This window comes from Cupriavidus sp. MEYA8 (assembly GCF_059278825.1).
In genome coordinates this window covers 1,066,047-1,122,285 of record NZ_CM181221.1, presented here as the reverse complement: position 1 = coordinate 1,122,285, position 56,239 = coordinate 1,066,047, and the positions used below count along the sequence as shown (strand labels likewise).

Here is a 56,239-nt window from a genome sequence, read left to right as displayed (position 1 = left end):
CGCGCCAGCACCATGGCCAGCTGCAACGCCGTGCGTGCCACCACTTCGACATCGGGTGTATAGCCCTGTCCGATCCAGCGCAGGGCGACATGGATGACCCCACCCGCAACGCCAGCGGTCAGCAACGGATCGAGCCGCCGGCCCGGCGGCAGCAGCGCCTGCGCCAGCAGGCCGCCGAATTCGCCCAGCGAATCCGCCAGCGCGCCATCGACCAGCTTGCTGACGCCGCGGATCTCCACTAGGAACACCCGCGCCGAACGCGGCTCGCACTGCAAGGTCCCGAAATAGGCGCGCAGCATGGCCAGCGCCCGGTTGGGGCCGTCGCCGCCGGCCGCCTCACCGGCGCGCGCCAGTGTCTGCAGCAAGCGGTGGGTGACCGCCTGGAACGACGCCAGCAGCAGCGCCTCGCTGTTGGCGAATGACTCGTAGAAATAGCGCTCGGTCAGGCCGGCGGCCTCGCAGACGGCCTTGACCGTGGCGTTCTGGTAACCGCGCTCGCCATAGACCTGCACCGCCGCGGCGATCAGCTGGCTCCGGCGCTGAGCGCGCCGTTCTTCGGCTTCGGCGCCGCGGTAGCGGCGTGCGGGGGTGAGCTCGGGGGTCATGTGCGCCATTATGACATTCCCTATTGTCAGATGCCTTGTCTTATCGCTTCTGACAACCCATGTTGTCAGAAGCGCCACTCGCCCCCGGATGCCTGACATGACCGCAGCCCATCCTGATGATGCCGTCCTCGATGTCCTGATCGTAGGCGCCGGCCTGTCCGGCATCGGCGCCGCGCGCCACCTGCAGATGCGCTGCCCCGGCAAGCGCTACGCCATCCTGGAAGCCCGCGACGCCATCGGCGGCACCTGGGACCTGTTCCGCTACCCGGGCATCCGCTCCGACTCGGACATGTACACGCTGGGCTACCGCTTCAAGCCCTGGCGCGGCGCCAGGGCCATCGCCGACGGGCCGTCGATCCGGGCCTATATCCGCGAGACCGCCGAGGAAGCCGGCATCACGCCGCATATCCGCTTTGGCCACAAGGTCGTCAGCGCCGCATGGGACAGCGCCGCCGGCTGCTGGACGGTCGAGGCCGAGCGTACGGCAAATCACAGCCGCCTGCGCCTGCGCACCCGCCTGCTCTATGTCTGCGCCGGCTATTACAGCTATGCCGAGGGGCACCGCCCGGCCTTTGACGGCGAGGAGCGCTTCCGCGGCCGCATCCTGCATCCACAGTTCTGGGACGAATCGCTCGACTACGGCGGCAAACGCGTTGTGGTGATCGGCAGCGGCGCCACGGCGGTCACGCTGGTGCCGGAGATGGCAAAGCGCGCCGCGCAGGTGACCATGCTGCAACGCTCGCCCACCTACATCGTGACGCGCCCCGCCGAAGACGCGATCGCCCACAAGCTGCGCAGGCTGCTGCCCGAGCGGCTGGCCTACGGCGCCACGCGCTGGAAGAACGTGCTGCTCGGCATGATGTTCTTCCAGCTGGCGCGGCGGCGGCCCGCGCGCACCAGGGAAAAGCTGATCGGCATGGCGGCGGCGCAGCTGGCACCGGGTTTCGACGTCGCGACGCATCTCACGCCGCGCTACAACCCATGGGACCAGCGCCTGTGCCTGGTGCCCGATGGCGACCTGTTCGGCGCCATCCGCGACGGCCGTGCCACGGTGGAGACCGATACCATCGAACGGTTCACCGAAGACGGCATCGTGCTGGCCAGCGGCAAGACGCTCGCCGCAGATATAGTAGTCGTGGCCACTGGGCTGAAGCTGAACATGCTGGGCGACATCGCGGTCAGCGTCGACGGCGAGCCGCGCCGCCCCGCCGACTCGTTCGCGTACAAGGGGATGATGCTGAGCGGCGTGCCCAACCTGGTGCTCGCCTTCGGCTACACCAATGCCTCGTGGACGCTCAAGGCCGACCTCACCGCCGAGTACGTCTGCCGCCTGTTGCGCCATATGGACCGCCATGGCCACCGCATGGCGATGCCGCGCGCGCCGGCCGGCATGCAGCCCACGCCGTTCCTGGATTTCACGTCGGGCTATGTGCAACGTGCCGCCACCGTGCTGCCCCGTCAAGGCGACCGCAAGCCCTGGCGCGTCTATCAGAATTACTTGAAAGACATGCTGACGATCCGGCACGGGCGCATCGCCGACGGCGTGCTGCAGTTCGATGTCCCGTCTTTCTCCTCCCCGGCTGGCCGGCCACACCGCGACAGCCAGGAGCCTGCCGAAACCAATACCGTGCCGGCCGTTGCCGGCAACGAGGTGCAATCGTGACCATCGCCCTGACCGTCGCTGGCCTGCTGATCGGGCTGCTCGTGGTGCTGGGCGCCGCGCTATGGCTGCACACGTTGCGCACCGTCCGGCGCATCGAGGCGGCAATGCCGCCGCGCGGACGCTTTGTCGAGGTACCCGGCGCGCGGCTGCACGTGGTCGAGCGCGGCCAGGGTCCCGCCGTGCTGCTGGTGCACGGCCTGTCCGGACAACTGGAGAATTTCGGCTACGGCATGATCGAACCGCTCGCGCGCCATTTCCGCGTGATCGCCGTCGACCGCCCCGGCGCGGGCCACTCGACGCGCGTGGCAGGCACCGCTGCGGATCTGCCGGCACAGGCCGAGTCGCTCGCGGCACTGTGCGACCAGCTTGGACTGGACAAGCCGCTGGTGGTCGGCCACTCGCTTGGCGGCGCGATCGCGCTGGCACTGGCCATCCATCACCCCGAGCGCGTCGGCGGCCTGGCGCTGATCGCGCCGCTCACCCATCCGCCCAAGGCGATTTCGCCGGTCTTCCAGGCGATGACCGTGCCCGGCGCGCTGCGCCGGCTGCTGGCGTGGACGCTGGTGGTGCCGATGTCGGAACGGCGCCGTGAAGAAGTCATGGATATCGTGTTCGGTCCCGACCCGTTCCCGCTCGACTTCCCGACGCGCGGCGGCGGCCTGCTGGCGCTGCGGCCCTCCCATTTCCTTGCCGCTTCCGAGGACCTGATCGGTGCCGCGCGAAGCCTGCCGGCAATGTTGCCGCACTATGGATCGCTGCGCGTGCCGGTGAGCGTGCTGTACGGGCGCGATGACCGCATCCTCGACTTTGCCGAGCATGGCGAAGCACTGGTCGCCAGGGTGCCGGGCGCCACGCTGACGCTGGTCGACGGCGGGCATATGCTGCCGGTGACCGCCATCGACACCTGTGTCGACTTTGTGCGCGACGCCGCCGCGCCGCGGCATGCGCCGGCGCCGGGCCCGGCCCAGTTCGCCTGAACCACGGAGTTCCTGCATGACCACCCCGACCGCCTCCAATCCCTACAAGCAGGATGTCTTCACCGCGTTCCGGGCCGTGCGCAAGCTGCTGGCCAATGGCAACGACACCGAGCAGGTGTTCCGCATCATGCGCGCGCTGAACGGCCCGTCGATGCCGCGCAACTTCGGCCGCCTGCTGTCCACGCCCGACGGCAGGCGCATGGTCTACCAGCGCATCGAACTGGCCGAGCGCCTGTCCGATCCTGCCTATGTCGCGAGCTTCGCCCCGGGCACGGTCGGCGCGGCGTATCGCGCTTTCCTGGAACAGACCGGTTACAGCGCGGACGGGCTGGCCAAGGTCTCCAACCTCGACCAGGAGCCGGTGATCGAGGACGCGTACATGTGGTTCGGCCGGCGTACCCGCGACATCCACGACATCTGGCATGTGCTCACCGGCTACCGGGCCGACGAAAGCCTTGGCGAAGCCGCGCTGGTGGCGTTCAGCTACGCGCAGACCGGCGGCAAGGGATGGGCGTTCATTGCCATCGCGGCGTCGCTGAAAAGCCTGCGCGTGACCGGCCGCCTGGCCTTTGCGCGCGCCGTGCTGGAGGGCTACCGGCTGGGGCGCCGCGCCGGGTGGCTGCTCGGCGAGGACTACGAAAGACTGTTGCACGAGCCGCTCGACGCCGCCCGCGCACGGCTCGGCATTGCGGAGCCGGGGCGCTATCTCGCCTGCAATCCGGTGCAGGAATGGACTGCCTGACGCAGGCGCGCACCAGTACAAAAAAAGCGACCCGACGGGTCGCTTTTTTTTGGTTCTGGCGCGCGGCCTCTTCAGACGATGCGGCAGGCTTCGTCGAACGGCAGGCGCGGCAGGCGCGGATGCAGCTTGTCGGCAACGCCGTAGCCCAGGTTGACCAGGAAGTTGACCGACCACTTGCCATCGGGGAAGAAGGCCGCGTTGACCTTGTCGGCGTCGAAACCGCCCATGGGGCCGCAATCCAGGCCCAGCGCACGTGCGGCCAGGATGAAGTAGCCGCCTTGCAGCGAGCTGTTCATCAGGGCGTCGCGGGCGATTTTCTCGTCGTTGCCGGCATACCAGGCACGCGCGTCGGCGTGCGGGAACAGGCGCGGCAGCTGGTCGTGGAAGGCCTTGTCGAAGGCGATGATCGCCGTGACCGGCGCCGAGCGGGTCTTGTCGACGTTGCCGGCCGATACGCAATCCACCAGGCGCGCCTTCTCGGCCGCGCTCTTGACGAAGACGATGCGGGCCGGGCTGCTGTTGGCGGCGGTCGGGCCGAACTTCATCGCGTCATAGACCTGGTGCAGGACGGCGTCGTCCACGTGGCGGTCCTGCCACACGTTGTGGGTGCGGGCCTCGGTGAACAGTTGCGCCAGCGCGGCTTGGTCGATCTGGGACATGCGGCTCTTCCTATGCATGAAGTGAAAGAAGCGGCGATTTTACCCAAGCGCCAGGATGTGCCGTGCCAGCGTCTTTGACCAACCCGTTCAATTCTCTTGCATGTCGCCGCGGGCCGGTGCCGGCGCGCTGCTGCGCCGTGTCAGCCATAGCACGCCGGCCAGGATCAGCCCGCCGCCGAGCGCCTGCATGCCGCCGATGTGCTCGCCCAGCAGCAACGCCGCCAGCAGCACCGTGACCACCGGCTCGAGCGTCGACAGCATCGAAGCCTGCGCCGCGCCAAGCCGCTGCAGCCCGGCGAAGAAGGTCAGGATCGCCAGCACCGTCGACAGCAGCGCAATCGCCGCCAGCGCCAGCCAGCCGCCGGCGCTCGCCGGGAACTGCGGCGGCACGCCCGCGCCAAGGCGCAGCAGCCCGACCGCACCGTAGACCAGCGCGGCCGCGCTGCAGATCACCGTGGTGGTGGCGATCGGGTTGACACCGGCGGTCACGCGCGCGCCGACGATGATGTAGACGGAATAGATCACCGCCGCCGCCAGCCCCAGCGCGATGCCCAGCGGCGAACCCTCGCCGCCGCCGACCGTCAGCCCGGCCCCCACCGAGCACAGCACCAGCGCGATCACGGCCGCCGTGGTCAGCCGCTCTTTCAGGAACACCGCGGCCAGGATCGTCACAAACAGCGGGTACAGGTACAGCAGCAGCGCCACCAGGCTGGCCTGCGCATGGTTCAGCGCACTGAAAAAGCAGAACGACTGGCCCACATAGCCAATGCCGCCCATCGCCGCCAGCGCCAGCACGCGCCGCCACGGCGGCAGGCCGATGCCGCGCGTGCGCATCACCCACGCCAGCGCCCCCGCCGCCAGCACGAAACGTACGAGCAGCAGGCCATAGACGTCGGCACCGGCCGCATAGGCAAAGCGCGCAAAGATCGCCATGGCGCCGAAGGCGCTGGCCGACACCGCAATCAGCAGCACCCCGGTGAGCTTGGCGCGGGCCTGTTCGTGGGCGGTGGCGGAGGCGGTCATGAAGATGGCGGGAAGTCGGCGATCCCGCATTCTACTTGGCGCCGCCGGCGCGCCAGCGCTCGCCGCGCCCCTCGTTTACAATGGCGCCACCATGTTTAATCCCTCACGAGAAGAAGTCCGCCGTTTCTTCTGCGAAGCCTGGCAGAAGCAGATCGCGGGCAGCGTGCTGACGCCGCTGGAAGTCATTGCCGTCGACTGGATCGGCGAGCATCCCGAGTACCACGACCTGCTGCGCGACACCGAAGGCGCGCTGACGCAGGACTACACCCCCGAGCAAGGCCAGACCAACCCGTTCCTGCACCTGGCGATGCACCTGTCGATCTCGGAACAGGTTTCCGTCGACCAGCCACGCGGCATTCGCGAGGCTTATGAGGCGCTTGTACGCCGACTCGATTCGCCGCACGAAGCCCAGCACCAAGTGATGGAATGCCTGGGCGAGATGCTGTGGCAGGCACAGCGCAGCGGCCTGCCGCCGGACGGCGAACAATACGTCGACAGCGTGCGCCGGCGCGCGATGCGCTGAGCCCGCCACGCTAGCCGGTTGCTGGCAGCCTGCTTCTATGATGAGTCGGAAGGCAAGAATTTTTACGCAAATTGATCCAACTTCCTAATCTAGCTCGCGCTTGCCGCAAGGCGGCTGTCGCTGTTGTTCACCAGTTTCAAAGTTCCCGGTCATCTTTACGTGAGACTTCGACGTCCCACCAACTTCTATCCGCTGGTATTTGCCCAGCCCAATCCTGCATGCGCGTTGCGCTAAGGTGACCTTGATGCGAGAAGCTCCCATCTAGTAGTGTCGGTTGCGGTTGCAACCAGCAGGCTGCACGGGCTTGTCTACTTCGAACTGACTTGCGATAGGACGGACAGGAGCAGCTAATGCGAGCGTTGCCGCCATTCCTTCAAACTGCTGCCACCTCGCCGGCTGAACGTTTTAATCCTGTGGTCTTGCTGTTTTTCAGAAGCGCTCCCTCGGGTAGGATTCCATGCGTCAGATAGCGCCACAGAGCGATGACCAGCCGTCGCGCCACCGCGACTATAGCGATGCGCTTGCCCCGCTTGTTCTGGCTATTTCCTTGGGTGCGCTGCACGTACCACTGCGCCATCGCACTGCCGGGCTGATAGCGTAGCCAGAGCCACGCCATTTCAATAAGCAGAGAACGCACGCGCCGGTTGCCCTGCTTACTGATCCCCTGGTCGACCCGGCTCTGGCCGCTGTCGTACGGCTGCGGCGCCAAGCCGACACAGGCGCCCACCTGCCGGCGGTTGTCAAAGCTGCGCCAGAACAGCTCGAGCACCAGTCGTGTCGCGCCGACCGGGCCGACCGCCTTGAGCCGTTGCAGGTCGGCAATGCGTTTTTGTGCGGGTTCCGGCAATTGCCTGACCAGGTCTTTTTCCAGTGCAGCGAGTTGCTGCTGGGCTAAGGCCAAGCGCTGACACTCCCGGATCAGCCGCGCATGCAACTGCGCAGGGATTGCCGCGCCGTCGTAGCAGGAGATTTCTCCCTTTGCTAGCCGCTTTGCGATATCGCCTTCGACGTCTTGCCAGCAACCCACTGTTCGCAGCAGCTTGCGGATCCGGTCGCGGTGCTGTAGCGTCTCTTTTTGAAGTTCACCCCGGTCGCGCACCAGGTGCCGCTGGGCTTCGGTTTCAACGGCCGGTACGCGAATCACGTGCATGCGGTCATGTTCGCCGCGCAGCCAGGCGCGCAGGCACAAGACCAGCTTGATCGCGTCGAGTCGGTCGGTCTTGGCCCGCCGCGCGTGCCGCTCCACCGGGATGCTGGCGGGGTCGCAGATCACTACTTCGTATCCTAGCTTCGATAGCGCTCGCTCGATCCAGAAGCCGTCCTGACCAGCCTCGTACAACACGACGGTGCGCACGGCAGGGCCAAGTCCCCATTTCGTCTTGATCTTCTCGATCGCTTGCATCGCTTCGTCCAGGCGGCATGCCGGAACTTTTGCAGCTACAGTCTGGATCGCAGGCTTCTCCCGCTTGCCGTCGTGCAGGGCGATTTTCCAGGTGCTGTTGGACAGCTCCAGGGCCACTGCCAATACATCTTCTCCGGGCATAGAATGATTGATACGGGTCGGTTGCATGACGTGCTCCAAGGTGAATGGGTCGCACCTTTACTTTAGGATCGCTTTGCGTGCGTTACCGACCCGCCTTCATTCATAGGATCTAGCCGTCTGCAACGGTTGCGTACATTTCGTCACAACCCGCTTTCTATCGCGTGGTAGGCTTTGCGGGTTCCGAAATTTCCCGATGCCGCAGCGCGCCGTTCCAGCCGCGCCCGCGGTGCCCAGCATCATGTCCCGATTGACCCTGCCCCGCCGGCTGGCGCCTGCCAGCCGCGCCGTCGCCCCCCTTTGCCTGTCACTGGCGCTGGCTTTTCCTCTGGCCGCCCACGCCGGCGTGGCGCTGCTGCAGCCGCCACGCGTGATCGACGGCAACCAGCCCCTGACGCTGACGCTGGTGGTCAGCGCCGACGGCGCGACGCGCCGTTACCGGATCCCCGATACGCTGGAAGTGACCGCGTCGAGCGAAATGCAGGCGCCGGTACGCCTCGTACTGTGGCGGGAGGTCTCCGCGCCGCCCGTGGTCAACCTGCGCCGCGGCGAGCACCGCGCCATCCGCTACAGCGCGACCCTGCCGCCGCAGCTGCGCGGCCAGGTGCGGCTGGATGCGACCGGCATCGACGCCGCGCCGGTGGTGGTCACTCTGAACCGGCTGCCGCAGCCGGGCGAGGCCACCACCGCCGCCCCGCCCGCGGTAGCCGCTACGGCCGGGGCCGCTGGCGAAGCCGCGGAGACGGTCCCGGTTCCGATCACGCCGGTGACCAGCGCAAGCGCCACCGCCCCGGCGCCCGCGGACCTGCGCGACAGCGCGCGCCTGTCGTTCTACGACCCGATGTACTTCATCGTCGGCGCGCACGATGGCGCCAATGCGAAGTTCCAGTTCAGCTTCAAGTACCGGATCTTCGAGGGCGAGGATCCGGCATCGAAGAGCCTGTTCGACAACCTCTACCTCGGCTTCACCCAGTTCTCGCTATGGGACCTGTCTGAGCAGTCCAAGCCGTTCCGCGACACCAACTACCGGCCGAGCCTGTTTTACTACCTGTCGGATACCGGCGTGCGCAACCGGGCCATCAGCCGGCTGTCGCTGGCGGCCGGCGTGGAGCACGAGTCCAACGGCCGCAGCGGCGACGAGTCGCGCAGCATCAACACCGTGTTCGTCAAGCCGACGTTCTACATCGGCGACCAGAACGACTGGCACTGGCGCGTCGCGCCCAAGCTCTATGCCTACGTGGAAAAGGGCGACAACCCTGACATCGCCCACTACCGCGGCTATATGGACCTGGGCATCGCGTATGGGCGCCCGGATTCATGGGAGTTTTCCGCCACGCTGCGCAAGGGCACGCGCAAGTGGTATGGCAGCGTCGATGCGCAGGTCACCTATCCGCTGGCGCGGCTGCTGCCGGGTACCGCGGGTTACCTGATGGCGGGTTACTTCGTCGGCTATGGCGAAAGCCTGCTCGACTACAACCACAAGCTGCCCTGGCAGTTCCGCATCGGCTACGCGCTGTCGCGCTGAAGGCCTGATGCCGCCTGGCTGGCCGGTTCACCCCGCCAGCGGTTTGCCGCCCGCCTTCAGCCGGGCATTGGCGACCGCAGCGGCAAACTGGCCGTGGCCATGCCAGCCGGTGGCACGGCCCAGCTTCTTGCCGTTCTGGAAGAACATGAACACCGGGATGCCGTGCAGGCCGAAGCGCTTGCCCAGTGCGGGGTGCTCATAGACATTGGCATGGAGCCAGTGCAGGCCGAGTGCCCGGATCGGCTCGGGATTGGCGAGCATGGCTTTCTTTGCCATCTCGCAATTGAAGCAATCCACGCCCCAGAAGAACACGCACACCAGCGCATCGCCGGCCTGCGCAATCGCGGCGTCGATGCCGGCGTCGTCGACCTGGCGCATGCCAAAGGCCTCGAAGGCGCGATGGTCGAGGTGGGCTGCCGCGGCCTGGTCCGCGGACGGCTCGCCGGCCGGCGATTCGCTTGACATGATTCGCTCCCGCAAAGGCAAGAAAGCAAAACGCCCGGGCCTGGACGGCACCGGGCGCAGCCTCAGCCGCTAAGCAGTCCGGCTTACTTCGGTGCCGCCACCGTCACCAGCGCCGGGCGCAACACGCGGTCGGCAATGGTATAGCCGCGCTGCAGCACGGTGACGACGGTGTTGGGTTCCTGGTCGGCCGGCACCATCGAAATGGCCTGGTGGCGGTGCGGGTCGAACTTCTCCCCGACCGGGTTCAGTTCCACGATCTTGCCGCGCTCGAACGCGGCTGCCAGCTGGCGCGCAGTCAGTTCGACGCCTTCGCGCAGCTTGGCAATATCGCCGGAACCGTCAGCCAGCGCGGCCTGCAGGCTGTCCATCACCGGCAGCAGGTTGTCGGCGAAGTTCTCGATGGCGAATTTGTGGGCCTTGGCAACGTCTTCCTGCGCCCGGCGGCGGATGTTTTCGCCCTCGGCGACCGCGCGCATGTACAGGTCGTAGTGTTCACGCGCCTTGGCTTCCAGGGCGGCCAGCTGGGCCGCCACATCCTCCACGGCGGCAGCCTCCGGCGCGGCGGTCTCCTGCGCGGCAGGGGCGCTGGCTTCGTCGTTGGGCGTCGGGTTGGATGGCGTCTGCTTCTGTTCTTCCATGTCGATCCGTATCAATGCATTGGCGCGGCCGTCCGTGGGTACGGCCGCGGTGGGTCAATCGGCGTGTTTAGCCGGCAATTGGTGGCGTCGCGCCGGATTTCAAGAGTGGCGCCGGCGAGACGCGGAAACAAGCGGTTACAAAGGCGTGAGTTATGCAATTGACGCCTTATTGCCTTGCTGCACTGCACTCACTAACATTCTCTTACGAAAAATGACAAAAATGCCGGGGGCCTGGAGATGGTTCATTTTTGTGCCTCTTCCGAAAGGTTGGCCATGCATAAGCTGCCAGTCGTGACGCTCTGCCTCGTGGCCGCCCTGGCGGTCATGACCGCCTTTATCTGCCTGTCCGACGCCTTCTCGCCGCGCGATACCGAGTATGGCAGTGGCAAGGCGGTGTTCAAGCACTACATCGTTCCTATCATCAGCCAGGAAGTCTCGCAGGAATAAGCGCCAGCGCAACTTTCCGGCACACACGCTCGCACCGCGGCGGCCCCGGCATTGTGCCGGCGCCGCCGCGTGTCGTTCCTGCCAGCCTCAGTGCCGGAAGTCATCGATGCGGCGGCGGTCGCGCTTGGTCGGGCGCCCCTGCAACTGCGCGGCGGGCTCCGGCTGCAGGCGGCGCCGCTCGGCCTCGGCCTGCCGGCGCGCCTGGCTGTCGGCACTCTCTTCATACAGCGTCTGCGCCACCGGTGCCGGTCCGCGCGCCGGGGCAATGCCCTTCACCTGCAGTTCCCAGCGCTGCTGGTGCGCTTCGAGCGCGACCTTGTCGCCGGGCCGCACTTCACGCGAGTTCTTGACCAGTTGGCCGTTGACGGTCACCTTGCCCCGCTCCACCGCCTCGGCCGCAAGCGAGCGCGTCTTGAAGAAGCGCGCGCACCATAGCCATTTGTCGATGCGCTGGCGCGCATCCGCTTCAAAATCCACGTTCATGCTGCGGCTCCCCGGGTCTGCGCACGCGAGCGACGCGCTTCCAGCTCATGCGGGTGCGGCGTGTTGAGCGGCCATCCCTGCAGGTGCTGCAGGGCAATCTCCGCCATCGCCGCCACCCACGGCGCCGCGTCGTTCATGCAAGGAATAAAGTGGAAATCCTTGCCGCCCGCGACCTTGAACTCGGTCTGCCCTTCCATCGCGATTTCCTCGAGCGTCTCGATGCAGTCCGCCGGGAAACCCGGGCAGAACACATCGACCCGGCCGGCGCCAACCTTGCCCAGCTCCGCCAGCGTCGGGGCCGTGTACGGCTGCAGCCACTCCGCCTTGCCAAAACGAGACTGGAACGTCACCTGATATTGCCCCGGCTGCAAGCCCAGCGCGGCCCCCAACAGCCGGCCGGTCTTCAGGCACTCGCAGTGATACGGGTCGCCCAGCTCGAGCGTGCGCCGCGGCACGCCGTGGAACGACAGGATCAGCTTGTCGCCGTGCGCAAAATCGGGCATGCCGTGCCGTGACCAGTAGGCCCCGACCTGCTGGTGCAGCGCCGAGATATAAGCGGGGTGGTCATGGAAATGTTTGACCAGCCGCAGCTCGGGCTGGTTGCGCCATTGTCCCAGCACGCGGAACACTTCGTCGAAGGCGGTGGCGGTAGTGGTGCCGGAGTACTGCGGATACATCGGCAGCACCAGCACCTGCTCGCAGCCCTGGCGGCGCAGCGCTTCCATCACCGAGGCGATCGACGGGTTGCCGTAGCGCATGGCGCACGCCACCGTCACCTCGTGGCCGTTCTGGTTCAGCAGCCGCTGCAGCGCATGGGCCTGGCGCTCGCTGTAGACCAGCAGCGGCGAGCCGGTCATATGCGCCTCGCGCAGCCAGATCGACTCGTACTTCAACGCCGACGCACGCGAACGCAGCGGCAGGATCACGCCATGCAGCAGCGGCAGCCAGGCGGCACGCGGGATCTCGACCACGCGCGGGTCGGACAGGAATTCCTTCAGGTAGCGCCCCACCGCCCTGGGCGTGGGCGCATCGGGGGTACCCAGGTTGACCAGCAGGATCGCCGTGCGCGGCGCCTGCCCGTGCTGGTAAACCGGTTCGGGTGAAAACGTCATGTCGCTTCCGGGTTGGCGCGCGGCCGGCAACGCGCCATGGCGGCGCGCCAGCGCAGGTGGCGCTCGGTAGGAATGGGGCAGCTTGTCAGACCGGCCAGCCGCGTCACTGGTTCTGGCTCAGCGCGCTGGACAGCAGCCGCGCGGTGATGTCTACGATCGGGATCACGCGCTCGTATGCCATGCGTGTCGGGCCGATCACGCCGAGGGTGCCGACGATCTGCCCGTCGACCTCGTACGGCGCGGTGATGACCGCCATGTCTTCCAGCGGCACCAGCTGGCTCTCGCCGCCGATGAAGATCTGCACGCCCTGGGCGTGGCTGGAGACATCGAGCAGCTGCAGCAGGCTGGTCTTGTGCTCGAACACGTCGAACAGCCGGCGCAGCTTGTCCATGCTGGAAGACAGGTCTTCCACTTCGAGCAGCTTGCGTTCGCCGCTGATATAGACGTGGTCGTCTTCCTCGTCGTCGGCCACGCTGCCGGCCTCGACCGCCGCCTGCATCAGCTGCGACATGTCGCGGCGCAGGTCCTGCAGCTCGACGCGCAGGTGGCTGCGCACGGCGTCGAAGCTCATGCCGGTGTAGTGCGAGTTGAAGTAGTTGGCGGCCTCGATCAGTTGGGCCGGGGTATACGACAGCTCGGTCTGGATGATCCGGTTCTGCACGTCGCCCTCGGGGCTGACGATGATCAGCAGGATGCGCTTGTCGGACAGGCGCATGAATTCGATCTGCCGGAACGCCTGCGCGCGCCGGGGCGTCATCACCACGCCGGCGAAGTGCGACAGGTTGGACAGCGTGCGCGCTGCCGCCGTGATCATGCGCTGCGGACCCAGCTGCTGGGCGCCGAGCTGGCCCTGGATCTGGCCGGTCAGCTCGGCCAGTTCGGTGTTGCGCTCCAGCGGCTTGGCCGTCAGCATGGAATCGACGAACAGCCGGTACCCGCGCGGCGTCGGGATGCGGCCGGCCGACGTGTGCGGGCTGGCGATAAAGCCCATTTCCTCCAGGTCGGACATCACATTGCGAATGGTCGCGGGTGACAGGTCCAGCCCCGAGAATTTCGACAGGGTGCGGGACCCGACCGGCTGGCCTTCGGCGATGTAGCGCTCGATCAGGGTCTTGAGCAGCGTTTTGGAACGTTCATCCATGATGCCCCGATTTTACGCAAGTTTTAGACCTTCTGGCGCCCCGCCTGGGTTGCGGCGCCGGCGCCTGCTGGCAACGGCAGCGGCGGTATGGTCTAATCCCGGCATGTCCGCCCCCCCGAGAGCCAGCGCCTTGCGCACTTCGTTCAACACCGTCGCCCTGGTGGGCCGCTACTCGACTGCCGGCATCGAAGGACCGCTGGAGGAGATCGCCTCTTATATCCTGCGCAACGGCCAGGATGTGGTGTTCGAGCGCGAGACCGCGCTGGCCACCGGGCTGACCGCCTACCCTGCCCTGTCGGCCGAGGAAATCGGCCAGCACGCCGACGTGGCGGTGGTGCTGGGCGGCGACGGCACGCTGCTGGGCATTGCCCGCCAGCTGGCCGGGTACGACGTGCCACTGATCGGGGTCAACCACGGGCGGCTCGGCTTCATGACCGACATCGCGCTGGAAGACGTGCACACGGTGCTGCCCGACATGCTCGACGGCCGCTACGAGGCCGAGAACCGGCTGCTGCTCGAATCCCGCGTGGTGCGCGACGACAGCGTCATTTTTTCGGCGCTGGCGCTGAACGACGTGGTGGTGAACCGCTCAGGCATTTCCGGCATGGTCGAGCTGGCGGTGTCCGTTGACGGCAACTTTATGTACAACCAGCGTTCGGACGGCCTGATCGTGTCAACCGCGACCGGCTCGACTGCCTACGCGCTGTCCGCCGGCGGCCCGATCCTGCACCCGACGCTGTCGGGCGTGGTGCTGGTGCCGATCGCCCCGCACGCGCTGTCGAACCGCCCGATCGTGCTGCCGCACGATGCCGAGGTCACCATCGAAGTGGCCAGCGCGCGCGACGCCAGCGTCAATTTCGACATGCAGTCGCTGACCTCTCTGCTGCCCGGCGACCGCATCGTGGTGCGGCGCTCGGAGAAGAGCATCAACCTGCTGCACCCGGTGGGCTACAACTACTACGCCACGCTGCGCAAGAAGCTGCACTGGCACGAATACCCGTCCGAAGACAACCGCCTCTGAGCCGCCCCCAGAGCCCGAGCTAGCCACCCCGATCCTACGCCAGCCCGACTTTCCGGACCGATCTCACTTTCGCCACGATCCGCCACGATGCTGCGCAGCCTGTCCATCCGCGATTTCGTCATCGTCGACACGCTCGACCTCGATTTCACCCCTGGCTTCACCGTCTTTACCGGCGAGACCGGCGCCGGCAAGTCGATCCTGATCGACGCCCTGGCCCTGGTGCTGGGCGAGCGGGCCGACGCCGGCATCGTGCGCGAAGGCGCCGCACGCGCCAGCATCAGCGCCACCTTCACGACCCACCCGGCGCTCGACGCCTGGCTGGCCGAGCGCGAGCTCAATGCCGAAGACGATGACGGCGCCGGCGCGGTGCTGCTGCGGCGTACGGTCGATGCCGGCGGCCGCAGCAAGGCCTTTATCAACGGCGCCGCGGCCACGCTGGCGCAGCTGCGCGAAGTGGGCGACCAGCTGGTCGACATCCACGGGCAGCACGCGCACCAGCTGCTGCTGCGCCCGGACGCGCAGCGCCTGCTGTTCGACGCCCACGCCGGGCTGACCCAGCAGGCCGGCGCGGTGGCCGAGGCCTGGCGCGCGTGGCGCGCCTGCGTGCGCCAGCGCGAGGCGGTCGAGCACCAGTCGCGCGAGATGCAGCTCGAGCGCGAGCGGCTGGAGTGGCAGGTCGGCGAGCTCGACAAGCTCAACCCGCAGCCGGGCGAATGGGAAGAGATCCAGGCCGAGTACAACCGCCTGTCGCATGCCGCCGGCCTGATCGACGGCAGCCGCGCGGCGCTGGAGGCGCTGTCCGAAGCCGACGGCTCGGTGCTATCGGCGCTGAACACCATCGTGCACCGGCTGCAGCAGCTGGCCGACGTCGACCCGGCGCTGCGCGACGTGCTGGCCGCGCTCGAGCCGGCCCAGGTGCAGGCCGAGGAAGCCGCGCATTCGCTGACCCGCTACGTCGACCGGCTCGAGCTGGATCCCGAACGGCTGCAGGCCGTCGAGGAACGCATGCAGGCGCTGCACGCCACCGCGCGCAAGTACCGCCTGCCTCCCGAGCAGCTGCCCGATGAGCTGCTGGCGCGCCGCCAGCAGCTCGACGACCTGCAGGCCGCGCAGGACCTGAACAAGGTGATGGCGCGCGAAGCCGCCGCCAAGGCCGCCTACCTGACGCTGGCGCAGCACCTCAGCCATGCGCGCTCGCAAGCGGCGCAGGCGCTGTCGGCCGCGGTCACCGAGGCCATGCAGGGCCTGTCGATGGCGGGCGGCAGCTTTGTCGCCGCGCTGAACACGCTGGAAGACGGCCAGAGCTACGGCCTGGAGCAGGTCGAGTTCCTGGTGGCCGGCCATGCCGGCGTCAGCGCGCGGCCGCTGGCGCGGGTCGCGTCCGGCGGCGAACTGGCGCGCATCAGCCTGGCGATCTCGGTGATTACCAGCGAGGCTTCGCCCACGCCGACGCTGATCTTCGACGAAGTCGACACCGGCATCGGCGGCGCCGTCGCCGAAGTCGTCGGCCGGCGCCTGCAGGAACTGGGCCGCGCGCGCCAGGTGCTGTGCGTGACCCACCTGCCGCAGGTCGCCGCGCAGGCCGGCACGCACCTGCTGGTCAGCAAGGAAACCACCGATGGCGGTGATGGCTCGGTCACGCGCTCGGTTACGCGCTCGGTTACGCGCTCACGCATCCGCGTGCTCGACCCGGCCGGGCGCGTGGTCGAGACCGCGCGCATGCTGGGCGGCGCAACCGTCACCGCGACCACGTTGCAGCATGCCGAAGAGATGCTGGCGCAAGGCGCCGAAGCCCAGGCCGGCGCCCCGGTGCGCGGCACGGCCAAGGAAAGCCGGCGCGGCCGCCGCGCCGCCGGCTGATGCCCCGGCATCGTCGCCCACATCGCCCACGTCGCCCCCACATCGCGCTTGCATCGGCGCACCCGAACCAACTTTCACAGGAGCCTCACCATGACCCGCCACGCGCCGCCGGCAGGCCGCCGCCACCGCCCCTTGCGCGCCGTCCTGGCCCTGGCCACAGCGGCCACGGCCGCACTGCTGGCATTGTCTGGCTGCAAGGCCCAGTCGGGGCCTTACGCCCCGCCGCCGGGAAGCATCACCGACGACCGCGCGGTGGGCGACATCATGGTCAAGTTCAAGCCGCCCGCGGTCGAAATGTCCGAGGATGCCGGGAAGTTGCTGGCCGAGATCAAGGGCCCGATCCGCTATGTGGTCAAGCGCCCCATGTCGGGCGGGGTCTGGCTGGTGACGGCGATCTCCAAATCGGCGGATGCCACCATCGACCAGGCGGTTGATACGCTGCGCGCCATCCCGCGTGTCGAGACCGCCGAGCCGGACCGGATGATCCAGCCAAACCGCACCATGCCGACCAGCCGGGATATGCCCAAGAGCTGAGTTGCCCGCGGAGTCCGTCCGGAAGCGGCGGGTTCTAAACCTTCGGTATCCCTTGCGCAACCGGCGCGGATCGTATTCCCTACATTCGATCCCCCTGCGCGCCCGATGACGTGCGGGGTGCCTCTGGAGGAATACATGCTGCATCCCGCGCAGTCCGTCTTCCGTCACTGCTTCGCGTTGCCCCACTGGCGGGCAGCCCTGATCACCATCGCTGCGCTTTGTGGCGCAGCACCGGTCGCCGCAGGCGCCGCGCCCTCCTCGACTTCAGCCGCGGCCCCGGCCTACACCGGCCAGATCATCGTGCGCTGGCGCGATGGCACCACCTCCACCGTGAGCAGCAAGGAGCCGGCCGCATCAGCGACGAGTCCGCTGCAGCAACTGCGCGAGCGCACCGGCATCGCCGCCACGCTGCGCCGCCCCATGGGCGGCAACATGGACCTGCTGCAGGTGCCGGACGAACTCGCCTCCGACCCGGAAGCCGCCGCCGCCCGCCTGCGCCAGGACCCGCGCGTGGCCGATGCCGTGCCGGACCGCTGGCTGCACCTGCACGATACCCTGCCCAACGACCCGCAATTCTCCGCCAACCAGCCTTACCTGATGGGCACCGGCACCGCCGTCGGCGGCGTCAACCTGCCGCGCGCCTGGGACCGCACGCGTGGCAGCGGCGGCATCGTGATCGCGGTGGTCGATACCGGCGTGCTGCGACACCCCGACCTGGCCTCCCGGCTTCTGCCGGGCTTTGACTTCATCAGCAGCGCCATCGTCTCCAATGACGGCGACGACGGGCGCGACAGCGACGCTACCGATCCCGGCGACAATGTCCCGGCCGGCTTCACCTGCCCCGGCAGTTCAACACCGACCACCGAGGCCACGTCCAACAGCTGGCACGGCACGCGCGTGGCCAGCGTGATGGGCGCGGTCACCAACAACGGCGAAGGCATTGCCGGCGTCGACTGGAGCGCCCCCATCCTGCCGGTGCGGGTGTCGGGACGCTGCGGCGCGCTGCTGTCCGATACGGTCGACGGCATGCGCTGGGCGGGCGGCCTGCCGGTGCCGAATGTGCCGGCCAATCCAACCCCGGCGCGGGTGGTCAATATCAGCCTTGGCGGCGGCACCTGCAGCAGCATCGAGCAGCAGGCGGTCAACGACCTGAACGCGCGCGGCGTGGTGGTGGTGGCGGCGGCGGGCAACAACCGCAGCGCGGTCGAAGCGCCGGCCGATTGCAGCGGTGTGATCGCCGTCACGGCCCACGCCAACGACGGCGAGAACGCCACCTATGCCAACATCGGCCCGCAGGTGGCGATCAGCGCGCCGGGCGGCGGCTGCGGCAATTCGCGCGTGCAGAACGGGGCATGCACCACCACGCTTTCGGTAATCCGCACGCTGGGCAACAACGGCACCACCTCGATCGGGGCCTACACGATATCGTCGTCGCAGGGCACCAGCTTCGCGGCACCGATGGTGTCTGGCGTGGTGGCGATGATGTTCGCGCTGAACGGGTCGCTGACGCCGGCGCAAGTGACCGCGGCGTTGAAGGCCTCGGCGCGGCCGCATCCATCCGGCACCTTCTGCACCACCAATCCAGGCGTGTGCGGCGCCGGGCTGCTGGATGCCGACAACGCGCTGGCCGCGGCGGTGTCGGCCCCGCCGGCGGCCGCCGCGCCGGCACCGTCCGGCGGTGGCGGTGGCGGCGCGGTGCCACGCTGGCTCGCGCTCGCGCTGGCCGGCACCGGCCTGCTCGGCTTCGCGCTGCGCCGGCGCGCATAAAGCTTGCCCTGCCAGCTTGCCCTGCCGCGGATGCGGCTCAGTCGCCGTCGGCGCTGCGCAGCGGCCGCCGCGCCAGCCACCACTCCTGCACGACCCAGCACAGCAGTCCGGCCACCGCGCCGGCTGCGTGCGCGGCGCGCACCACGCCGAACCCCCATGACGGGTCAAAGATCACCGGCGCCAGCCACGATTGCTCCAGCCACACCTTGGCCAGCACGCCCAGGCACAGCAGTACGCCGAGCACGCGCGACAACCCGGGCGCGCGCAACAGGCTGAGCCCGCCCCACAGCGCCAGCCCGTGCAAGGCGCCGGACAAGCCGCCATACCAGCCGACCGATGGCACGCGCAGCAGCGCGGCCTGCACGGCAAGGCCGCACGCCAGCAACACCAGCAGCATGGCGCGCGCCCGCGCCGCACGCCCGGCCAGCGCCAGCAGCCCCGCGGCCGCAAGTGCGTTGGCCAGCCAGTGCATCGCGCCCAGGTGCACCCACATGGCGGTGGCCAGCCGCCACCACTGGCCGTCGAGCCGTACTGCATCGCGCAGATAGAGGCCGTGGGCGTGCCACCACGGCAGGAAGGTGAAGCAGGCCGACAGCGCCCACACCAGCGCGCTCGCCGCCAGCAGCCCCGGCCACGAGGCACCGGCGGGACGGCCCGGGGCCGCCGCGGCGGGCGTGGCCTTCGTGGCCATGGTGGCCTCAGTCCTCACCGAACACGGCCTGCCACAGCGTGCGCACCTGCGCCCTCTGTCCGGCGACCGATTCCGCCGCCAAGCGCGCGTGCGCCTGGCCGTCGAGCCGCAACTGGTGCTGGCGCGCGCGGAACAGCCGGTAGGCGTCGCCCACCGCCACGGCCAGCGCGGCATCGATCAGCCCGAGCGCGCCGGCCTCGCGCAGCAGCGCGATATTGCCCGCGTTGCGCGTCAGCTGCGGATGCGCGCGGCTGTGCAGCAGCACCAGGTACTGCACCGTGAACTCGATGTCGACCATGCCGCCGCGGTCGTGCTTGAGGTCGAACAGGCTGGTGGGATTGGGATGGCCCTCGGCCACCTTGCGGCGCATCTGCACGATCTCGCCGCGCAGCACCGCGGCATCGCGCTCCTGGCGCAGCACCTCGTCGCGCAGCGCCTCGAAGCGCTCGCCGATGGCCGCATCGCCGGCACAGAAGCGCGCGCGCGTGAGCGCCTGGTGTTCCCAGACCCATGCGGTGTTGTCGCCCTCGCGCAGCTGGTAGCGGCGGAAGGCGTCGAAGCCGGTGACCAGCAGGCCGGCCGCGCCGTTGGGGCGCAGCCGCGTATCGACGTCGAACAGCGCACCCGCCGCGGTATGGCTGGTGAGCCAGGTGATCAGCCGGCGCGCGAAGGCGGCGTAGACATCGGGCGCCCTCTCGTGCTCGTCGTCATACAGGAAGATGATATCGAGGTCCGAGGCATAGCCCAGCTCCTTGCCGCCGAGCCGGCCGTAGGCGATCACCGCGAAGCGCGGCGTGTCGCAATGGCGCGTGGCGAGCTGGCGCCACACCGTCTGCAGCGTGGCATCGAGCATGGCGTCGGCCAGGTCCGACAGCCGGTCGGCCACCTGTTCCACCGTCAGCATGCCCTGCAGGTCTTGCAGCAGTACGCGGAAGGTCTCGGCGTGGTGCTCGCGGCGCAGGATGTCCATCTGGTGCTCGACCTGCCCTTCGGCGGCCAGCAGCCGCTCGTGCAGGCGCTTGCGGAACGCGGCCCAGTCGGGCGCGCCGGCCAGCGCATCGCTGTCGAGGAGTTCGTCGAGCAGTTGCGGATGGCGCGTCAGGTAGGCCGCGGCCCAGCGCGAGGCATGCAGCGTCTGCGCAACGCGGTCCATCGCCTGCGGGTACTCGGACAGCAGCGACAGGTAGGAGGCGCGCCGGCTGATGGCCTCGAGAAAGTCGATAAAGCGCGCGATGGTGCTGTCGGCGTCGTCCTGGCGCGCGGCCAGGTCGAGCGCGCGGTTCACCAGCTGGTCGAAGCGGGCGCGGCTGGACTCGGACAGCGCACGGTAGCGCAGCGACGACGCGATCGCGCGCAACCGGTCGAACAGGCCGGTGCAGTCGGTGAAGCCGGCCGCCTGCAGGCGCCGGCACGGCGTGGCATCGTCGCACGCATCCTCCCCGCCCTGCGCCGGCGCGGCGGCGTCCTGCTGGTTGTCCTGCGCGCGCGCGGCGTTGTCGTCGAGCACGATGTCGGGCCACAGCGCCTCGCAGGGCGCGGCGTCGGGGTCGGAGAAGGTGGCCTCGAACTGCTGCGCCACCGGCTCCTGCAGCGCCGCCAGCCGCGCCAGCAGTTCGTTCCAGCTGGCACAGCCCATCATCCGCGCCACCGCCAGCCGCTCGTCTTCCGAGGTCGGCAGGTGATGGGTCTGGGCGTCGTCGCGGTACTGCAGGCGGTGCTCCAGCTGGCGCAGGAAGCGGTAGGCGTCGCCCAGCTGTCCGGCCTGGCCGGCGGGCAGCAGGCCGCGCTCGACCGCCACCCCCAGCACTTCCAGCGTGGGCCGCACGCGCAGCGCGGGATCCTGGCCGCCGCGGATCAGCTGGAACACCTGCGCCATGAATTCGATCTCGCGGATACCGCCGCGGCCGAGCTTGATATTGAACGAGCGCTGGCTGCCGATATTCATGCCGTGGCCCGCCAGCCCGCCGCTGCGCTTGGCGGCCTCGCTGCGGATCTGCGCATGCAGCGAGCGGATCGCCGCGATCACGCCGTAGTCCAAGTAGCGCCGGAACACGAACGGCGTGGTCAGGCGCGCCAGCAGGCCGGCGGTGCGCTGCGCGTGCGGCGTGCCGAGCGCCGACACCACGCGGCCCTTGATCCAGGCGTAGCGCTCCCACTCGCGCCCCTGCACCACCAGGTATTCCTCCAGCATGCCGAGGCTGCACGCCAGGGGGCCGGCGTCGCCATTGGGCCGCAGCCGCATGTCGACGCGGAACACGTAGCCATCGGCGGTCACCTCGGCAAGCAGGTTGATCAGGCGGCGGCCGAGGCGGATAAAATACTCATGGTTGGACAGGCTGCGCGTGCCGCCCTGCGTGTCGCCGTCTTCGTCATACAGGAAGATCAGGTCGATGTCGGACGAGACATTGAGCTCGCGCCCGCCGAGCTTGCCCATGCCGACCACCACCAGCTCCTGCACCTCGCCGCTCTGCTCGCCGACCGGGCGCCCGAAGGTAGTGGCGAGATCGGCGCCGAGCACCGCCAGGCCATGCTGGATCGCCAGTTCGGCCAGGTCGGTCATGGCGCCGGTGATTTCGCCCAGCGCGGCCAGGCCGCGCAGGTCGCGCTCGATCACCGCGCACATGACTTCGGCGCGCAGCCGGCGCAAGGTGCGCTTGGTGGCTTCCTCGGCATCGGCCGAAGGTTCGTGCAGCGCCTGCAGCCGCGCCTCCATCCACGCGCGCGTAAGCGGCTGCCCGGCCGCCGCCGCGATCACCGCGGGCAGTTCGGGGCGGGCCAGCAGCACACGCCGCGCGTAGTGCGAATACGCTGCCGAGTACAATACGTGGCCGCCACAGCCGGCCGCCTGCAGACCCTGCGGCAAGGCCTGCGCCGCAGTGACGGCAAAGGCGCCGGCGGTCATGGTCCCGGGGCCTTCGCCGGGGGCAAGCGCCGCCGCCGGATCCGCCAGGTAAGCCGGTCCCGGTGTGGCGCCCGCGCCATGTTGGTCGGAGGGATCGCCAGCGGCGGAACTCGTCGGGTCAGAGACAGTCATTCCAGTAATTTGAAATGCGAGAAAAGGTGCGGCCGGTACCGGCGGCAAAGCGGGCGAGCCCGGGTCATGCCGCATCGGTTCACGCCGCGCGCGGTGCGCGCATTCTTGTTGTAGCCGGCCGGGCACCAGATTGGAGAGCGGCTAGTATTGTCGGATAATCTGCGCATGTCCAGCCGCGCCCCACAACCCGCTGACGGTGCTCCCCCCAATGGCGGCGCGGGCGGGCATATGGCCGCCGCTACGCTGCCGGCTCCGGCCAACGACACCGTCAAAAGCTCCGCTACCAGTTCCGCCAACAAATCCGCTGACAACGCCGCGAACAACCCCGCTTCGCCACCACCCGCTCATTCCTTGGCTGCTACAGGTATCGATTCCCCTGCCCTGACGCGCCCCGCGTCGGGCCTCGCGCGGCTGCGCGGCCTCGCCGGCGCCGGCGCGCGCGCGGTCGTTCGCATGGTGCGCCACCCGTTCTGGCGCGGCCTGGGACGCGCGCTGGTACGGCTGGCGCTGGTGCTGGGCGTGCTGGCGCTGGTGGCGGGCCTGCTGATCCGCTTCGTGCTATGGCCGCAGGCATCGGCCGCGCGCGAATGGCTGGAGGAACGCGGCTCGCTCGCGCTGTCGGCACAGGTCACCATCGGCGCGCTCGATACCTACTGGGACGGCTGGCACCCCGCCTTCCGCGCCCGCGACCTCCGCGCCGTGGACAATGGCAAGCGCGTGCTGCTTGCGACCGCCACGCTAGACGGCAAGCTGTCGTGGCGCTCGCTGTTCAGCATGGGCCTGCAGTTCGTCAGCCTGGGCGCCACCGGCACCGACATCCTGGTGCGCCGCACGCCCGAGGGCAAGCTGCTGGTCGGCGGCATGCAGGTCGATGCCACCGGCGGCCAGCAGGAAGACGACCGCTTCCTGGGCTGGCTGATGTCGCAGGGCCGCGTGTCGCTGTCCGACGGCAGGCTGCGCTGGCTCGACGAGAAGGCAGGCCTGCCGCAGCTCGATATCGGCGAAATCCTCCTCGACACCCGCCGCGACGGCTCGCGCCATACCGTGACGCTGGAAGCGCGCTCGCCGGCGCTGGGCCCGCGCCCGCTGGTGGTCAAGTCCACCTTCAGCAACGATTACCTGCACAGCGCCGGCAACTGGCGCTACTGGAGCGGCCAGGCCAGCTGGGACGTGGCCCAGCTGGAATTGCCGGTGCTGCAGCGCTACCTGGCCATGTTCGAGGGCGTGGCCAGCGGCACCTTCAGCACCGACGGCAGCATCGAATTCCGCCAGGGCCGCATCGTGCGCAGCCAGACCCGTCTGCGCGCCAGCAGCGTCGACCTGCAGCTGGCCGGCGCCGCCGCCCCGCTGCGGCTGGCCAATGCGCAGGCCTTTTTGCTGCACCGGACCGAACGCGACGGCAGCAACCTGCTCACCGTCGACACGCTGCTGTGGCAGCCGCAGCCGCAGCCTGCCAGCGGCCAGGCGGCTCCGGCCGACGCCAGCTGGCGCGAAGGCATGCGCAAGGTCGAGCTCGGCTGGGCTTATGCCAAGGACGGCAACCTGCGCAAGTTCACGCTGAAGGCGCCCACGCTGGACCTGAACACGGTGCGCGCGCTGGCCAGCTCGATGCCGCTGGAGACCGCGGTGCTGCGCCGGCTGCGCGCGCTGCAGCCGGCCGGCCACATCGACAACCTCAACGTCAGCTGGAGCCGCGAGCGCGCCGGCATGCTCGACCGCAGCGGTGGCAAGCCCCACTACAGCCTGCAGGGCACGCTGCGCGACGTCTCGGTCAACGGCCAGGCGGCGGTGCCGGCCCTGGATACCAAGGGCCGTCCGCGGCTGGGCACGCCCGGTTTCTCGCGCCTGTCGGGCACGTTCTCGTTCGACGACCAGCAAGGCAGTGCGCGCTTCGAAGGCAATAACGCATCGCTGGTGGTGCCCGGGCTGTTCGAGGAGCCGCGCGTGCCGTTCGACCAGATCGGCGGCGACGTGCGCTGGCACCATGCCGGCGGCAAGCTGGTGGTGACGCTGGACGGCATCCGCTTTGCCAACGCGGATGCGGCGGGCTCGGTGCGCGGCACCTGGCGCGCCGGTGGCGACGGCACCTCCGGCATCGCCGACCTGAGCGGCGAGATGACCCGCGCCCAGGTCGCGCGCGTGCCGCGCTACCTGCCGCAGACCATCCCGGCGGGCACGCGGCACTACCTCGCGGGCGCGCTGATGAGCGGCGACGCGGCCGGCGTCAGCTTCGTGCTCAGGGGCGACCTGGAGCATTTCCCGTTCCACGCGCCGTTCGAGAAGGCGGGCGAGTTCCGCGTCGACGTGCCGATCGAGCGCGTCAGCTACCAGATTGCACCGCACGAGACTGGCGCGGGGGGCGCGCCGCTGTGGCCGGTGTTCACCGACATCGCCGGACAGGTCACATTTGACCGCGGCGGCATGACCTTCCTGGCACGGCGCGCCTCGGTGCACGACATCCCGGGCGTGGTGCTGCAGGACGTCAACGGCCGCATCGACGACCTCAGCGAGCATGGCCGCCTCGCCATCGACGGCGGTGCCAGCGGGCCGGTGCAGGGCTTCCTGCGCTATATCGCCGCCTCGCCGGTGCGCGAATGGACCGCGCGCGTGGCCGACGCGGCACGCGCGCATGGCAACGGCGAACTCAGGCTCAAGCTCGACATGCCGCTGGAGCACGCCAACGCGGCCAAGGTGGAGGGCCGTTTCCGCTTCCCCGGCAACGACGTGGTGCTCAGCCCGCAGCTGCCGGCATTCGGCAATGCCAGCGGCGACATCACGTTCAACGAGCACGGGTTCGGGCTGGAGAACCTGCGCGCGCGCTTCCTGGGCGGCGAAGTCAAGCTCGGCGGCGGCACCCAGCCGGAAGGGGGCACGCGCGTCACCGCGAGCGGCACCGTCTCGGCCGCGGGCCTGCGCGAGGCCGCGGCAGGCTCGGCACTGGCGCCGCTGGCGGCCAGGCTGGAAGGCAGCACCGGCTACAACACCGTGATCGCGATGCGCGAACAGGAGCTGCAGGTGCAGTTGAATTCATCGCTCAACGGCATGGCGATCGGATTGCCGGCACCGCTGGCCAAGGCGGCGGCGCACGACCTGCCGCTGCGCGTCGAGCTGCGCCCCGCGCCCGGCCGCGCCGGCATCGACGAACTGGCGCTGCAGCTGGGCAACGCCCTCAACGCACGCTACCTGTTGCGCCGCGACCAGAACGGCGGCAATGGCATCGAAGTCGTCGCCGGTGGCATTGGCGTGCAACAGGCGGCGCCCGCGCCGATGGCCGGCGTCAGCGCCGCGGCGACCTTCGACCGGCTCGACATAGACGCCTGGCGCGCGGCCTTTGCCGGAACGGCCTCCACGGGCGACGGCGGGCGCCCCTCGCCCTTCCTGCCCGGGCGCATTGCGCTGCGCGCCGGCACGCTCCATGGCATGGGCCGCACGCTCGACGACGTCGCGCTCGACGCCACGCGCGAGCGCGACGGCTGGAATGCCAGGATCGAATCGCGCCAGATCGCCGGCGCCGTGCAGTGGCAGCCGGCCGCCGGTACCGCTGGCGCCAATGCCACGGGCGCGCTGCAATTGCGACTGTCGCGCCTGAACGTGCCCGACGCCAGCGACGAGCAGAACGTGGTCGACGCCCTCGCCAGCAGCATCGACGAACTGCCCGCCATCGACCTGGTCGCCGAGCAGTTCATGCTGCGCGGCCACGACTTCGGCAAGCTGGAGGTCAAGGCGCATACCGGCACCAGCGGCACCGACCCGGTCTGGACCCTGGACAAGCTAAGGATCGAACAGCCCGATGCCACGCTGACCGGCCACGGCAGCTGGCGCGTGCCGCGCCGGCTGCGCGCCGACGGCAGTACCGAGCGCCGCACCCTGCTGTCGTTCGTCATCGACATCGGCGACGCCGGCGCCACGCTCGACCGCCTGGGGCTGCCGCACACGCTGCGCGACGGCAAGGGCAAGCTGGAAGGCCGCGTGGCCTGGCGCGGCTCGCCGCTGTCGATCGACTACCCGACGTTGTCCGGCAAGCTGTCGCTCGACCTGGAGAATGGCCAGATCCTGAGCGTCGAACCGGGCGCGGCGCGGCTGCTGGGCGTGCTCAGCCTGCAGGGGCTGCTGCGCTTTGCCACGCTGGACTTCCGCAGCCTGTCGGGGCGCGGACTGCTGTTCGACCGCATTTCGGGCTCTGGCACGATCGAGAACGGGGTCGGCACCATCCAGGATTTCGAACTCAAGAGCCCGCAGATCATCGCCAGCATGAGCGGCACCGCCAACCTGCTGCGCGAGACCCAGGACCTGCGCGTGGAGGTGGTGCCGCGCATCAATGCCACCTCGACCTCGGTGGCGGCGGCCTTTATCAACCCGGTGCTGGGCATCGGCACGCTCGCCGCGCAACTGCTGTTTGCCGACGAGTTCTCCAAGGTATTCACCCAGCACTACCGCATCACCGGCAGCTGGGCCAACCCGCAGATCGGCAAAGTGGAGGAGAATGATATGCAAGCCCCCCGCTTCCAGAACCGCGCCGAGCCCGCGCTCCCGCACTGAAGCCGCTGCCGTCCGAGAGAACTCAAGAGAGTCCAAAGAGGAAACCAACGCCCATGACCGCCCCCGCCCCGTTCCGCGTGGCCGCCGTGCAGACCGTTACCGGCACTTCGCTCGATGCCAACCTCGCGCGCGCCGAGGCGCTGATCGCCGAGGCCGCAGCCGGCGGCGCGCAGCTGGTGCTGCTGCCCGAATACTTCTGCATGATGGGCCGCTCCGAAGCGGACAAGGTGGCGGTGCGCGAGCACGACGGCGATGGCCCGGTCCAGCAGTTCCTGGCCGGCGCCGCGCGCCACCATGGCATCTGGCTGGTGGGCGGCACGCTGCCGATGTGGTGCGACGACCCGGAGCGCGTGTACAACACCTCGCTCGCCTTCGACCCGCGCGGCGAACGCGTGGCGCGGTACGACAAGATCCACCTGTTCGGCTTCACGCGCGGAGCCGAAAGCTATGACGAATCGCGCACCATCCTGGCCGGCCGCACCCCGGTCAGCTTCGATGCACCGTGCGGCCGCGTGGCCATGTCGGTGTGCTACGACCTGCGCTTTCCCGAGCTGTACCGCGGGCTGGCGTCCGGCGCGGGCACCAGCCTGATCCTGATGCCGGCCGCCTTCACCTACACCACCGGCCAGGCGCACTGGGAAATCCTGCTGCGCGCACGGGCCATTGAAAACCAGTGCTATGTGCTGGCCGCCGCACAGGGTGGCAAGCATGAGAACGGCCGTCGCACCTGGGGCCATTCGATGCTGGTCGACCCGTGGGGTGAAGTGCTGGCCATGCTGCCCGAAGGCGAAGGCGTGGTGGCCGGCACCATCGACCCGGCGCGGCTCGAAGAGGTCCGGCAAAACCTGCCGGCATTGCGTCACCGGGTGCTGTAGCATGTACGCAACCGCGGGGCAGCATGTGATCGCGCATTTGATCTCATCCGGCACCCGCACCAGGTATTTCATGCCACCGGCAATTCCATGGCTTGCCGGGGCGGCAAACAGAAGAAAGGACATCTCATGAACGCCGGCGATCTCGGAATCCGCAACCTGGCCACCGCGCAGCAACTGCTGCTGGCGCCATACGGCCTGGACGAGGCCAAGCTGCAGCGCGTGCTGGCCGATATCTTCACGCACAAGGTCGACTACGCCGACCTGTACTTCCAGTACACCCGCAACGAGGCCTGGAGCCTGGAAGAAGGCATTGTCAAGTCGGGCAGCTTCAGCATCGACCAGGGCGTGGGCGTGCGCGCCGTGTCGGGCGACAAGACCGCCTTTGCCTATTCGGACGACATCAGCCTGGCCGCGCTGTCGCAGGCGGCTGCCGCCACGCGCACCATCGGCCGCGCCGGCAACGGCCGCGTCAAGGTGGCGGGTGAACTGGCCTCGCACGCGGGCCGCAACCTGTACGCGCCCAACGACCCGCTCGATTCGATGACCGCCGCCGAAAAGGTGGCGCTGCTCGAGCGCATCGAACGCATGGCGCGCGCCAAGGACCCGCGCGTGGTGCAGGTGATGGCAGGCCTGGCCGGCGAGTACGACGTGGTGCTGGTGGCGCGCAGCGACGGCGTGATCGCCGCCGACGTGCGCCCGCTGGTGCGCGTGTCGGTGACAGTGATCGCCGAACAGGGCGGGCGCCGCGAGATCGGCTCGTCGGGCGGCGGCGGCCGCTATGCCTACGGGTACTTCAATGACGACCTGCTGCAGAAGTACGTGGACGAAGCCGTGTCGTCGGCGCTGGTCAACCTTGACGCCCGCCCCGCCCCGGCCGGTGCCATGACCGTCGTGCTGGGCCCGGGCTGGCCCGGCGTGCTGCTGCACGAGGCGGTCGGCCACGGCCTGGAAGGCGACTTCAACCGCAAGGGCTCGTCGGCATTTTCCGGCCGCATGGGCGAACGCGTCGCGGCCAAGGGCGTGACGGTGGTTGACGACGGCACGCTGGCCAACCGCCGCGGCTCGCTCAACCTGGACGACGAAGGCAACCCGACCCAGTGCACCACGCTGATCGAGGACGGCATCCTGCGCGGCTATATGCAGGACACGCTCAACGCGCGCCTGATGAAGATGCCGGTCACCGGCAACGCGCGCCGCGAAAGCTATGCCGCGCTGCCGATGCCGCGCATGACCAATACCTACATGCTCAACGGCGACAGGGACCCGCAGGAAATCATCGCCAGCGTCAAGAAGGGCCTCTATGCGGTCAACTTCGGCGGAGGCCAGGTCGATATCACCAACGGCAAGTTCGTGTTCTCTGCGAGCGAGGCGTACATGATCGAGGATGGCAAGATCACGTACCCGGTCAAGGGCGCGACGCTGGTCGGCAACGGCCCCGAATCGCTGAAGGACGTGACCATGATCGGCAACGACATGCGCCTGGATTCCGGCGTTGGCGTCTGCGGCAAGGAAGGCCAGAGCGTGCCGGTGGGCGTGGGCCAGCCGACGCTGCGGATCGAAAATATGACGGTGGGCGGCACGGCCTGACGCCGCATCGCCACAACGAAACGGGACCCGCGGGTCCCGTTTTTCATGGTGTGTCGGGGGCGAACGGCCGCGCCTCGTACACCAGGTTGAACGGCGTCTGCGCCGCCCTGCGGAAGCTGCCGAAGCCGGCCTGCTCGGCCACGCCGCGCATGCGCGCCTCGCCTGCCTGCGCCCCCAGGCACAGCCCCACTTCCTGCGAGCGCGACGCCGGCGTGCAGATGAACGTGGAGGCGGAATAGAACACGCGCCCGACGGGATTGAGGTTGTCTTCCAGCTTGTCGTTGGCGAACGGTTCGACGATCATCCATGCGCCGTCCGGCCGCAGCGTCTCGCGCACGTGCCGTGCCGCGCCCACGGGGTCGCCCATGTCGTGCAGGCAGTCGAACACCGCCACCAGGTCGTAGTCCTTGCCGGCGTAGTCCTTGGCGCTGGCCACTTCGAAGCGCACGCGGTCGCCTACACCGGCGCGCCGCGCGGCCTCGGTGGCATGGCGTACCGAAGGCTCGTGGTAGTCAAAGCCGACAAAACGCGAGGCCGGATAGGCCTGCGCCAGGATGATGGTCGACGCGCCATGGCCGCAACCCACATCGGCCACGCTGGCCCCGCGCCTGAGCCGCGCCTCGATGCCGTCGAGCGCGGGGATCCATTCCGAGACCAGGTGCGCGGAATAGCCCGGCCGGAAAAAGCGCTCGGTGCCGTGGAACAGCGCCGGGTCGTGTTCATGCCAGCCCAGCCCGCGCCCGTTGCGGAAGATGTCGATCATCTTCGGGATAGCGCGGAACTGCGCCACCGCTATCTGGAACGCGCCTGGAATGAACGCCGTGCTGCCCTCTTGCGCCAGTGCAAAGGCCTGCTCTTCGTTCAGGCTGAATTCCGCGCTGTCGGGATCGTAGTCGACGTAGCCGCTGGCGGCCTGGGCCGACAGCCATTCGCGCAGGTAACGCACGTCGGTACGGGTTTTTTGCGCCAGCATATCGGCGGTCATCGGCTTTTCCGCCATGGCCTTGTACAGGCCCAGTTCATCGCCGACCACCACGGTGGCGGCGTGCATCACCGCGCCGATATCGTGGACGAACTTCTCCATGAAGGCATTCAGCCTCGCCTCGTCGACGCTCATGATGCACCTCCCCGTGCGCTCCCTCCCGTTCAATATAGGCGGCGGCCTCAGGCGATACAGCAGGAAGCGGCGCGCCACGACAGCTACCGTGCGGTGCCGCACGCGGCGCCGCGGACACTTGCCAACCCCGGCAAAAGGCGCTATAAAGATGCTTCGTCGCGACGCAGGCAACCGAGGCACGCCGAACAATTGTCGACCGGCGCGCAATTTTCTGCCTTTCTGCCACGCAGTGCAGCATGAATCCAGCGCCTATCCACAAAATCGAATCAAGCTGACCTCAGCCAACATCCTTTTCCGCCATGTCCGCTAAGTTTTACTTTTACTTCTTTAGCGATCTCACACCGCTGGCGGATAGGGAGGGACGGCTGTAAGCGCCCCGAATACAAAAAAAACCGCCAGCGACCCTGGCGGTTTTTTTATACCCCATTGCTTCCCCACTCTCACGACCTCACAAGATTCACGGAGCCATCATGCTGAAGAACACCGACGACCTGCGCATTCGCGAACTCAAGGAGCTGCTGCCGCCGGCGCACCTGATCCGCGAATTTGGCTGCTCAGAAGCGGCTTCGGACGTGATCTACGGCGCGCGCCAGGCCATGCACCGCATCCTGCATGGCATGGATGACCGGCTCATCGTCATCATCGGCCCGTGCTCGATCCACGATACCCGCGCCGCGCTGGAATACGCCAAGCTGCTCAAGGTGCAGCGCGACCGCTTCGCCAACGAGCTGGAAGTGGTGATGCGCGTCTACTTCGAGAAGCCGCGCACCACGGTGGGCTGGAAGGGCCTGATCAACGACCCGCACATGGACGGCAGCTTCAAGATCAACGACGGCCTGCGCACCGCGCGCGAGCTGCTGCTGAACATCAGCGAGCTGGGCGTGCCGACCGGCACCGAGTACCTCGACATGATCAGCCCGCAATATATCGCCGACCTGGTCAGCTGGGGCGCGATCGGCGCGCGCACCACCGAGTCGCAGGTGCACCGCGAGCTGGCCTCCGGACTGTCGTGCCCGGTGGGCTTCAAGAACGGCACCGACGGCAACGTCAAGATCGCGGTGGACGCGATCAAGGCCGCGTCGCAACCGCACCATTTCCTGTCGGTGACCAAGGGCGGCCACTCTGCGATCGTGTCGACCTCGGGCAACGAGGACTGCCACGTGATCCTGCGCGGCGGCAAGGCGCCCAACTACGATGCCGCCAGCGTGCAGGAAGCGTGCGACGCCATCGCCAAGGCCGGGCTGGCCTCGCGCCTGATGATCGACGCCTCGCATGCCAACAGCAGCAAGAAGCATGAGAACCAGATCCCGGTGTGCGAAGACATCGGCCGCCAGATCGCCGGCGGCGACCAGCGCATCATCGGCGTGATGGTCGAATCGCACCTGGTGGCGGGCCGCCAGGACCACGTGCAAGGCACGCCGGTGGAAAACCTGACCTACGGCCAGTCGGTCACCGATGCGTGCATCGGCTGGGATGAATCGGTCAAGGTGCTGGAAGGCCTGGCGGAGTCGGTGCGCCAGCGCCGCCTGGTGCCGGGCAGCGGCAACTGAGCCATCAGAGGCGCGCGCCTCGCATGACCGCCGGCTACATCCGGCTGTCGTGCATGGCGCCGCCGCCGAGGTCCGCCAGTTCCGGCGTCACCTCGGCGTAGCGCCGCAGCCTGCCGCCATGGCGGGCGATAAAGGCGCTGGCATCGCTCTCGGCGCGGAAGCTCGCCAGCGTCGGCCCCATCGATCCGTGGCGCCCGCTGCCGGCGACATACACGCCGGTGGTGGCATCGAACCAGTGGCCGCGCGGCCGTTCCCAGTCAGCCCGCGCCATGTCCTGCACGAACACCGCGCGCACCGGCCTGACCTGCTCGGGCCGCAGCAGTGCGTGGAACATTTCCACTGTGTCGCAAAACCACTGCGGGCGCGCGTCGCCGGCGTAGAAGATCTGCGCCTTGGGGCCGGGATAGTCGGCCAGCAGCATGCCATCCAGCACGCAGGCGGTGGCGGATTCGATTTCCTGCGGCTGCGCGGTGCCTTCCGGCTTCTTGCCGCAGGCGGCAACGAGGACCGTGGCGCCGGCCATGGCAAGCATCAGGTGGCGGCGGCGCAAAGAGGATGGGGAACACATCAGCGGAATCTCCTGGCAGCAAGGACCAGCGGCACGGCAATCCACGCCAGCAGCGCCGCGCCGGTGGGCCAGGGGCTGGCCAGCGCCGGCGGCACGATGCTGGCAACGCCGCCGGCGCTGCGCAACTGGTCGAGTGAAAAGGCATTGACGATGCGGAACAGGTCCGCGGGGTTCAGCAGCAGCAGCCACGCGATCCAATCGATGCCGGACCCGCTGGCGCCGCCCTCGCCCGCGCCGGCGACCAGCAGCCCGAGCAGCAGCAGGTCGAACACCAGCACGAAAAAGAACCACAGGCCGATCGCCAGGCCCGATGCCTGCGCGCGGTCGCGCGACAGCACCGACAGCCATAGCGCCAGGCTCAGGAACGCCAGGCCGAGCAGCCCGGCGCTGGCGACAAAGCCGAGGTAGTGGTACAGGCCGGCCCAGCCGAACTGGCGCGCCAGCAGTAGCGCCATCAAGGCAAAGCCGCCGGCGGTGGCAAGCAGCAATGCGGCGGCCAGCCCGAGGTACTTGCCGAGCAACAGCTCGCCGCGCGTCAGCGGCAACGACAGCAACAGGTCCAGCGAGCCGCGCTCGCGCTCGCCCACCACGGCATCGAAGCCGAGCAGCAGCGCGATCATCGGCACCAGGTAGATCACCAGGCTCGCCAGGCTGGTGATGACGAACTCCAGCGAACGCGGTCCGAGCACACCCTGCTCGGCGCCGCCGAAATAGCCGATCGCCACCGACAGCGCGGTGAAGACGACGGCCACGGCCAGCACCCAGCGGTTGCGCATGCGGTCGCGGAATTCCTTGGCGGCGATCGCTGCCACCTGCCTTGCATCGATGCGCGCGCTCATGCTTGCCCCCGCATGCCGAGGAACAGGTCTTCGAGCGAGGGCTCGCGGATCTGCAGGTCACGCAGGCGGCCCGCAAGCGGCTGCAATGCGGCGAGCATCGGCATCTTGGCGGCAACGGGACAGCGCACGGTCAGTTCATCCGGCCCTTCCTCCATCTCGTCCACCACTTCGATCATGCCGTACGCTTGCGTCCGCAGCAGGCGCAGCGCGTGCTCGCGCGCGCCCGGCTCGAGGCGCAACCGCAGTGTCAGCGGCAGCCCCGCCTGCGCGCGCAGCGCCTCCAGGCTGCCGGTGGCCTGCAAGCGGCCGCCGGCAAGAATGGCGAAGCGGTCGATGCGCTGCTGCAGCTCGGCCAGGATGTGCGAGGTGATGACGATGGTCACGCCGCGCTCGCGCAGCGCGTCGAGCATCCGGTAGAAGTCGCGGATTGCCGCCGGGTCCAGCCCGTTGGTCGGTTCGTCGAGAAACAGCACGCGCGGTGCGCCGAGCAGCGCCTGCGCGAAACCGAGCCGTTGGCGCATCCCTTTCGAATACTCGCGCACCGGCCGTGCGGCGGCGGCGGACAGGCCGACCTGGTCGAGCATCGGCGCGCAGGCATCCGCGTTCACGCCCTTCAGGCGCGCGAAGAAGCGCAGCGTTTCGAGCCCGCTCAGGTTGTCATACAGCACCAGATGCTCGGGCAGGTAGCCGATGCCGCGCCGCGCGGCGCGAAAGGCGCGGCTGCCCACGTCGGCACCGGCGACGCGCAAGGTGCCATGCGTGGGCGGCAACAGCCCCAGCATCATCCTGAACAGCGTGCTCTTGCCCGCGCCGTTATGCCCGATCAGCCCGATCAGTTCGCCCTGCCCCACGCTGAGGCTGACATCGTCCACGGCGCGCAGCGAGCCGAAGTGCCGGCTGACGCCGGTCAGCGCAATGGCATCCGTGATCATTTCAGTTGCCGGTCTGAGCATCCCAGTCCCTCCAGTTGGCGCGCACCGGGCGCATCCGCGGATAGGCATCGACCACGCCCGGCGCCCGGATCACCGGGAACTGCCGTGCCGCCAGCCGCAGCGCCTGCAGCGCCGGACTGCCCAGCAGCAGCGTCACCCCGGGGTAGTGCCAGCCGAGCCGGTCGACGAGGTCATTGGCCTGGTATGGCACGTCACCCACGCCATCGCCGTCGCGGTCCCAGCCCAGGTAGCCGCTCCAGTAGTTGCCCTGTCCGCGCCCGCCCCACGGCTCGTCGCGCGCGCCCACGTAGCGCACCGGCTCGCGGTTGCCGATGAAATCGTTGCCCTGCACCACGTTGCGCGTCGAGCCGGCCGACAGGTGCACGCCGATCGCATTGCCCAGCACCAGGTTGCCGCGCAGCGTCGCGTACTCGACGTCGTAGATAAAGAAGCCGCGCTGGTTGCCGGCGACTACATTGCCTTCGATCACCGAGTCCTGCAGCGTGCGCAGCATGATGCCGTGGTCGGCATTGCCCCAGGTGCGGTTGTTGCGCACGACCTGGTCGCGCACCTCCATCAGCGCCAGCCCGCCGCGGTTGCGGTAGCTGTCGTTGCCTTCCCACAGGTTGTGGTACGAGTTCATGTAATGGGTGCCGTAGCGGCTGTGGTGCAGCCGGTTGCCGCGAAAGATGGCGTGGTGCGAGACATCGACATAGAGTGCATCGCGCACGAAGCTGATGTTGTTGTCGAGGATGCGTGCGCCGCGCGTGTTGTAGAGCTGCACGCCGTTGCCGCGCTGCGCCGAGTTGTAGTCGCGCTTGCCGGTGATGGTGTTGCGTTCGATGCGGACATCGTCGGCCTTCTCGATCCACAGCCCGAACAGGTTGTAGGTCAGGTCGCAATGGCGCACCACGGCGCGGTGCGCGCCGGGGCGGATATAGATGCCGGCGTTCTGGTCCTTCAGGCTGTCGCCGGAGTCGCGCACGATCAGGCCTTCGACGGTCACGTCCGGCGCCGTGATGCGCAGCGTATCGCCGCGCAGCGCGCCGCCGAGCGTGGGCCGCGCGATGCCGCGCAGCACCAGCGGCTTGTCGATGACGAAGTTGCCGGTGTAGTGGCCGCGCGCGATCTCGATGGTGTCCCCCGCGCCGGCGGCATCGATCGCTGCCTGCAGCGACTGGCCGGGCTGCACGCGCCAGGTCGCGGCCTGCGCGCAGCTTATCCATAGGAGCACGATACCAGGCAGCAGCTTCATGCGGCCAGCATCCCCATCGCCTTCAGCGCCAGGAACAGCAACGCACCGACCAGCAGGTTCTTGAAGCCGACATAGCTAAGCATGTCCATCACAGTTGCGCGCCGGTAACGGCCGCGCCACCACGGGCCATCCTTGACATAGCGCTTGCCGGACAGGCGGATCAGAACTTCATAGAGGCTCCAGCCCAGCCACCAGCCGATCACCGCGCCGGCGCGCATCTGTCCGCTGGCCGCCAGTGCCCACGCAACGGTTGCGGCCAGCGCCACCGCGAGGCCCGCCAGCTGCAGTGCGGCAGCGGTGCGCCAGCCCTGCCCGCTCCATGGACACAAGTGGTCCCACAGCTCGGCGACCCAGCGCGCGACGCCGGCCGTTACCGCGTAGGGGGGCGCCACCGGGTCCGTCGGCATGCGCGGATCCGGGCCCGACGGCTGCGCCGCTTCAGCCGGCACCGGCACCAGCGGGATGAAATACCCGTTGCGTCCCACCGGCGTCAGCGGCAGCCCGTCGCGTTCGCGCCGCTTGCGCTCGCGCGCCAGCGGCGGGCAGCCGCGCGTATCGGTATAGAGCACCATGCAGTCGAGGCAATGCAGGCATTCGCGATGGTCGATGCGGCCATCGGCATCGATCGCCTGCGCGCCGCAGCCCACCGCGCATGCCTTGCAGTGGTTGCAGTCGGGCTTGCGCCGCAGGCCAAACCAGCGGAACGTGCTGGGCATTGCCAGTGCGGCGCCGAGCGGGCACAGGTACTTGCAGTAAGGCCGTTCAATGAACAGCGACAGTCCCAGCAGCGTGCAGGCGAACAGCCCGTAGGGCCACGCGCGGTTCGGGATGCCGACCAGGAAGGTCGTCTTGAACGGCTCGATCTCCGCCAGCATCTCGGCCAGTCCCATCGAAAACACCGACACCGCCAGCAGCCCGAAGAACACGCCGTACTTGACCCACTTGAGCCGGTCATGCCAGTGGCGCGGCAACTGCCGCTGCCATCGCTTCAGGCCCTGGAAACGGCCCAGCTTGTAGATCGCCTCGGACAGCGAGCCGAACGGGCACAGCCAGCCGCAGAACAGCCCGCGCCCGAACAGCAACACGGTGATGATAATGAAGATCCAGAAGCAGAAGATAAAGGGATCGCTGAGGAACAACGCCCAGTCCCAGCGCAGCAGCAGTGCATGGAACCACGTCAGCACCTGCGTGATCGATGGCTGCGCCATCGCGCCGAAGCCGACAAAGACAATGCTGAGCGCCCAGGCGGTGTATTTGAACGCATTGACCGGCCATTTGTTCTTGTGTGTAGCGCGCCGCGTCAGGCGGTCGCGCAGTGCGTAGACCAGCGTGACCGCGCCGAGCAGCGCGATGAACAGGCCAATTGCGGTGGCCTGCTTGCGCCAGACCTTGCGCCACGGCGCCTCGGGTTCGTCGAGCTGCGGCCGGCCGCCCTGCAGCATCGCTGCCGGCAGCCAGTATGGCGCATCGAAGCTGGCGAAGCTGCGCGTGCCGGTGGCGCGGTCGACGCGATTGCCGAGGAATGACAGCTTCCACGGATACGCCGCGGAAAACGCCGGCGACCGGATCACGAAGATCGCCGACTCCGTCACCGCCGGCGCGCCCTCCGCCGCGACGCCGTAGAGGTTGAGGTAGTCCAGGTCGCGGAAGGTGAACGCGTCGGCACCCTGGCGCACCTGCACGCGATCGTAGATGCCGCCGCGCACGAAGCCCGAGCCCTTGAACGATTCCGCCCCCCGGGTGCGGACCACGAAAATGGCGTGCTCGCCGGGCTTTAGCTGCGCGCGCAGCCCCTGCCAGCCGGCATCGCCCAGCACGCTGCGGCCGATGTCGGGATGATTGAGATCGCCAAACCACAGTTCGATAAAGGGCTCGCCGCTGCCGGGCAGCCCGACCTGCGCCGGCTGCACGAGCAGCCGCTGCACCAGTCCGCCGGCCACCAGTTGCTGCCAGCCATATTGTTTTCCGCTTTCGGCGAACCGCGCCGGTGCCCGCTTCGCCGGCGCCAGGATGCCGACCTGCCGCGCCACTGCCGCGCCCGACGTGGTCAGCACCTGGTTCTGCGCGATCACCGTCACGGTGGCGCCGGAAATCGCATCGACACCGACCACGCCTTCGTCCGGCCGCGACTGCCCGACCTCGATCTTGTCGGCAACCGATTTGCCGACGTACTGCTGGTTGAAATCGAGCAGCGCCGATTCCGGGATGCCCAGCAGCAGGATCGGCTCGGAATGCTTCAGCACCCTGACTCCGGTGTACTGCCCTCGCGTATCCATGCCGATCAGCGTCACCACCGGCTTGCCGGAATACGCTGGCGTATCGGTGATGTCGGTGGACAACATCACGTACCCGATCACCTCGCGCTTGCCGTCCGCGCCAGTGCGATAGCCTTCGACGTAGGGCGGTTGTCCCTTGCGCGGAGAGAAGCTGGTGGCGCCGGGCAGCACTTCGGTGCAGGACACCAGCGCGCACAGGTCCGCCGCGGTGGACAGTTCCGGCGGCAAGGCCGCCTCGTAAGCGCCGGCGTGCGCCGGCACGGCAAAGCCAAGCGCCAGCAGGCACACGGCGAAGCCCGCCGCAAGCCGTTCGAGAATTGCGTGGATCATGGGAATTGGGGGCAAGGGACGACCGGCGCAGCAGCGGGCACCGCGCCAGGTCATCCACGCATGCCGTCTCAGGCCTCGACGATCATGCGGCTGCGCATCTCAAGATGCAGCGCGTGGCAGAAGTGGGTGCAGTAGCACCAGAACACGCCCGGCTTGTCCGCGACAAAGGTTACCGACGCGGTCTCGAGCGGATTGACGATGAAGTTGATGTTGTACTTGGGGATGGCAAACCCGTGCGTCAGGTCTTCGATCTTGTCCAGGTTGGTCAGGATCAGCGTGACCTCGTCGCCCTTCTTCAACTTGATTTCGCGCAGCGAGAACACCGGCGCCTGCGACGTGATCTTCACCGTCACCTTCCTGCCGTTGCGGAACACGCCCGACTGCTGCGGATCCTTCACCGCCAGCGGGAAATCATCCAGCGCATAGACCTGCTTCGGCCGCAGCAGCTCGCGACGGAAGATGATGAAATCGTGCGGCTCGCTGTGCACCGGGTGGTCCGCCAGCAGCACCATCTTGTCGCCCGAGATATCGATCAGCTGCTCGTTCTCGGCATGCAGCGGCCCCACCGGCAGGAAACGATCCTTGGAGAACTTGCAGCCCACTGCCAGGAACTTGCCGTCGGCGGCGACGGTTTCGGACTGGGAGGCGTTCAGGTGGCCGGGCTGGTACTGCACGTCGAGCCGGTCGACCACGTACTTGGCGTTCTTGTCGCCCTTGTGGAAGCGGATCGCCGCGTCGATATTCCACTTGACGATCTGGCTGTCGAGGAACAGCGTGGTGTAGGCATTGCCGCGCCCGTCGAAGGCGGTATGCAGCGGCCCCAGGCCCAGCTCGACCTCGGCGACGATGGCATCGTCGGGCGTCTCCAGCTTGCCGTCGAACCAGTCCAGCACCTTCGCCAGTTCGATCACGGTGCCGGTCGGCGACAGCTTGCCGGCGCAGATGAAGTACTTCTGGTCCGGGCTGGCATTGACGCCGTGCGGGTTCTTCGGCACCGAGACGTAGGTGGTCAGCGCGGTCTTCGGGTCGGCGTTGGCCGCGTGCGTGCCGTCGACCACCGGCACCTTCGAATCGCCGATGGTCTTGAATTTCCCATCCTTGATCGCAGCCTCGATGCGGGCGATGTTGAAGAACAGGCAGGCATCGCGCTCGGCCGACATCATGTCTTCATAGCGCGCGCCCATCTCGACGTTGTACTGGTTGGTGGCAGCCAGCTTGCCGTCGTACGAGGATGCGACCAGGTCGCAATTGCCGTCGATCAGCACCTGCCAGCGCACCGCCATCGTCTCCGCATCGACACAGGTGAACAGCGAGCGGTACTTGCCGGCGTCCTCGGTCGGCGTATTGGACAGCGGCAGGGCGAACTCCGCGCCGCAGAACACGCGCGTGGTGTAGTTGATGTTCGCGTCGACGGGGTCGCGCTTGTCCGGAAAAATGCCGTGGAAGCCCTGCACGTTGGGCAGGTCGGTGATCTTGTCGCAGACAAAGTAGTCGAGCCGGATGCGCGCCAGCCGCGCGTTGATCTTGTCGTTGATCCACGCGTAGCGGCCATCGTAGTTGCCGTCCTTGTAGGAGGCATGCACGTGGTGCGTGTCGCCGACGGTGTACAGCACGTTGCCATCGGGGCGCGTGCCCATCACGCGCTTGGATTCATTGGTGATGCCCCAGCCGGTCAGCGCGTCGGGCACGAAGCACGGGATGCGGTGCAGCTCGCGCCCCGAGGGCAGGCCCAGCACGCGCACGTCGCCCGCATGGCCGCCGCTCCACAGGCCGTAGTAAGTATCGAGCTCGCCCGGCTTCAGGTGCACCGACACGCCGGCAGGGGCGCCGCCATGTCCTGCCTGGGCAGCGCTTGCCGCGGTGGCCGCGGCGGGCGCGGCGCCCTTGTCCGTGCACGCCGCCACGCCGGCCAGCCCGGCCAGCGCCGCGGTATTGATAAAGCGCCTTCGTCCCGGTGCCGCCGGTGCATCGGTGTGTGCCAGTGGGTGTTGCGAATGCCTCGTCATCTTCGATCCTCGAACCGTCATTGCAATGGGCGGAGGGCTCCGCCTGCTCTCTTCGTTGTGTGGGTGGCCTGATGTTGCCGGTTACAGATAGTCGAAGCAGTTGGCGTGAACGAGGTTGACGGTCGTCATGGATATCTTAAATATTCATTTTTGATGCATGTTTTTTTGAAGACTGCCCGGAGAATGGCGACACCACAACGTCAACGACTAACGCGGCATGCGCCGCCCACCCTGTCATGCGCGCCAAGACCCTGCCGGCAACGCTGTCTTCCTCCTCTCGCATCGACGCCATGCGGCGCAACGTTCTGCGCGCCGCCGCGGCCACCATGCCGATGCTTGCCACCGCCATGTTCGTCAGGCCCGCGTTGGCCGATGCCACGGTCACGCGCGCATCGCGGCGCCTGCTGGGCACGCAGGTCGATATCGTGGTGCAGGACAGTTCTTACCAGGCTGCAAGGTCCGGCATCGCCGCCGCCTTTGCGGAAATGGCGCGCCTGGAGCAATTGATGTCGCGCTACCGGCCGGACAGCCAGGTCAGCGCGCTGCAGCGCGCAGCGGGCCGGCAGCCGGTGCCGGTCGCACCGGAACTGATGGCAGTGCTCCAAGCGGCGGCAGCACTGTCGGCGCGCACCGGTGGCGCGTTTGACATCACCGTCGGCGCCTTTGCCGGCTGGCACTTCGGTGAAGGCAATGCACGCGTGCCGGCTTCCGCCGAGCTGGCACGCGAACGGACGCTGGTGGACTACCGGCAGGTCATGCTCGACGAACGCCGGGGCGAAGCGATGCTGCTGCGCCCCGGCATGCGCCTGGACCTGGGCGGCATCGCCAAGCTGCCGATCCTGCAGGCCGGCATGCAGGCACTGCGCAGGCATGGATTGCATCATGCCATGATCAATGGCGGCGGCGATGTGCTGGCGAGCGGCCAGCTGCAAGGGCGCGACTGGCGCGTGGGCGTGCGCGATCCGCGCGCACCGGCACGGCTGCTGGGCGTACTGGAGGTATCCGACGCCGTGGTAGCGTCATCGGGCGACTATGAGCGCTGCTTCGTCGCCAACGGCAGGCGCTACCACCACGTGCTCGACCCCGCCACCGGCATGCCGGCGTCGGGTCCGCATGGCGTGACGCTGGTGGCTTCACCGGCTGTGGCGGTCAATGGACTCGGTGCCGCGTTGATGGTGGCTGGCAAGTCCGCCGCGGCCGGCCTGCTGCTCGATGCGGCCGGCGTCGATGCGTTGGTCGTCGGCGACGGTGAGCCGTGGCTTACGGCAGGGATGCGCCGCCGGCTGGCAGGTGTGGCAGCGTAGGCCGCGCGGGCGCGCCGCCCAAAGAAAAAACCGCCTGTCCAAGGCGGCCTTTTCCTCTGCAACGGCGCGACGGTCGCCGCTATGGCTTACTTCTTAAGCACCAGGTCGCCCGGCAGCGACTCGATATACGCAGCGATATCCTTCAACTCCTTGCGCGTGAACGGACGCGGCTTGCCATCCTTGCCGGTCACGGCCGGATTGGCGTTGACCTGGCCGGCCATGATCGCATTGGAGCGGCCCACCAGCGCGTTGCCCGACACCTGGTACGACGCCATCGCGTGGTACAGGTAGTCGGCATGCTGGCCGGCCAGCTTGGGATAGTCGGGCGAGATCGGCTTGTTCAGGCCCTCGCCGTGGCAGGCCACGCAGGCACCCTTTTGCACCAGCGCCTTGCCGTTGGCGAGGTCGGCGGCCGAAGCCGGCATTGCGGCGGCACCCAGCACGAGTGCGCCGAGCGCGATCGAAAGCGTCTTGAGCGTCTTCATGATGGGTCTCTTACTTCAGGGCGTTGTTCTGGGTATTCGGCTTCTGCTGCGAGTAGTAGGCCGCCACGTCGGCGATTTCCTGCTCGGTCAGCGTGGCCGCGATGCTGCGCATGGTCGGGTGCTTGCGCTCGCCCTTCTGGTACGCCTTCAGCGCGTTTTCGATGTACTTGGCGCTCTGGCCGCCCAGCATCGGCACTTCATAGATCTCGGGGAATGACGCACGGTAGCCCGGAATGCCGTGGCATCCGATGCACATTGCAACCTTGTCCTTGGCAGCGTCTCCATTGCCCTTGACTTCCTGTGCCTGCGCGCCCATTGCAGCCGCGCCCAGCACCACCATCGTGAGGAGCTTTTTCATTGTCTTTGCGGATTGGAAATTAAACCGTGCGTGACCTGCCCTGCCGGGCGGAGACGGTTTCAGAATGCTTCTGGGGGAAAGCCTGGCTTGTCGGTGGGGTTGCAAGAGTTGCAACCCGCCAGACCCGCCCAGACATTCGGCATCCGGGATCATTGCCGTGATGTGGAACACATTCTGGAACCACCTCGCGCAATCGCCGCGACCCGGACGGGCCGCTGGGACTTCTGAGCGCGGACTGCCGGATACTGGAGAACTGGACGTGGGGGCGCGTCAAACCGGCGCATTGTACAGCAGGCGGCACCTGGCAGTCCAGCTACCGCCCCTGGATGCCGGCCGTCTGTCAGGCCCGCCCAACACGAACCGCAAAGGTCTTTTATACTGGCCCATTCCGGGAAAGCGCACGACCGTTCGCAGACGCTCGATGGCAGGCCCGGACGAACCATACCGCCCATGATGAAAGCGCGCGTGACAGCGCGAAGAGACTGCGCCAAACACGCCAACCCGGCCCGAACCGACCAAGACAGGGCCGTCACCTCCAGGTTGCCTCATGTCAAACACCGCCAACGCTTCCGCCCAAGCTTCTTCCGCCCAGCAGGCCCGTTTCGAGGGCAGTGACCAGTATGTCGCCACCGACGACCTCAAGCTGGCCGTCAACGCCGCGCGCACGCTGCAGCGCCCGCTGCTGATCAAGGGCGAGCCCGGCACCGGCAAGACCATGCTGGCCGAGGAAGTGGCCGCCGCGCTCGGCATGCCGCTGCTGCAGTGGCATATCAAGTCGACCACCAAGGCGCAGCAGGGCCTGTACGAATACGACGCGGTCTCGCGCCTGCGCGACTCGCAGCTCGGCGACGACCGCGTGCACGACATCCGCAACTACATCGTCAAGGGCGTGCTGTGGCAGGCCTTCGAGGCCGACCAGCAAGTGGTGCTGCTGATCGACGAGATCGACAAGGCCGACATCGAATTCCCCAACGACCTGCTGCGCGAACTCGACCGCATGGAGTTCTACGTCTACGAGACGCGCGAACTGGTCAAGGCGAAGCACCGTCCGCTGGTGATCATCACCTCGAACAACGAGAAGGAACTGCCCGACGCCTTCCTGCGCCGCTGCTTCTTCCACTACATCAGGTTCCCGGACGCCGACACCATGCAGCAGATCGTCGACGTGCACTACCCCGGCATCAAGCGCGAGCTGGTCGCCGCCGCGCTGGAATCGTTCTACGAGATGCGCAACCTGCCGGGCCTGAAGAAGAAACCGTCCACCTCCGAGCTGATCGACTGGCTCAAGCTGCTGATGTCCGAGGACATCCCGCCCGATGCGCTGAAGAGCCCCGACAAGAAGGCCGCGATCCCGCCGCTGCACGGCGCGCTGCTGAAGAACGAGCAGGACGTGCACCTGTTCGAGCGCCTGGTGTTCATGAACCGCGCCAACCGCTGAGCGAGCATTCTGTCATGACCGCTTTTGCCAAACCCGTGACCCTGGCCGGCAAGCACGCCACGCTGGAGCCGCTGCGACCCGAGCATGCCGACGGCCTGCGCGCCGCCTGCGCCGACGGCGAGCTGTACAAGCTCTGGTACACCAGCGTGCCCGCGCCCGAGCGCATGGAAGCCGAGATCGTGCGGCGCCTGGGCCTGCAGGAGCAGGGCTCGATGCTGCCGTTCGCGGTGCGCGACGCCGCGGGCGAACTGGCGGGCATGACCACTTACATGAATATCGACGCGGCCAACCGGCGCGTGGAGATCGGCTCGACCTGGTACGCGCGCCGGGTCCAGCGCACGCCGCTGAACACCGAGTGCAAGCTGATGCTGCTCGGCCATGCCTTCGACCAGCTCGACTGCATCGCCGTTGAATTCCGCACGCACTGGATGAACCAGCAGAGCCGCGCCGCGATTGCGCGCCTCGGCGCCAAGCAGGACGGCGTGCTGCGCAACCACCAGCGCATGCAGGACGGCTCGTTGCGCGATACCGTGGTGTTTTCGATCATCGCCAGCGAATGGCCGACGGTGCGTCAACACCTGCAATTCCAGCTTGACCGTCCGCGCTGAAGCGGCCGCCTATCACCTGAGCAAGGCATCATGCTGATCGACTTCTTCTTCTCGCTGCGCCACGCCAAGCTGCCGGTCTCGGTCAAGGAATACCTGACCATGCTGGAAGCGCTCAAGGCGCAGGTCATCACGCCCTCGATCGACGAGTTCTACTACCTGTCGCGCATGACGCTGGTCAAGGACGAGAAGCACTTCGACAAGTTCGACCAGGCCTTTGCCGCCTACTTCAAGGGTGTGGAAAGCCTGGTTGACTGGAAGTCCGACATCCCGCTCGACTGGCTGCAGAAGACGCTGGAGCGCGAGCTGTCGGCCGAGGAAAAGGCCAAGATCGAGGCCATGGGCGGCCTCGACAAGCTGATGGAGCGCCTCAAGCAACTGCTCGAGGAGCAGAAGGAAAAGCACGAGGGCGGCAACAAGTGGATCGGCACCGGCGGCACCTCGCCGTTCGGGCACGGCGGCTACAACCCCGAAGGCATCCGCATCGGCGGCCCGAGCAAGGGCAACCGCACCGCGATCAAGGTGTGGGAAGCGCGCACCTACAAGGACTACGACGACCAGGTCGAACTGGGCACGCGCAACATCAAGGTGGCGCTGCGCCGCCTGCGCCGTTTTGCGCGCGACGGGGCCGACACCGAGCTGGACCTGGACGACACTATCCACTCGACCGCGGCCAATGCCGGCCTGCTCGACATCAAGCTGCGGCCCGAGCGCCACAACAAGGTCAAGGTGCTGATGCTGATGGACGTGGGCGGCTCGATGGACGACCACATCAAGCGCGTGGAAGAACTGTTCTCGGCCACCAAGACCGAGTTCAAGCACCTGGAGTACTACTACTTCCACAACTGCCTGTACGACTACGTGTGGAAGAACAACCGCCGCCGCCACGCCGAGAAACTGGCCACGTGGGACCTGCTGCACAAGTACACGTCCGACTACAAGATCATCTTCGTCGGCGACGCGACCATGAGCCCGTACGAGATCCTGCAGCCCGGCGGCTCGGTCGAATACAACAACGCCGAGGCCGGCGCGGTGTGGCTGAACCGCATGACCGAGCAGTTCCCACACTTCGTCTGGCTCAACCCCGAGCCCGAAGGCCTGTGGCAGTACCGCCAGTCGATCACGGTGATCAACCAGCTGATGAAGGGGCGCATGTACCCGGTCACGCTGGCGGGGCTGGAATCGGCGATGAAGGTGCTGTCGAAGTGAGTGAGTGAATGCCGCGTTAGGGACGATCGGCCTGTTCCCTTGCGCGGCATCACCCGCCGCTTTCGTACTGCAGCAGCGCAGACCACTCGCGGCAGGCCTTCTTGTCGGCCGGGTTCTCCCCGGCGCAGTTGGTGCCGGCCGGGCTCGGGCCGGCATTGACACCATGGCCTGGCGCCCGAACAGCCGGCCGCCCTGGTTGGAGTTGCCGGCGTCGAGCGCTGAGCCGCGCAGCGGCGCCCGCCTTGGCTGCGGCGAGTCAGTCCACCGTGATCCCTGCCTGCCGGATGAACCTGCCATAGCGCGCCCGGTCGGCGATCTGCCGCTCACCGTACGCGCGGATGCTCATCGGCTCCGCCGTGCCGCCCAGCTTCCTGACGCTTTCCTGTAGCGGCGCAGCGGACAGTGCCTGGTTGATCTCGCGGTTCATGCGTTCCAGGATGGCCGGCGGCGTGCCTGCAGGCGCATAGACCCCGAAGGTCGAATCGCCGTCCACGTCCCGCAGGCCGGCTTCGGCCAGCGTGGGCACATCGGGGAACTGCGGTGCGCGCCGGGCGCTGGCCACCGCGAGCAGGCGCAGCTTGCCGCTGGCAACGTATTGCAGCCCCGGCCCCGGGTCGAACATGAACTGGACCTGCCCCGCGAGCAGGTCGCCCAAAGCCGGCGCCGCGCCCTTGTACGGCACGTGCACGGCATCGAGCCCACCCGACCGCTTGAACATTTCCGCCGCGATATGCGGCGTGCTGCCGTTCCCGGCCGAGCCGTAGCTGAGCTTGCCCGGATGCTCGCGCACGTAGCTGACGAACTCGCCCAGCGTCTTGACCGGCAGCGAGGGATGCACCAGCAGGTAGACCCGCACCAGCGCCACGGATGCCACGGGCGTCAGGTCCCTGAGCGGGTCGTAGGGCATCTTCTTGTAGAGGAAGGGATCGATCGCCACCGCACCGCCGGAGGTCAGCAGGAAGGTGTATCCATCCGGCTGTGCCTTGGCCACGGCATCGCCGCCGACGATGCCGTTCGCACCGGGCCGGTTATCCACCACCACGGGGCGTTTGAGCGCTTCGGACAGGGTCGGTGAAATGCCGCGGGCCAGCGTGTCGGCCGCGCCGCCGGCCGGGAAGTTCACCACCAGCCGGATCGGCTTCACGGGCCACGGCGTGGCATTGCCTTGTGCAGCCGCGCTGCCGGCCAGGCCCAGCGCGCACATTGCCACGGCAATGGGGCGCGCAATGCGGGAAGGGAATCGCATATGCTTTGTCTCCTGAATGTTCTCGTTATGTGCGGGCGGCCAGTGGCCGCCACCGGCCACCACCGGCCACCACCGGCCGTCCTGCTCAGAACGGATACTGCCTCGGCGTGGTCTGCATCGTGATCCAGCGCAGTTCGGTAAAGGCCTCGATGCCGGCCTTGCCGCCAAAGCGGCCATAGCCGCTGGACTTGACACCGCCGAACGGCATCTGGGCTTCGTCATGCACGGTGGGCCCGTTGACATGGCAGATGCCCGACTCGATGCGCCGCGCGACCTGCATGGCGCGCGCGATGTCGCGCCCGAACACGGCAGCGGAAAGCCCGTACTCCGAATCATTGGCGCAGGCGATGGCCGCTTCCACGCCACTGACGCGCACGACCGCCTTGACCGGCCCAAACGATTCCTCGTGGTAGATGTCCATCTCCGGCGTGACATGATCGAGCACGGTCGCGGCCATCAGCGTATCCGTGGCCTTGCCGCCGCAGGTGAGCTTCGCGCCCTTGGCCAGCGCATCGTCGATCATGGCGTTGCAGCGTTCGACCGTGCTCATGTCCACCACCGAGCCCAGCACCGCCGGCCCCGAGCGCGGATCGGCAAGCGGCAACGCGGCGGCACGTGCGGCGAACCTGGCAACGAAGTCGTCCGCCACGGCAGCATCCACCAAGATGCGCTCGGTGGACATGCAAATCTGGCCCGAGTTGGCGAAGGCGCCGAAGATGGCGGCGTCGACCGCGGCATCGAGGTCGGCATCATCGAGCACCACCAGCGGCGCCTTGCCGCCCAGTTCGAGCACCGCCGGCTTCAGGTGGCGCGCGCAGGCCTGCGCAATCAGCCCGCCCACGCGCGTCGAACCCGTGAAGTTGACGCGCCGTACCGCCGGATGGGCCACCATGGCCTCCACCACCTCGGCGGCGTCGACCGGCGCATTGGTGATGAAGTTGACCACGCCCGGCGGAAAGCCAGCTTGCGCGAGCGCATCGATGATCAGGCCATGCGTTGCCGGGCAGATCTCCGAGCCCTTGAGCACCACGGTGTTGCCGCAGGCAAGCGCGGTCGCCACCGCACGCACGCCGAGGATGACCGGCGCGTTCCAGGGCGCGATGCCAAGCACCACGCCCGCGCCCTGCCGCACCGCCATGGCAACGCTGCCCGGCACGTCAGACGGAATCACGTCGCCATGAATGTGCGTGGTCAGGGCGGCCGCCTCCTGCAGCATGCCGACGCCCAGATGCACGTTGAAGCCGGCCCACTGGGCCGAGGCGCCGGTCTCCGCCGCCATCGCCGCCGCGATCGCCGCCCCCTTGCTTTCCAGCGACTGCGCGGCGCGCATCAGCAGCGCCCGGCGATCGCCCGGGCCCGTATCGCGCCACGCCGGGAAGGCATCGGCCGCTGCCGCCACGGCGGCCAGCGCATCCGCCTTGCCGGCGGCCGGGGCGCGCGTGGCGACGCTCTGGTCCAGCGGGTTGCGGCGCTCGAAGGTTGCGCCGCTGGCGGCCGGCGTACGCTCGCCGCCGATCAGCATGGTGATGGTCTGCATGGTCTGTCTCCTCTGTTGTTCTGGCATGCCGGCGCGGCATGGAAAGGGAAAGCGGCTAGGCCACCTCGATCTCGACCACGGTCGGCACGCTGGATTGCAGCGCCGTGGCCAGCGCATCGGGCAGCGCTGACGCGGTGCGGATCCGCACCGCCTCGCAGCCATGGCCGCGCGCGAGCGCCACGAAATCGAGGTCGGGCAGAGCCGTGCCCACCAGCGGATCGCCGTGGCCGAAGCCGAAGGTGGGCGCGAATTCCTGCAGCGCCGCGTAGCGGCGGTTGTTCAGCACGATGAACGTGATCGGCAGTTTCAGCTGCGCGGCGCTCCACAACGCCTGGATCGCGTACATGCTGGACCCGTCGCCGACCAGGCCGATCACCTTGCGCCCTGGCTTGCCCAATGCCACGCCAACAGCCGCCGGCAGCCCGAAGCCCAGGCCGCCGCTGCACATCGTGTAGAAGGTCTCGCTGCGCACGATCGGCAGGTAGCGATGCATCACCGGGCGCGCGCTCGGCGCTTCCTCGACGATGATCGACTCCGGATCGCGCAGCTCGGCCAGGGTCTGCAGCACGTAGGCCACGCTCATCGGCGCGCCCGGCTGCGCGCGCGGCGCGGGCTGCCTTGGCGGCGGGGCTTCGCGGCGCGGCGGGGCGGGACGGGCCAGCAGGCCGGCCACACCCTGGCGGATGCTGCCGACCGCGCTCGTGCCCGCCGGTGCCCAGGCTGCGGCACTGGCGTCCTCGGTCAGCTGGACCAGCTGCGCGCCCGGCGGCACGTGCGGGCCGAAGCCCTCCACGTGATAGGTGAACGCGGGTGCGCCCACGGCAAAGATCAGGTCATGCCCGGCCAGCAGCGCGACGATCTTCTCGCGCATGGCCGGCAGGAATCCGGCAAACAGCGGATGGTCTTCGGGAAAGCCGCAGCGCCCTGACATCGGCGCGACCCACACCGAAGCCTGGTGCCGCTCGGCCAGCCGCACGACGTCATCCCAGGCGCCGTCACGATCGACGGCCGCGCCGACCACCAAAGCGGGACGGCGGCTGGCGTCGAGCGCGTCGCCGATCTGCGCGAGCAGCGCGGGCTGGGCCCCGATCTCGGTGCTGACCGTGCGCGGCAGTACCGGCTCGCAGGGACGGGCCCAGTCATCGGCCGGAATGGAGATCAGCACCGGCCCGCGCGGCGGCTGCATGGCGATGTAGTAGCCGCGCGCAATCGCCAGCGGCACGTCTTCGGCGCGTGCCGGCTCGCAGCTCCACTTCACGTATGGCTTGGGCAGCTCCGTTGCCTGCGCCGAATAGAGGAACGGTTCGTACGGCAGGATCGAGCGCGCCTGCTGGCCGGCAGTGATCACCAGCGGCGTGCGGTTCTTGAAGGCAGTGAAGATGCTGCCCATGGCATGCCCGACGCCGGCGGCCGAGTGCAGGTTGACGAAGGCGGCGTTGCGCGTGGCCTGGGCGTAGCCGTCGGCCATGCCGACCACGACCGACTCCTGCAGGCCCAGCACGTAACGGAAATCAGCAGGGAAATCCAGGAATAGCGGCAGTTCGGTCGAGCCGGGATTGCCGAACACCGAAGTCATGCCAAAGGCCCGGAGCAGGTCCAGGACGGCGCCGCGGACAGTGACAGGCAGCTGGGGTGGACTGGAAGGGGCGATGGGCGCCATGGCGGTCGGGTCCTAGGGCTGGGATGGGTTGACTTGCGCCACAGTATGGACACGCTGCCCTTGCCTGAAAATTGCCAATTCCGGGCAAAGTCATTACCATTCTGCATGACCCTCGATCTGCGCCAAATCCAGGCCTTCCTTGCTGTCTGCGAGCACCGCAGCCTGGGGCGCGCCGCGGCCCACCTGAACCTGACCCAGCCGGCGCTGAGCCGTACCATCCAGCGGCTGGAAGCCCAACTGGGTGCCCCGCTGTTCGAACGCTATTCCACCGGCATGGTGCTGACCGCCTACGGCGAGGCGCTGCTGCCCCACGCCACCCTGCTGCGCCACGAAGCCGACCACGCCATCGAGGCCGTCCGCGCGCTGCGCGGGCTGGCCAGCGGCACCATCCGTGTCGGCGCCGTCGCCAGCGTGGTCAGCGGCGTGCTGCCGCAGGCCATCGAGGCCGTGCTGGCGCGCTGGCCCAATCTGCGGCTGCGCATCATCGAAGGAGTGGGCGATTTCCTCGCCGATGCGCTGGCCAAGCGCGAGATCGACCTGGCCATCGGCATTGCCCTGCCGGAAAACGACGAGATCTGCGCCGTCAGCGATGTTGGCTGGAGCGATACCAGCTACGTGGTGGCCGCAACCGGCCATCCGCTGATGGGCAAGCGCGGCCTGAAGCTGGCCGATACGCGGGGCTGCCACTGGGTGATGCCGCCGCGCGGCACCGCGCCGTTCGAGGAACTGCTGCGTCTGTTCGCGCGGCATGAACTGGCGCCGCCCGAGATCGTCGCCGAAACGCGCTCGATCATCGCGCTCAAGAGCCTGGTCGCGCGCGCCGGCTTCCTCAGCTGGATTGCCGAGCCGATGTACCAGGCCGAGCAGAAGGCCGGGCTGATCCACCCGCTGCCGATACCCGGCGCCAGCGCGCCGCGCCGGCTGACCGTCTACCGGCGCCGGCACGGCATCCTGCCAGCGCCGGCAGTCAGGCTGCTGGAGCAACTGCGTAACCTGACTGCAACGCAAGCCTAGCGCGCCGGACCCGCTTGCCCGGACGAGGCGGCCCGTGATCCGGCGGCCGGCACATCTGCACCCTCCATCACCCACTTGCGGAAAATCTGCAGCGCCGGCAGGTGCTGTTTCTGCTCCGGATAGCACAGGTAATAGCCTTTCTTTGCCAGCACCTGCGCCGGATGCGCGACCACCAGCGCCCCGCTGGCGAGTTCCTGTTCGATCAGGCAGCGCGGGATCAGCGCAATGCCCAGCCCCGACAGCGCGGCCTGCGTCAGCAACGAGAACTGGTCGAAACGCGCGCCGCTCCACGCCTGCCGCGTGGTTACGCCGAGCGTGGCGAACCAGTCGGGCCAGGCCTCGGGCACGGTGGTGTGGTGCAGCAGCGGATAGTGCAGCAAGGCGGCCGGCGTGCGCGCGACGCCGTGCGGTTCCTGTGCCAGCAGGCCCGGCCGGCATACCGGTAGCACTTCGCGTCCGGTCATGTAGTCAGCCAGGCTGCCTGGCCAGACGCCATCGCCGAAGCGGATCGCCGCATCCAGATCCGGCTCGGAAAAATCGTAGCCCTGCGCATGCGGCACGAATTCCAGCGTTACCTCCGGATGCCGCGCAAAGAACTGCGGCAGGCGCGGGATCAGCCACTTCGCGCCCAATGTCGGCATGCTTGCGATATGCAACACGCCGCCGCGGCCCTGGCGCGCCATCAGTTCGACGGTGGCGGCCTCCAGTTCGTTGAGGCTTGGCCCGATGCGCTCCAGGTAGCGCTCTCCCGCCGTGGTCAGCACCAGGCGCTGACGCACGCGCTCGAACAGCTCCACGCCAAGGTAAGCCTCCAGGCTGCGCACCTGCTTGCTGACCGCCCCCTGCGTCACATGCAGTTCGCGTGCGGCGACGGTGAAACTGTTGTGCCGGGCCGCGGCCTCGAAGGCCTGCAACTCGGTCAGCGACGGACACATGCGTCGCATAATTCACCTCTACTTCACGACCAAATGGAATGAGCTAGGGATTTTATTTCGTTTGCGAGGGTCCTGCCTGGACGAGCAGAATCGTGAAAACGCCTTTGTCTCTTTCTCGATACCTTTCCCCACAAATCATGCAACGTCGCCACCTCCTCCGCGTCCTGGCCGCCACCTCGGCCGCCCTCGCCACCGGCCTGTCGTTCAGCGCCGCCGCCCAGTCCGGCTACCCGACCAAGCCGATCACGCTGGTCGTGCCCTTCCCCGCCGGCGGCACCACCGATATCGTCGCGCGCATCGTTGCCGACAAGCTCGGCCAGCAACTGGGCCAGGCCGTGGTGGTCGACAACCGCGGCGGCGCCGGCGGCAGCATCGGCACCACCTTCCTGTCGAAGGCGGCGCCCGACGGCTACACGCTGGGCATTGCCACGGCCTCGACCCACGGCATCAACCCTGCGGTCTACCCGCGCCTGTCCTACGATGCAACCAAGGACTTCACCACCATCACCAACCTGGCCTCGGTGCCGAACGTGATGAGCATCAACCCGGCGGTCAAGGCCACCGACATGAAGTCCTTCATCGCGCTGGCGCAATCGCAGCCGAACAAGCTGGCCTATGGCTCGGCCGGCAACGGCAGCGTCTCGCACATGATGGGGGAACTGTTCAAGATGAGCAGCAAGACCGAACTGCTGCACGTGCCGTACAAGGGCGTGGGCCCGGCGCTGAACGACGCGCTGGCCGGCCAGGTGCAGGTGCTGTTCGACAACCTGCCGTCGTCGCTGCCGTTCATCGAAGGCGGCAAGCTGCGCGCGCTGGCCGTGGCCGCGCCCAAGCGCGTGGCGGCGCTGCCGAACGTGCCGACCTTCGCCGAGCTGGGCCTGGGCGAGGTCAACGACGCCGCGTGGTTCGGCCTGATCGCGCCGGCCAACCTGCCGGCCGACATCCAGAACAAGCTGCATGCCGCCGCCGTCAAGGTGCTGGCAACGCCGGAAGTCAAGGCCAAGCTGGAAAAGCTGGGCGCGACCCCGGTGGGCGACACCCCGGCTCACTTCGCCGCGCAGATCAGGAGCGAAGTGGCCAAGAACAAGCGCGTGGCCGCGGCCGCCAAGATCTCGCTCGACTGACCACTGGCGCAGCACCATGACCGATACCGACCGAACCACCGCGGATAGTCCGTACTTCCTGTACCAGCCGGAGGGCGAGCCCGCCCCGCTGTTCCTGGATTCGCCGCACAGCGCGACCACCTACCCGACGGACTTCCGCCCCGATCCCGCCCTGCCGCTGCAGCTGCTGCGGCAGGCCGAGGACACCTTCGTCGATGAGCTCTACGCCGGCGCGCCGGCGCGCGGCATCCCGCTCTTGTGCGCGGGCTTCCCGCGCAGCTACCTCGACGCCAACCGCGCGCTGGAGGAAATCGACGAAGCCCTGCTCGACGCCCCCTGGCCCGGCGCGAAGCAGGAAACCTCCAAGACCCGGCTTGGCAAGGGCCTCGTCTGGCGCGTGCTCGACAGCGGCGAGGCGATCTACGACCGCAAGCTCGGCGTCGAAGAAGTGCAGTCGCGCATCAACCGCTGCTACCTGCCCTACTACGCGCAGCTGCAGAAACTGGCCGATCACGCCGTCACCAGCCACGGCAGCGCCTGGCACATCAACTGCCATTCGATGCCGAGCCACGCCGCGCCATACGCGACCGAGTTCCCCGGCCTGGAGCATCCCGACTTTGTCGTCGGCGACCGTGACGGCACCACCTGCGACAAGCGCTTCACCGACCGCATCGAAGGCGTGCTCAAGGACATGGGCTACGAGGTCTGGCGCAACCACCCCTACAAGGGCGTGGAAATCGTGCGCGTGGTCGGCCAGCCGCAGGCCGGTCGCCACAGCCTGCAGCTCGAGGTCAACCGCAAGCTGTACATGGACGAGGTGGGCCTGACCCACACCGCCGGCTTCGCCAAGCTGCGCCATGACCTGAACGCACTGCTCGACGATTTGCTGCGCTTTACGCGCGCGATGCCCTCGCGCGTGGCCTGAGGCGTTTGCCAACGCACCACGGCCGGGCCGCGCGGGATCACCGCGGACCGGCCGTGCGGGTTCCCCGCAGTTGTGCGGCGTGGGAAATATCTGCTAGAAAGCAGGCCCGTTCCTGCGCGTCGTCATTGCGTTAGAAGAATAGGTAACAAGATTTAGGAACTTTGCCGGATAGGTTTCCTCTATCATGGCATTCCTTTGCGAAGCTACCCGGCCTGCCGGCCCCTGCGCCGGCAAGCCAATCCCAGAACGCGAACACCGCAAACACTGTGATCCGACGAATTTCCGAACTGCTCGGCAGCCGGCTCCGCATGTTGGCTGCCGCGGTGGCCGGTGCGATCGGGCTGGCGGGCTGCGCCAACATGCCGGCCGACGAGGCCGCCGCGCAGGCCCCTGCTGCCGCCGCCCCGACGGCCGCTCCTGCCCGGCCCGCCCCCGCTCCTGCCGCTTCCTCCACCCCGCCCACCAAGACCATCACCCTGCCCGATCGCGGCCGTGTCAGCCTGTCCGAGTACCGCGCACGCATGCGCGAGCAGCTGATGAAGACCGAGAACGCCAGCAGCGACGTGGCCGACTGCGCCGCGCACGCCAGCTGGGTAGTGCCGCGCTCGGCCAGCTACGATGCCCTGAAGATCCCCACCGGCGCGCTCGCCGCCGGGCAGGCCACGACCGAGCCCTGGAGCGGACGCTTCTCGCCCGGCAAGCAGGCCGTGCCGGTCAGTACCGTGGTGACGTTCAACGCCACCGCACACAAGCGCCGCGGCGACGACTGGCAGCCCGTGCGCGTGCGCTGCGGCTACGACGACGGCATGATGCTGGCGTACGAACTGCAGGACCCCGGCGGCGCCACCATCAGCGAACCCGCTGCCGCGCCTGCGGTGCCCACGTCGAGCCAGGCCACGTCGTCCGGCAAGAGCCGCAAGGGCAAGGGCAAGAGCACGGCGTCGTCGAAGTCGGGCAAGTCTTCGGCGGCCAAGTCGACCAAGTCGGCTTCGTCGAAAGCGGCGTCAGGGTCGGCGAAGACGAGCAGCACGGCCAAGAAGAAGCAGTAAGCTCGCTGGTTGTCTCCCCTCTCCCGCCCCTCTCCCATCAGGGAGAGGGGAGCAAACCCTCAGCGTGCGAGAGAGACACCACCTCAGCCCAGGTAATCCAGGATCGCCTGCAGCATCGCCGTACCCAGCAGCGCGCTGCGCGCGCCGTTCCAGCCCACCGCCGGATCGGGCAAGTCGGCGTTGTCCTTGAACGGCATTTCCAGCGTCAGCGCCAGGCAGCCGAAGGTATGGCCGATGTACTTGGACGCGAGCTTGAGCGCGTCGGCGTTGTACTTGCTGGCGGCATAGCCGTGCACGTCCTGGAAGTCCGGCGAAGCACGCTTGAAGGCTTCGATGAAGCGCTGCTGCTCGCGCCGGCGCGCTTCGGTAAAGCCGGGCAGCATCTCGCTGCCGGCGACGAAGTTGTACGGCAGGCCCTCGTCGCCGTGGATATCGAAGAACATGTCGCACCCCGTGGCCTCGATGGCGCGGCGCACGTGGTAGACCTCCGGGCTGGTATCCGCGCTGGGCGACATCCATTCGCGGTTCAGGTTGGCGCCGGCGGCGTTGGTGCGCAGGTTGCCGCGCGCCGAGCCATCCGGGTTCATGTTCGGCACGATATGGAACACGGCGCGCTCGAGCAGCCTGCGCGCGACCGGATCGCCGGCCCAGATGCCGGTGCCGGTCAGCCGCTGCAGCACGCCTTCGACAAACCATTCGGCCATGCTCTCGCCCGGATGCTGGCGCGCGATCATCCAGATGGTCTTCTTGCCGGGGCCGGGCTGGCCCAGCGTGGCGCGGGTCATGTCGCGCCCGTCGACGGTGCTGCCCAGGTGCGACAGCTGCGCCAGCGGCGAGCGCTGGCAGCTCGCCAGCAGCGACAGGTGGCGCTCGTCGGGATAGGGCTCGAAATACGCGAACCAGACGCTGTCGTGCTCCGGCGTGAACTCCACCGTCATCACCTTGCCGTCGAAGCTGGTCGGCACGCGGAACCAGTGCGCGCGGTCATACGAGGCCACCGCGCGGTAGTCGCGCCAGCCATCCGGATAAGTGCAATCGCCCGCGTTG

At 68.1% G+C, this 56,239-nt stretch carries 47 protein-coding genes (2 of these 47 only partly in view); 22 read left to right on the top strand and 25 right to left on the bottom strand.

Features of this window, described 5'->3' with window-relative positions; all coding sequences use genetic code 11:
- A protein-coding gene (locus AC5WJ1_RS05175) for a TetR/AcrR family transcriptional regulator (RefSeq protein ID WP_135704930.1) crosses the window boundary here: on the bottom strand, nt 1–614 show its 5' portion. 13 nt of this gene lie to the left of the window's left edge; only the first 614 of its 627 coding nucleotides appear in the window; the start codon lies at nt 612–614; the stop codon falls past the left edge of the window.
- 88 nt (nt 615–702) lie between these two features.
- Here AC5WJ1_RS05175 and AC5WJ1_RS05170 point away from each other — a divergent pair, with 88 nt between their 5' ends.
- From AC5WJ1_RS05170 to AC5WJ1_RS05160, 3 genes are read left to right on the top strand one after another with little or no spacing between them, the layout of a single operon-like run.
- Nucleotides 703–2,268 (top strand): flavin-containing monooxygenase, encoded by a 1,566-nt coding sequence (locus AC5WJ1_RS05170; protein ID WP_434032947.1) that lies wholly within the window; start codon nt 703–705, stop codon nt 2,266–2,268.
- Nucleotides 2,265–3,245, top strand: coding sequence for an alpha/beta fold hydrolase (locus AC5WJ1_RS05165; RefSeq protein WP_135704928.1), 981 nt, complete (start codon nt 2,265–2,267; stop codon nt 3,243–3,245). Before AC5WJ1_RS05170 ends, AC5WJ1_RS05165 begins: the two co-directional genes overlap by 4 nt.
- 16 nt (nt 3,246–3,261) lie before the next feature.
- Complete coding sequence (locus AC5WJ1_RS05160; protein ID WP_195429652.1) at nt 3,262–3,987, top strand: Coq4 family protein; 726 nt, start codon at nt 3,262–3,264, stop codon at nt 3,985–3,987.
- Nucleotides 3,988–4,058: 71 nt separating this feature from the next.
- Here the strand turns inward: AC5WJ1_RS05160 and AC5WJ1_RS05155 are convergent, their stop codons facing one another.
- Nucleotides 4,059–4,646 (bottom strand): malonic semialdehyde reductase, encoded by a 588-nt coding sequence (locus AC5WJ1_RS05155; protein WP_195428077.1) that lies wholly within the window; start codon nt 4,644–4,646, stop codon nt 4,059–4,061.
- Nucleotides 4,647–4,733: 87 nt separating this feature from the next.
- Nucleotides 4,734–5,669 (bottom strand): DMT family transporter, encoded by a 936-nt coding sequence (locus AC5WJ1_RS05150; RefSeq protein ID WP_434032948.1) that lies wholly within the window; start codon nt 5,667–5,669, stop codon nt 4,734–4,736.
- A 91-nt stretch (nt 5,670–5,760) separates the two neighbouring features.
- Here AC5WJ1_RS05150 and AC5WJ1_RS05145 point away from each other — a divergent pair, with 91 nt between their 5' ends.
- On the top strand, nt 5,761–6,192 hold the full coding sequence (locus tag AC5WJ1_RS05145) for a DUF1841 family protein (RefSeq protein WP_133097604.1): 432 nt from the start codon (nt 5,761–5,763) through the stop codon (nt 6,190–6,192).
- 373 nt (nt 6,193–6,565) lie between these two features.
- Here the strand turns inward: AC5WJ1_RS05145 and AC5WJ1_RS05140 are convergent, their stop codons facing one another.
- The gene (locus AC5WJ1_RS05140) at nt 6,566–7,762 is read right to left on the bottom strand and encodes an IS110 family RNA-guided transposase (protein WP_494476385.1); all 1,197 of its coding nucleotides are present in this window, start codon (nt 7,760–7,762) and stop codon (nt 6,566–6,568) included.
- A gap of 211 nt (nt 7,763–7,973) precedes the next feature.
- Here AC5WJ1_RS05140 and AC5WJ1_RS05135 point away from each other — a divergent pair, with 211 nt between their 5' ends.
- Nucleotides 7,974–9,257: a phospholipase A gene (locus tag AC5WJ1_RS05135; RefSeq protein WP_135704923.1), complete on the top strand. Its 1,284-nt coding sequence runs from the start codon at nt 7,974–7,976 to the stop codon at nt 9,255–9,257.
- A gap of 27 nt (nt 9,258–9,284) precedes the next feature.
- Here the strand turns inward: AC5WJ1_RS05135 and AC5WJ1_RS05130 are convergent, their stop codons facing one another.
- Nucleotides 9,285–9,722 (bottom strand): thioredoxin family protein, encoded by a 438-nt coding sequence (locus tag AC5WJ1_RS05130; protein WP_195428080.1) that lies wholly within the window; start codon nt 9,720–9,722, stop codon nt 9,285–9,287.
- 83 nt (nt 9,723–9,805) lie between these two features.
- Nucleotides 9,806–10,360: a nucleotide exchange factor GrpE gene (grpE, locus tag AC5WJ1_RS05125; protein WP_133097607.1), complete on the bottom strand. Its 555-nt coding sequence runs from the start codon at nt 10,358–10,360 to the stop codon at nt 9,806–9,808.
- A 273-nt stretch (nt 10,361–10,633) separates the two neighbouring features.
- Here grpE and AC5WJ1_RS05120 point away from each other — a divergent pair, with 273 nt between their 5' ends.
- Nucleotides 10,634–10,807, top strand: a complete 174-nt coding sequence (locus AC5WJ1_RS05120) for a hypothetical protein (RefSeq protein WP_165971578.1) — start codon at nt 10,634–10,636, stop codon at nt 10,805–10,807.
- Nucleotides 10,808–10,894: 87 nt separating this feature from the next.
- Here AC5WJ1_RS05120 and AC5WJ1_RS05115 read toward each other — a convergent pair whose 3' ends face one another.
- The 3 genes from AC5WJ1_RS05115 to hrcA form a co-directional block, all read right to left on the bottom strand.
- A complete protein-coding gene (locus AC5WJ1_RS05115; RefSeq protein ID WP_133097609.1) occupies nt 10,895–11,290 on the bottom strand; it encodes an RNA-binding S4 domain-containing protein in 396 nt (131 codons plus the stop codon).
- Nucleotides 11,287–12,402, bottom strand: coding sequence for a ferrochelatase (gene hemH / locus AC5WJ1_RS05110; RefSeq protein WP_494476384.1), 1,116 nt, complete (start codon nt 12,400–12,402; stop codon nt 11,287–11,289). The genes AC5WJ1_RS05115 and hemH overlap by 4 nt, the downstream gene beginning before the upstream one ends.
- A gap of 103 nt (nt 12,403–12,505) precedes the next feature.
- Entirely contained in the window at nt 12,506–13,543 is a 1,038-nt protein-coding gene (hrcA, locus tag AC5WJ1_RS05105; RefSeq protein ID WP_133097611.1) for a heat-inducible transcriptional repressor HrcA, read from the bottom strand.
- Between the two features lie 103 nt (nt 13,544–13,646).
- Here hrcA and AC5WJ1_RS05100 point away from each other — a divergent pair, with 103 nt between their 5' ends.
- The 4 genes from AC5WJ1_RS05100 to mprA all read left to right on the top strand — a co-directional run bounded on the left by AC5WJ1_RS05100 (nt 13,647) and on the right by mprA (nt 18,725).
- Nucleotides 13,647–14,564 carry an NAD kinase gene (locus AC5WJ1_RS05100; RefSeq protein WP_133097612.1) on the top strand — a complete coding sequence of 306 codons (918 nt, stop codon included), beginning with the start codon at nt 13,647–13,649 and terminating at the stop codon, nt 14,562–14,564.
- An 87-nt stretch (nt 14,565–14,651) separates the two neighbouring features.
- Entirely contained in the window at nt 14,652–16,424 is a 1,773-nt protein-coding gene (recN, locus tag AC5WJ1_RS05095; RefSeq protein WP_133097613.1) for a DNA repair protein RecN, read from the top strand.
- A 90-nt stretch (nt 16,425–16,514) separates the two neighbouring features.
- Nucleotides 16,515–16,958 (top strand): hypothetical protein, encoded by a 444-nt coding sequence (locus AC5WJ1_RS05090; protein ID WP_133097614.1) that lies wholly within the window; start codon nt 16,515–16,517, stop codon nt 16,956–16,958.
- A 135-nt stretch (nt 16,959–17,093) separates the two neighbouring features.
- Nucleotides 17,094–18,725, top strand: coding sequence for an MprA protease, GlyGly-CTERM protein-sorting domain-containing form (gene mprA / locus AC5WJ1_RS05085; protein WP_135704920.1), 1,632 nt, complete (start codon nt 17,094–17,096; stop codon nt 18,723–18,725).
- Nucleotides 18,726–18,762: 37 nt separating this feature from the next.
- Here mprA and rrtA read toward each other — a convergent pair whose 3' ends face one another.
- Together rrtA and glnE are read right to left on the bottom strand one after the other, a co-directional pair.
- Nucleotides 18,763–19,416, bottom strand: coding sequence for a rhombosortase (rrtA, locus tag AC5WJ1_RS05080; protein ID WP_133097687.1), 654 nt, complete (start codon nt 19,414–19,416; stop codon nt 18,763–18,765).
- Between the two features lie 7 nt (nt 19,417–19,423).
- Nucleotides 19,424–22,318, bottom strand: a complete 2,895-nt coding sequence (glnE, locus tag AC5WJ1_RS05075; RefSeq protein ID WP_494476524.1) for a bifunctional [glutamate--ammonia ligase]-adenylyl-L-tyrosine phosphorylase/[glutamate--ammonia-ligase] adenylyltransferase — start codon at nt 22,316–22,318, stop codon at nt 19,424–19,426.
- Nucleotides 22,319–22,615: 297 nt separating this feature from the next.
- Between glnE and AC5WJ1_RS05070 the strand changes: the two genes are divergently transcribed.
- The 3 genes from AC5WJ1_RS05070 (at nt 22,616) to tldD (ending at nt 29,451) form a co-directional block, all read left to right on the top strand.
- Nucleotides 22,616–26,989 (top strand): YhdP family protein, encoded by a 4,374-nt coding sequence (locus AC5WJ1_RS05070; RefSeq protein ID WP_494476383.1) that lies wholly within the window; start codon nt 22,616–22,618, stop codon nt 26,987–26,989.
- A gap of 53 nt (nt 26,990–27,042) precedes the next feature.
- On the top strand, nt 27,043–27,864 hold the full coding sequence (locus tag AC5WJ1_RS05065) for a carbon-nitrogen hydrolase family protein (protein ID WP_195428082.1): 822 nt from the start codon (nt 27,043–27,045) through the stop codon (nt 27,862–27,864).
- 126 nt (nt 27,865–27,990) lie between these two features.
- A complete protein-coding gene (gene tldD / locus AC5WJ1_RS05060) occupies nt 27,991–29,451 on the top strand; it encodes a metalloprotease TldD (protein ID WP_494476382.1) in 1,461 nt (486 codons plus the stop codon).
- A 43-nt stretch (nt 29,452–29,494) separates the two neighbouring features.
- On the opposite strand, the gene AC5WJ1_RS05055 is transcribed toward tldD, so the two are convergent.
- Nucleotides 29,495–30,568: a class I SAM-dependent methyltransferase gene (locus AC5WJ1_RS05055; protein WP_135704916.1), complete on the bottom strand. Its 1,074-nt coding sequence runs from the start codon at nt 30,566–30,568 to the stop codon at nt 29,495–29,497.
- Between the two features lie 470 nt (nt 30,569–31,038).
- Here AC5WJ1_RS05055 and aroG point away from each other — a divergent pair, with 470 nt between their 5' ends.
- The gene (aroG, locus tag AC5WJ1_RS05050; protein WP_165971581.1) at nt 31,039–32,118 is read left to right on the top strand and encodes a 3-deoxy-7-phosphoheptulonate synthase AroG; all 1,080 of its coding nucleotides are present in this window, start codon (nt 31,039–31,041) and stop codon (nt 32,116–32,118) included.
- A gap of 34 nt (nt 32,119–32,152) precedes the next feature.
- On the opposite strand, the gene AC5WJ1_RS05045 is transcribed toward aroG, so the two are convergent.
- The 6 genes from AC5WJ1_RS05045 to nosZ all read right to left on the bottom strand — a co-directional run bounded on the left by AC5WJ1_RS05045 (nt 32,153) and on the right by nosZ (nt 40,324).
- A complete protein-coding gene (locus AC5WJ1_RS05045) occupies nt 32,153–32,686 on the bottom strand; it encodes a nitrous oxide reductase accessory protein NosL (protein WP_133097682.1) in 534 nt (177 codons plus the stop codon).
- Nucleotides 32,686–33,525, bottom strand: coding sequence for an ABC transporter permease (locus AC5WJ1_RS05040; RefSeq protein ID WP_195428084.1), 840 nt, complete (start codon nt 33,523–33,525; stop codon nt 32,686–32,688). The genes AC5WJ1_RS05045 and AC5WJ1_RS05040 overlap by 1 nt, the downstream gene beginning before the upstream one ends.
- Nucleotides 33,522–34,457, bottom strand: coding sequence for an ABC transporter ATP-binding protein (locus tag AC5WJ1_RS05035; RefSeq protein WP_195428085.1), 936 nt, complete (start codon nt 34,455–34,457; stop codon nt 33,522–33,524). The genes AC5WJ1_RS05040 and AC5WJ1_RS05035 overlap by 4 nt, the downstream gene beginning before the upstream one ends.
- A gap of 1 nt (nt 34,458) precedes the next feature.
- Entirely contained in the window at nt 34,459–35,712 is a 1,254-nt protein-coding gene (locus tag AC5WJ1_RS05030) for a nitrous oxide reductase family maturation protein NosD (RefSeq protein WP_195428086.1), read from the bottom strand.
- Nucleotides 35,709–38,318, bottom strand: a complete 2,610-nt coding sequence (locus AC5WJ1_RS05025) for a 4Fe-4S binding protein (RefSeq protein WP_494476381.1) — start codon at nt 38,316–38,318, stop codon at nt 35,709–35,711. Before AC5WJ1_RS05025 ends, AC5WJ1_RS05030 begins: the two co-directional genes overlap by 4 nt.
- Nucleotides 38,319–38,386: 68 nt before the next feature.
- On the bottom strand, nt 38,387–40,324 hold the full coding sequence (nosZ, locus tag AC5WJ1_RS05020; RefSeq protein WP_434032956.1) for a TAT-dependent nitrous-oxide reductase: 1,938 nt from the start codon (nt 40,322–40,324) through the stop codon (nt 38,387–38,389).
- 290 nt (nt 40,325–40,614) lie between these two features.
- On the opposite strand from nosZ, the gene AC5WJ1_RS05015 reads away from it, so the two are divergent.
- On the top strand, nt 40,615–41,628 hold the full coding sequence (locus AC5WJ1_RS05015; protein ID WP_371704893.1) for an FAD:protein FMN transferase: 1,014 nt from the start codon (nt 40,615–40,617) through the stop codon (nt 41,626–41,628).
- Between the two features lie 86 nt (nt 41,629–41,714).
- On the opposite strand, the gene AC5WJ1_RS05010 is transcribed toward AC5WJ1_RS05015, so the two are convergent.
- Complete coding sequence (locus tag AC5WJ1_RS05010; RefSeq protein ID WP_494476380.1) at nt 41,715–42,113, bottom strand: c-type cytochrome; 399 nt, start codon at nt 42,111–42,113, stop codon at nt 41,715–41,717.
- 10 nt (nt 42,114–42,123) lie between these two features.
- Nucleotides 42,124–42,471, bottom strand: a complete 348-nt coding sequence (locus AC5WJ1_RS05005; RefSeq protein WP_133097676.1) for a c-type cytochrome — start codon at nt 42,469–42,471, stop codon at nt 42,124–42,126.
- Between the two features lie 547 nt (nt 42,472–43,018).
- Between AC5WJ1_RS05005 and AC5WJ1_RS05000 the strand changes: the two genes are divergently transcribed.
- From AC5WJ1_RS05000 to AC5WJ1_RS04990, 3 genes are read left to right on the top strand one after another with little or no spacing between them, the layout of a single operon-like run.
- Complete coding sequence (locus tag AC5WJ1_RS05000) at nt 43,019–43,909, top strand: AAA family ATPase (protein ID WP_133097675.1); 891 nt, start codon at nt 43,019–43,021, stop codon at nt 43,907–43,909.
- 14 nt (nt 43,910–43,923) lie between these two features.
- A complete protein-coding gene (locus AC5WJ1_RS04995) occupies nt 43,924–44,517 on the top strand; it encodes a GNAT family N-acetyltransferase (RefSeq protein WP_133097674.1) in 594 nt (197 codons plus the stop codon).
- 30 nt (nt 44,518–44,547) lie between these two features.
- Entirely contained in the window at nt 44,548–45,723 is a 1,176-nt protein-coding gene (locus AC5WJ1_RS04990; protein WP_135704911.1) for a vWA domain-containing protein, read from the top strand.
- A gap of 256 nt (nt 45,724–45,979) precedes the next feature.
- Here AC5WJ1_RS04990 and AC5WJ1_RS04985 read toward each other — a convergent pair whose 3' ends face one another.
- The 3 genes from AC5WJ1_RS04985 to mdlC form a co-directional block, all read right to left on the bottom strand.
- Nucleotides 45,980–46,969, bottom strand: a complete 990-nt coding sequence (locus tag AC5WJ1_RS04985) for a Bug family tripartite tricarboxylate transporter substrate binding protein (protein ID WP_133097672.1) — start codon at nt 46,967–46,969, stop codon at nt 45,980–45,982.
- An 85-nt stretch (nt 46,970–47,054) separates the two neighbouring features.
- Nucleotides 47,055–48,506: an aldehyde dehydrogenase gene (locus AC5WJ1_RS04980; RefSeq protein WP_494476379.1), complete on the bottom strand. Its 1,452-nt coding sequence runs from the start codon at nt 48,504–48,506 to the stop codon at nt 47,055–47,057.
- Nucleotides 48,507–48,561: 55 nt separating this feature from the next.
- The gene (gene mdlC, locus AC5WJ1_RS04975; protein ID WP_135704908.1) at nt 48,562–50,166 is read right to left on the bottom strand and encodes a benzoylformate decarboxylase; all 1,605 of its coding nucleotides are present in this window, start codon (nt 50,164–50,166) and stop codon (nt 48,562–48,564) included.
- A gap of 105 nt (nt 50,167–50,271) precedes the next feature.
- Between mdlC and AC5WJ1_RS04970 the strand changes: the two genes are divergently transcribed.
- Complete coding sequence (locus AC5WJ1_RS04970; RefSeq protein WP_240745942.1) at nt 50,272–51,180, top strand: LysR family transcriptional regulator; 909 nt, start codon at nt 50,272–50,274, stop codon at nt 51,178–51,180.
- Here AC5WJ1_RS04970 and AC5WJ1_RS04965 read toward each other — a convergent pair.
- Nucleotides 51,177–52,124, bottom strand: coding sequence for a LysR family transcriptional regulator (locus AC5WJ1_RS04965; protein WP_133097668.1), 948 nt, complete (start codon nt 52,122–52,124; stop codon nt 51,177–51,179). The two genes, AC5WJ1_RS04970 and AC5WJ1_RS04965, sit on opposite strands and share 4 nt — an antisense overlap.
- Before the next feature lie 128 nt (nt 52,125–52,252).
- On the opposite strand from AC5WJ1_RS04965, the gene AC5WJ1_RS04960 reads away from it, so the two are divergent.
- The 3 genes from AC5WJ1_RS04960 (at nt 52,253) to AC5WJ1_RS04950 (ending at nt 55,192) form a co-directional block, all read left to right on the top strand.
- The gene (locus AC5WJ1_RS04960) at nt 52,253–53,239 is read left to right on the top strand and encodes a Bug family tripartite tricarboxylate transporter substrate binding protein (protein WP_133097667.1); all 987 of its coding nucleotides are present in this window, start codon (nt 52,253–52,255) and stop codon (nt 53,237–53,239) included.
- Nucleotides 53,240–53,255: 16 nt separating this feature from the next.
- Nucleotides 53,256–54,143 carry an N-formylglutamate amidohydrolase gene (locus AC5WJ1_RS04955; protein ID WP_133097666.1) on the top strand — a complete coding sequence of 296 codons (888 nt, stop codon included), beginning with the start codon at nt 53,256–53,258 and terminating at the stop codon, nt 54,141–54,143.
- 266 nt (nt 54,144–54,409) lie between these two features.
- Nucleotides 54,410–55,192 carry a BspC domain-containing protein gene (locus AC5WJ1_RS04950; protein ID WP_431189902.1) on the top strand — a complete coding sequence of 261 codons (783 nt, stop codon included), beginning with the start codon at nt 54,410–54,412 and terminating at the stop codon, nt 55,190–55,192.
- 83 nt (nt 55,193–55,275) lie between these two features.
- Here AC5WJ1_RS04950 and AC5WJ1_RS04945 read toward each other — a convergent pair whose 3' ends face one another.
- On the bottom strand, nt 55,276–56,239 hold the 3' portion of the coding sequence (locus tag AC5WJ1_RS04945; protein WP_135704906.1) for a M14 family metallopeptidase. The gene runs 179 nt beyond the window's last position; only the last 964 of its 1,143 coding nucleotides appear in the window; its start codon lies off the right edge, out of view; its stop codon occupies nt 55,276–55,278.

Bases quoted from the DNA above. Each gene is read 5' to 3' on its own strand.
- AC5WJ1_RS05170 (WP_434032947.1), top strand. From the start codon at position 703: ATGACCGCAGCCCATCCTGATGATGCCGTCCTCGATGTCCTGATCGTA.
- AC5WJ1_RS05160 (WP_195429652.1), top strand. From the start codon at position 3,262: ATGACCACCCCGACCGCCTCCAATCCCTACAAGCAGGATGTCTTCACC.
- AC5WJ1_RS05155 (WP_195428077.1), bottom strand. From the start codon at position 4,646: ATGTCCCAGATCGACCAAGCCGCGCTGGCGCAACTGTTCACCGAGGCC.
- AC5WJ1_RS05150 (WP_434032948.1), bottom strand. From the start codon at position 5,669: ATGACCGCCTCCGCCACCGCCCACGAACAGGCCCGCGCCAAGCTCACC.
- AC5WJ1_RS05145 (WP_133097604.1), top strand. From the start codon at position 5,761: ATGTTTAATCCCTCACGAGAAGAAGTCCGCCGTTTCTTCTGCGAAGCC.
- AC5WJ1_RS05140 (WP_494476385.1), bottom strand. From the start codon at position 7,762: ATGCAACCGACCCGTATCAATCATTCTATGCCCGGAGAAGATGTATTG.
- AC5WJ1_RS05135 (WP_135704923.1), top strand. From the start codon at position 7,974: ATGTCCCGATTGACCCTGCCCCGCCGGCTGGCGCCTGCCAGCCGCGCC.
- AC5WJ1_RS05130 (WP_195428080.1), bottom strand. From the start codon at position 9,722: ATGTCAAGCGAATCGCCGGCCGGCGAGCCGTCCGCGGACCAGGCCGCG.
- grpE (WP_133097607.1), bottom strand. From the start codon at position 10,360: ATGGAAGAACAGAAGCAGACGCCATCCAACCCGACGCCCAACGACGAA.
- AC5WJ1_RS05120 (WP_165971578.1), top strand. From the start codon at position 10,634: ATGCATAAGCTGCCAGTCGTGACGCTCTGCCTCGTGGCCGCCCTGGCG.
- AC5WJ1_RS05115 (WP_133097609.1), bottom strand. From the start codon at position 11,290: ATGAACGTGGATTTTGAAGCGGATGCGCGCCAGCGCATCGACAAATGG.
- hemH (WP_494476384.1), bottom strand. From the start codon at position 12,402: ATGACGTTTTCACCCGAACCGGTTTACCAGCACGGGCAGGCGCCGCGC.
- hrcA (WP_133097611.1), bottom strand. From the start codon at position 13,543: ATGGATGAACGTTCCAAAACGCTGCTCAAGACCCTGATCGAGCGCTAC.
- AC5WJ1_RS05100 (WP_133097612.1), top strand. From the start codon at position 13,647: ATGTCCGCCCCCCCGAGAGCCAGCGCCTTGCGCACTTCGTTCAACACC.
- recN (WP_133097613.1), top strand. From the start codon at position 14,652: ATGCTGCGCAGCCTGTCCATCCGCGATTTCGTCATCGTCGACACGCTC.
- AC5WJ1_RS05090 (WP_133097614.1), top strand. From the start codon at position 16,515: ATGACCCGCCACGCGCCGCCGGCAGGCCGCCGCCACCGCCCCTTGCGC.
- mprA (WP_135704920.1), top strand. From the start codon at position 17,094: ATGCTGCATCCCGCGCAGTCCGTCTTCCGTCACTGCTTCGCGTTGCCC.
- rrtA (WP_133097687.1), bottom strand. From the start codon at position 19,416: ATGGCCACGAAGGCCACGCCCGCCGCGGCGGCCCCGGGCCGTCCCGCC.
- glnE (WP_494476524.1), bottom strand. From the start codon at position 22,318: ATGACCGCCGGCGCCTTTGCCGTCACTGCGGCGCAGGCCTTGCCGCAG.
- AC5WJ1_RS05070 (WP_494476383.1), top strand. From the start codon at position 22,616: ATGTCCAGCCGCGCCCCACAACCCGCTGACGGTGCTCCCCCCAATGGC.
- AC5WJ1_RS05065 (WP_195428082.1), top strand. From the start codon at position 27,043: ATGACCGCCCCCGCCCCGTTCCGCGTGGCCGCCGTGCAGACCGTTACC.
- tldD (WP_494476382.1), top strand. From the start codon at position 27,991: ATGAACGCCGGCGATCTCGGAATCCGCAACCTGGCCACCGCGCAGCAA.
- AC5WJ1_RS05055 (WP_135704916.1), bottom strand. From the start codon at position 30,568: ATGAGCGTCGACGAGGCGAGGCTGAATGCCTTCATGGAGAAGTTCGTC.
- aroG (WP_165971581.1), top strand. From the start codon at position 31,039: ATGCTGAAGAACACCGACGACCTGCGCATTCGCGAACTCAAGGAGCTG.
- AC5WJ1_RS05045 (WP_133097682.1), bottom strand. From the start codon at position 32,686: ATGTGTTCCCCATCCTCTTTGCGCCGCCGCCACCTGATGCTTGCCATG.
- AC5WJ1_RS05040 (WP_195428084.1), bottom strand. From the start codon at position 33,525: ATGAGCGCGCGCATCGATGCAAGGCAGGTGGCAGCGATCGCCGCCAAG.
- AC5WJ1_RS05035 (WP_195428085.1), bottom strand. From the start codon at position 34,457: ATGATCACGGATGCCATTGCGCTGACCGGCGTCAGCCGGCACTTCGGC.
- AC5WJ1_RS05030 (WP_195428086.1), bottom strand. From the start codon at position 35,712: ATGAAGCTGCTGCCTGGTATCGTGCTCCTATGGATAAGCTGCGCGCAG.
- AC5WJ1_RS05025 (WP_494476381.1), bottom strand. From the start codon at position 38,318: ATGATCCACGCAATTCTCGAACGGCTTGCGGCGGGCTTCGCCGTGTGC.
- nosZ (WP_434032956.1), bottom strand. From the start codon at position 40,324: ATGACGAGGCATTCGCAACACCCACTGGCACACACCGATGCACCGGCG.
- AC5WJ1_RS05015 (WP_371704893.1), top strand. From the start codon at position 40,615: ATGCGGCGCAACGTTCTGCGCGCCGCCGCGGCCACCATGCCGATGCTT.
- AC5WJ1_RS05010 (WP_494476380.1), bottom strand. From the start codon at position 42,113: ATGAAGACGCTCAAGACGCTTTCGATCGCGCTCGGCGCACTCGTGCTG.
- AC5WJ1_RS05005 (WP_133097676.1), bottom strand. From the start codon at position 42,471: ATGAAAAAGCTCCTCACGATGGTGGTGCTGGGCGCGGCTGCAATGGGC.
- AC5WJ1_RS05000 (WP_133097675.1), top strand. From the start codon at position 43,019: ATGTCAAACACCGCCAACGCTTCCGCCCAAGCTTCTTCCGCCCAGCAG.
- AC5WJ1_RS04995 (WP_133097674.1), top strand. From the start codon at position 43,924: ATGACCGCTTTTGCCAAACCCGTGACCCTGGCCGGCAAGCACGCCACG.
- AC5WJ1_RS04990 (WP_135704911.1), top strand. From the start codon at position 44,548: ATGCTGATCGACTTCTTCTTCTCGCTGCGCCACGCCAAGCTGCCGGTC.
- AC5WJ1_RS04985 (WP_133097672.1), bottom strand. From the start codon at position 46,969: ATGCGATTCCCTTCCCGCATTGCGCGCCCCATTGCCGTGGCAATGTGC.
- AC5WJ1_RS04980 (WP_494476379.1), bottom strand. From the start codon at position 48,506: ATGCAGACCATCACCATGCTGATCGGCGGCGAGCGTACGCCGGCCGCC.
- mdlC (WP_135704908.1), bottom strand. From the start codon at position 50,166: ATGGCGCCCATCGCCCCTTCCAGTCCACCCCAGCTGCCTGTCACTGTC.
- AC5WJ1_RS04970 (WP_240745942.1), top strand. From the start codon at position 50,272: ATGACCCTCGATCTGCGCCAAATCCAGGCCTTCCTTGCTGTCTGCGAG.
- AC5WJ1_RS04965 (WP_133097668.1), bottom strand. From the start codon at position 52,124: ATGCGACGCATGTGTCCGTCGCTGACCGAGTTGCAGGCCTTCGAGGCC.
- AC5WJ1_RS04960 (WP_133097667.1), top strand. From the start codon at position 52,253: ATGCAACGTCGCCACCTCCTCCGCGTCCTGGCCGCCACCTCGGCCGCC.
- AC5WJ1_RS04955 (WP_133097666.1), top strand. From the start codon at position 53,256: ATGACCGATACCGACCGAACCACCGCGGATAGTCCGTACTTCCTGTAC.